At 35.3% G+C, this 46,986-nt stretch carries 50 protein-coding genes and 1 pseudogene (2 of these 51 cut by a window edge); 34 read left to right on the forward strand and 17 right to left on the reverse strand.

Annotated elements, in window-relative coordinates:
* Window positions 1–121, forward strand: partial view of a tRNA pseudouridine(38-40) synthase TruA gene (truA, locus tag ACUL40_RS22165; protein WP_000553118.1) — the end only. Its footprint begins 617 nt before the window's first position; only the last 121 of its 738 coding nucleotides appear in the window; its start codon lies beyond the left edge, outside the window; the stop codon is at window positions 119–121.
* 44 nt (window positions 122–165) lie between these two features.
* Here the strand turns inward: truA and ACUL40_RS22170 are convergent, their stop codons facing one another.
* Together ACUL40_RS22170 and ACUL40_RS22175 are read right to left on the reverse strand one after the other, a co-directional pair.
* Window positions 166–369 (reverse strand): hypothetical protein, encoded by a 204-nt coding sequence (locus ACUL40_RS22170; RefSeq protein WP_000063860.1) that lies wholly within the window; start codon window positions 367–369, stop codon window positions 166–168.
* A gap of 83 nt (window positions 370–452) precedes the next feature.
* On the reverse strand, window positions 453–1,856 hold the full coding sequence (locus ACUL40_RS22175; RefSeq protein ID WP_063219947.1) for a sigma-54 interaction domain-containing protein: 1,404 nt from the start codon (window positions 1,854–1,856) through the stop codon (window positions 453–455).
* A gap of 274 nt (window positions 1,857–2,130) precedes the next feature.
* Between ACUL40_RS22175 and ACUL40_RS22180 the strand changes: the two genes are divergently transcribed.
* The 3 genes from ACUL40_RS22180 to ACUL40_RS22190 all read left to right on the forward strand — a co-directional run bounded on the left by ACUL40_RS22180 (window position 2,131) and on the right by ACUL40_RS22190 (window position 5,284).
* Window positions 2,131–2,385, forward strand: a complete 255-nt coding sequence (locus ACUL40_RS22180) for a biotin/lipoyl-containing protein (protein WP_000859480.1) — start codon at window positions 2,131–2,133, stop codon at window positions 2,383–2,385.
* Window positions 2,386–2,491: 106 nt separating this feature from the next.
* The gene (locus ACUL40_RS22185) at window positions 2,492–3,913 is read left to right on the forward strand and encodes an amino acid permease (protein WP_000981865.1); all 1,422 of its coding nucleotides are present in this window, start codon (window positions 2,492–2,494) and stop codon (window positions 3,911–3,913) included.
* A gap of 48 nt (window positions 3,914–3,961) precedes the next feature.
* Window positions 3,962–5,284, forward strand: coding sequence for an acetylornithine deacetylase (locus ACUL40_RS22190; RefSeq protein WP_139245444.1), 1,323 nt, complete (start codon window positions 3,962–3,964; stop codon window positions 5,282–5,284).
* Between the two features lie 99 nt (window positions 5,285–5,383).
* Here ACUL40_RS22190 and ACUL40_RS22195 read toward each other — a convergent pair whose 3' ends face one another.
* Window positions 5,384–6,037 carry a helix-turn-helix domain-containing protein gene (locus ACUL40_RS22195; RefSeq protein ID WP_001123716.1) on the reverse strand — a complete coding sequence of 218 codons (654 nt, stop codon included), beginning with the start codon at window positions 6,035–6,037 and terminating at the stop codon, window positions 5,384–5,386.
* 129 nt (window positions 6,038–6,166) lie between these two features.
* Between ACUL40_RS22195 and ytaF the strand changes: the two genes are divergently transcribed.
* Both ytaF and ACUL40_RS22205 read left to right on the forward strand, forming a co-directional pair.
* The gene (gene ytaF / locus ACUL40_RS22200; RefSeq protein WP_063219945.1) at window positions 6,167–6,778 is read left to right on the forward strand and encodes a sporulation membrane protein YtaF; all 612 of its coding nucleotides are present in this window, start codon (window positions 6,167–6,169) and stop codon (window positions 6,776–6,778) included.
* 114 nt (window positions 6,779–6,892) lie between these two features.
* Window positions 6,893–7,051 (forward strand): hypothetical protein, encoded by a 159-nt coding sequence (locus ACUL40_RS22205; RefSeq protein WP_000532409.1) that lies wholly within the window; start codon window positions 6,893–6,895, stop codon window positions 7,049–7,051.
* Window positions 7,052–7,073: 22 nt separating this feature from the next.
* On the opposite strand, the gene ACUL40_RS22210 is transcribed toward ACUL40_RS22205, so the two are convergent.
* Together ACUL40_RS22210 and glsA are read right to left on the reverse strand one after the other, a co-directional pair.
* Window positions 7,074–7,415 (reverse strand): DUF3969 family protein, encoded by a 342-nt coding sequence (locus ACUL40_RS22210; RefSeq protein ID WP_000766604.1) that lies wholly within the window; start codon window positions 7,413–7,415, stop codon window positions 7,074–7,076.
* Between the two features lie 174 nt (window positions 7,416–7,589).
* Window positions 7,590–8,519 (reverse strand): glutaminase A, encoded by a 930-nt coding sequence (gene glsA / locus ACUL40_RS22215; protein ID WP_001149850.1) that lies wholly within the window; start codon window positions 8,517–8,519, stop codon window positions 7,590–7,592.
* Window positions 8,520–8,588: 69 nt separating this feature from the next.
* Here glsA and ACUL40_RS22220 point away from each other — a divergent pair.
* The 13 genes and pseudogenes from ACUL40_RS22220 to ACUL40_RS22280 all read left to right on the forward strand — a co-directional run bounded on the left by ACUL40_RS22220 (window position 8,589) and on the right by ACUL40_RS22280 (window position 22,883).
* Window positions 8,589–8,703: pseudogene (locus ACUL40_RS22220) on the forward strand (transcriptional regulator).
* A 141-nt stretch (window positions 8,704–8,844) separates the two neighbouring features.
* On the forward strand, window positions 8,845–10,347 hold the full coding sequence (gene nagE, locus ACUL40_RS22225; RefSeq protein ID WP_000938900.1) for an N-acetylglucosamine-specific PTS transporter subunit IIBC: 1,503 nt from the start codon (window positions 8,845–8,847) through the stop codon (window positions 10,345–10,347).
* 253 nt (window positions 10,348–10,600) lie between these two features.
* Entirely contained in the window at window positions 10,601–11,848 is a 1,248-nt protein-coding gene (locus tag ACUL40_RS22230) for a serine hydrolase domain-containing protein (RefSeq protein WP_445423001.1), read from the forward strand.
* A gap of 155 nt (window positions 11,849–12,003) precedes the next feature.
* Window positions 12,004–12,405 (forward strand): hypothetical protein, encoded by a 402-nt coding sequence (locus ACUL40_RS22235; protein ID WP_000335530.1) that lies wholly within the window; start codon window positions 12,004–12,006, stop codon window positions 12,403–12,405.
* Window positions 12,406–12,421: 16 nt separating this feature from the next.
* Window positions 12,422–12,616: a hypothetical protein gene (locus ACUL40_RS22240; RefSeq protein WP_000899469.1), complete on the forward strand. Its 195-nt coding sequence runs from the start codon at window positions 12,422–12,424 to the stop codon at window positions 12,614–12,616.
* Window positions 12,617–12,629: 13 nt separating this feature from the next.
* Window positions 12,630–14,174: a glycosyltransferase family 2 protein gene (locus tag ACUL40_RS22245; RefSeq protein ID WP_001266466.1), complete on the forward strand. Its 1,545-nt coding sequence runs from the start codon at window positions 12,630–12,632 to the stop codon at window positions 14,172–14,174.
* Window positions 14,167–15,408, forward strand: coding sequence for a nucleotide sugar dehydrogenase (locus tag ACUL40_RS22250; RefSeq protein WP_001088921.1), 1,242 nt, complete (start codon window positions 14,167–14,169; stop codon window positions 15,406–15,408). The genes ACUL40_RS22245 and ACUL40_RS22250 overlap by 8 nt, the downstream gene beginning before the upstream one ends.
* Window positions 15,405–16,373, forward strand: coding sequence for an NAD-dependent epimerase/dehydratase family protein (locus ACUL40_RS22255; protein ID WP_445423000.1), 969 nt, complete (start codon window positions 15,405–15,407; stop codon window positions 16,371–16,373). The genes ACUL40_RS22250 and ACUL40_RS22255 overlap by 4 nt, the downstream gene beginning before the upstream one ends.
* Window positions 16,363–17,910, forward strand: a complete 1,548-nt coding sequence (locus tag ACUL40_RS22260; protein WP_445423010.1) for a glycosyltransferase family 2 protein — start codon at window positions 16,363–16,365, stop codon at window positions 17,908–17,910. Before ACUL40_RS22255 ends, ACUL40_RS22260 begins: the two co-directional genes overlap by 11 nt.
* On the forward strand, window positions 17,879–18,100 hold the full coding sequence (locus tag ACUL40_RS22265) for a hypothetical protein (RefSeq protein WP_047792121.1): 222 nt from the start codon (window positions 17,879–17,881) through the stop codon (window positions 18,098–18,100). The genes ACUL40_RS22260 and ACUL40_RS22265 overlap by 32 nt, the downstream gene beginning before the upstream one ends.
* A 152-nt stretch (window positions 18,101–18,252) precedes the next feature.
* Window positions 18,253–20,502, forward strand: a complete 2,250-nt coding sequence (gene pflB / locus ACUL40_RS22270) for a formate C-acetyltransferase (RefSeq protein WP_000195471.1) — start codon at window positions 18,253–18,255, stop codon at window positions 20,500–20,502.
* Window positions 20,503–20,572: 70 nt separating this feature from the next.
* On the forward strand, window positions 20,573–21,304 hold the full coding sequence (gene pflA, locus ACUL40_RS22275; protein ID WP_000238458.1) for a pyruvate formate-lyase-activating protein: 732 nt from the start codon (window positions 20,573–20,575) through the stop codon (window positions 21,302–21,304).
* A 412-nt stretch (window positions 21,305–21,716) separates the two neighbouring features.
* Window positions 21,717–22,883, forward strand: coding sequence for a diglucosyl diacylglycerol synthase (locus tag ACUL40_RS22280; protein WP_000594691.1), 1,167 nt, complete (start codon window positions 21,717–21,719; stop codon window positions 22,881–22,883).
* A 368-nt stretch (window positions 22,884–23,251) separates the two neighbouring features.
* Here the strand turns inward: ACUL40_RS22280 and ACUL40_RS22285 are convergent, their stop codons facing one another.
* The 4 genes from ACUL40_RS22285 to ACUL40_RS22300 form a co-directional block, all read right to left on the reverse strand.
* Window positions 23,252–23,371, reverse strand: coding sequence for a YfhE family protein (locus tag ACUL40_RS22285; protein WP_000358482.1), 120 nt, complete (start codon window positions 23,369–23,371; stop codon window positions 23,252–23,254).
* Window positions 23,372–23,480: 109 nt separating this feature from the next.
* Window positions 23,481–24,038 (reverse strand): GNAT family N-acetyltransferase, encoded by a 558-nt coding sequence (locus ACUL40_RS22290; protein WP_000914737.1) that lies wholly within the window; start codon window positions 24,036–24,038, stop codon window positions 23,481–23,483.
* Window positions 24,039–24,279: 241 nt separating this feature from the next.
* A complete protein-coding gene (locus ACUL40_RS22295; RefSeq protein WP_000698319.1) occupies window positions 24,280–25,410 on the reverse strand; it encodes an amidohydrolase in 1,131 nt (376 codons plus the stop codon).
* Between the two features lie 139 nt (window positions 25,411–25,549).
* Window positions 25,550–26,455 (reverse strand): TIGR01777 family oxidoreductase, encoded by a 906-nt coding sequence (locus ACUL40_RS22300; protein ID WP_000684382.1) that lies wholly within the window; start codon window positions 26,453–26,455, stop codon window positions 25,550–25,552.
* Between the two features lie 81 nt (window positions 26,456–26,536).
* On the opposite strand from ACUL40_RS22300, the gene recX reads away from it, so the two are divergent.
* A complete protein-coding gene (gene recX, locus ACUL40_RS22305; protein WP_000268502.1) occupies window positions 26,537–27,349 on the forward strand; it encodes a recombination regulator RecX in 813 nt (270 codons plus the stop codon).
* Between the two features lie 10 nt (window positions 27,350–27,359).
* Window positions 27,360–27,677 carry a YfhH family protein gene (locus ACUL40_RS22310; protein ID WP_001057020.1) on the forward strand — a complete coding sequence of 106 codons (318 nt, stop codon included), beginning with the start codon at window positions 27,360–27,362 and terminating at the stop codon, window positions 27,675–27,677.
* Window positions 27,678–27,741: 64 nt separating this feature from the next.
* Here ACUL40_RS22310 and ACUL40_RS22315 read toward each other — a convergent pair whose 3' ends face one another.
* Window positions 27,742–27,894, reverse strand: coding sequence for a YpzG family protein (locus ACUL40_RS22315; protein ID WP_000122093.1), 153 nt, complete (start codon window positions 27,892–27,894; stop codon window positions 27,742–27,744).
* A gap of 37 nt (window positions 27,895–27,931) precedes the next feature.
* A complete protein-coding gene (locus ACUL40_RS22320; protein WP_000517891.1) occupies window positions 27,932–28,090 on the reverse strand; it encodes a small, acid-soluble spore protein K in 159 nt (52 codons plus the stop codon).
* A 122-nt stretch (window positions 28,091–28,212) separates the two neighbouring features.
* Between ACUL40_RS22320 and ACUL40_RS22325 the strand changes: the two genes are divergently transcribed.
* Window positions 28,213–28,479 (forward strand): YfhJ family protein, encoded by a 267-nt coding sequence (locus ACUL40_RS22325; protein WP_000998166.1) that lies wholly within the window; start codon window positions 28,213–28,215, stop codon window positions 28,477–28,479.
* 24 nt (window positions 28,480–28,503) lie between these two features.
* Here the strand turns inward: ACUL40_RS22325 and ACUL40_RS22330 are convergent, their stop codons facing one another.
* Window positions 28,504–29,484, reverse strand: coding sequence for a metal-dependent hydrolase (locus ACUL40_RS22330; protein WP_000379111.1), 981 nt, complete (start codon window positions 29,482–29,484; stop codon window positions 28,504–28,506).
* 149 nt (window positions 29,485–29,633) lie between these two features.
* On the opposite strand from ACUL40_RS22330, the gene mutY reads away from it, so the two are divergent.
* Window positions 29,634–30,731 carry an A/G-specific adenine glycosylase gene (mutY, locus tag ACUL40_RS22335; RefSeq protein ID WP_000171397.1) on the forward strand — a complete coding sequence of 366 codons (1,098 nt, stop codon included), beginning with the start codon at window positions 29,634–29,636 and terminating at the stop codon, window positions 30,729–30,731.
* Window positions 30,732–30,765: 34 nt separating this feature from the next.
* Here the strand turns inward: mutY and ACUL40_RS22340 are convergent, their stop codons facing one another.
* Complete coding sequence (locus tag ACUL40_RS22340; RefSeq protein ID WP_000275436.1) at window positions 30,766–30,990, reverse strand: hypothetical protein; 225 nt, start codon at window positions 30,988–30,990, stop codon at window positions 30,766–30,768.
* Window positions 30,991–31,115: 125 nt separating this feature from the next.
* Between ACUL40_RS22340 and ACUL40_RS22345 the strand changes: the two genes are divergently transcribed.
* The 4 genes from ACUL40_RS22345 to ACUL40_RS22360 all read left to right on the forward strand — a co-directional run bounded on the left by ACUL40_RS22345 (window position 31,116) and on the right by ACUL40_RS22360 (window position 34,466).
* Window positions 31,116–31,397 (forward strand): gamma-type small acid-soluble spore protein, encoded by a 282-nt coding sequence (locus ACUL40_RS22345; RefSeq protein WP_000039035.1) that lies wholly within the window; start codon window positions 31,116–31,118, stop codon window positions 31,395–31,397.
* Window positions 31,398–31,585: 188 nt separating this feature from the next.
* Window positions 31,586–31,846, forward strand: coding sequence for a YgaB family protein (locus ACUL40_RS22350; RefSeq protein WP_000997575.1), 261 nt, complete (start codon window positions 31,586–31,588; stop codon window positions 31,844–31,846).
* A gap of 274 nt (window positions 31,847–32,120) precedes the next feature.
* Complete coding sequence (gene ntdP / locus ACUL40_RS22355) at window positions 32,121–32,651, forward strand: nucleoside tri-diphosphate phosphatase (protein ID WP_000506622.1); 531 nt, start codon at window positions 32,121–32,123, stop codon at window positions 32,649–32,651.
* Between the two features lie 54 nt (window positions 32,652–32,705).
* A complete protein-coding gene (locus ACUL40_RS22360; protein WP_001161599.1) occupies window positions 32,706–34,466 on the forward strand; it encodes an ABC transporter ATP-binding protein in 1,761 nt (586 codons plus the stop codon).
* Window positions 34,467–34,480: 14 nt separating this feature from the next.
* On the opposite strand, the gene ACUL40_RS22365 is transcribed toward ACUL40_RS22360, so the two are convergent.
* The 3 genes from ACUL40_RS22365 to hemL form a co-directional block, all read right to left on the reverse strand.
* The gene (locus ACUL40_RS22365) at window positions 34,481–35,569 is read right to left on the reverse strand and encodes an aromatic acid exporter family protein (protein WP_000765787.1); all 1,089 of its coding nucleotides are present in this window, start codon (window positions 35,567–35,569) and stop codon (window positions 34,481–34,483) included.
* A 356-nt stretch (window positions 35,570–35,925) separates the two neighbouring features.
* Window positions 35,926–40,362 carry a glutamate synthase-related protein gene (locus ACUL40_RS22370; RefSeq protein ID WP_000932764.1) on the reverse strand — a complete coding sequence of 1,479 codons (4,437 nt, stop codon included), beginning with the start codon at window positions 40,360–40,362 and terminating at the stop codon, window positions 35,926–35,928.
* Window positions 40,363–40,560: 198 nt separating this feature from the next.
* Window positions 40,561–41,859 carry a glutamate-1-semialdehyde-2,1-aminomutase gene (gene hemL / locus ACUL40_RS22375; protein ID WP_001011863.1) on the reverse strand — a complete coding sequence of 433 codons (1,299 nt, stop codon included), beginning with the start codon at window positions 41,857–41,859 and terminating at the stop codon, window positions 40,561–40,563.
* Between the two features lie 127 nt (window positions 41,860–41,986).
* Between hemL and ACUL40_RS22380 the strand changes: the two genes are divergently transcribed.
* The 7 genes from ACUL40_RS22380 to ACUL40_RS22410 all read left to right on the forward strand — a co-directional run bounded on the left by ACUL40_RS22380 (window position 41,987) and on the right by ACUL40_RS22410 (window position 46,870).
* The gene (locus ACUL40_RS22380) at window positions 41,987–43,000 is read left to right on the forward strand and encodes an ABC transporter ATP-binding protein (protein WP_000843655.1); all 1,014 of its coding nucleotides are present in this window, start codon (window positions 41,987–41,989) and stop codon (window positions 42,998–43,000) included.
* Window positions 42,993–43,784 (forward strand): ABC transporter permease, encoded by a 792-nt coding sequence (locus ACUL40_RS22385; protein ID WP_000521519.1) that lies wholly within the window; start codon window positions 42,993–42,995, stop codon window positions 43,782–43,784. The genes ACUL40_RS22380 and ACUL40_RS22385 overlap by 8 nt, the downstream gene beginning before the upstream one ends.
* A gap of 4 nt (window positions 43,785–43,788) precedes the next feature.
* Complete coding sequence (locus tag ACUL40_RS22390; RefSeq protein ID WP_445422999.1) at window positions 43,789–44,574, forward strand: ABC transporter permease; 786 nt, start codon at window positions 43,789–43,791, stop codon at window positions 44,572–44,574.
* 72 nt (window positions 44,575–44,646) lie between these two features.
* Window positions 44,647–45,051, forward strand: coding sequence for a potassium channel family protein (locus ACUL40_RS22395; RefSeq protein WP_000964343.1), 405 nt, complete (start codon window positions 44,647–44,649; stop codon window positions 45,049–45,051).
* A gap of 44 nt (window positions 45,052–45,095) precedes the next feature.
* Window positions 45,096–45,551: a thioredoxin-dependent thiol peroxidase gene (gene bcp / locus ACUL40_RS22400; protein ID WP_000633710.1), complete on the forward strand. Its 456-nt coding sequence runs from the start codon at window positions 45,096–45,098 to the stop codon at window positions 45,549–45,551.
* Between the two features lie 300 nt (window positions 45,552–45,851).
* On the forward strand, window positions 45,852–46,280 hold the full coding sequence (gene perR, locus ACUL40_RS22405) for a peroxide-responsive transcriptional repressor PerR (protein ID WP_000237829.1): 429 nt from the start codon (window positions 45,852–45,854) through the stop codon (window positions 46,278–46,280).
* 170 nt (window positions 46,281–46,450) lie between these two features.
* On the forward strand, window positions 46,451–46,870 hold the full coding sequence (locus tag ACUL40_RS22410; RefSeq protein WP_000759735.1) for a GNAT family N-acetyltransferase: 420 nt from the start codon (window positions 46,451–46,453) through the stop codon (window positions 46,868–46,870).
* Window positions 46,871–46,976: 106 nt separating this feature from the next.
* On the opposite strand, the gene ACUL40_RS22415 is transcribed toward ACUL40_RS22410, so the two are convergent.
* On the reverse strand, window positions 46,977–46,986 hold the end of the coding sequence (locus tag ACUL40_RS22415) for a YgzB family protein (protein WP_000025058.1). The gene runs 347 nt beyond the window's last position; 10 of the gene's 357 nt are visible here — the last part of the coding sequence; its start codon lies off the right edge, out of view; the stop codon is at window positions 46,977–46,979.

The raw sequence follows: 46,986 nt of genomic DNA on the forward strand, positions 1-46,986 counted from the left end.
AGTTGGATTAGGACAATTAGATGCTGAAGCAATTCCAAACATTTTAGAGGAAAAGCAGCGCAATCAAATTAATTGTCTTGCTGAGGCAAGTGGGTTGTATTTAGAGAATGTTGAGTTTTAATGGCAAATAAAAAAATCGGGCTAAGTAGCTCGATTTTTTTAGTATTAAGAAGATTTTTCGTTTTTTATACGTATCTTCAAATTCCAAAAAGCAGCAAGCATAATAGCTGCAAAGGAGCCAAAAATTGTTCCTAATAGCTTTGCATAAGGAGAGCTGCTTACATCGGCATTAATGAATAACATCATACAGAGCATGGCAGGGAAAAAGTATAAGTATTGTAATAACTTTAATTTTTTATCATTACTCATATATATAGCCCCTTTCTAGCATGTTATATGTTTATTATAACATATTTTACCAAGTAATTTTTACACTTGGAGACATGTTTATTTCATATGTGTAAATGCAGTTTTTTAATTCGATATTGTAAGTTTTGCCTACTTAATCCTAAAAATTTTGCAGCTTGTGAGATGTTGCCATGATTCTCTTTAAGAATTTGGTTAATGTAGTTCTTTTCCATTTTTTCTATTGTGTGTTTTAAAGTTTTAGGTGCATCAGTATTGTGAGTAGTTAGTGCATGTTGCATATTGAATTCTGTTTTTATTCGTTCGCGAAAGCGAGTAGGAAGATGAAACGCTGTAATGATGGTTTCATCTTCTATCAAGTTCATGGAACCTTCAATTATATGTTCCAACTCCCGTACGTTTCCAGGCCAATCGTAGGCATAGAAAAATTCTCTTACATTTACATCTACATCGGTTACGTTGAGCCCGAATTGAGTATTATATTTTTCAATAAAGTGCTGAACAAGAGCTGGAATATCTTCTTTTCTTTCACGTAAAGGCGGAAGACATAAAGTAACGACGCTTAATCGGTAATATAAGTCTTCTCTTAATCGATTATGTGCGATGGCTTCAAAGGGATCTTCATTGATAGTTGCTATAATGCGAACATCAATTTCTTTTTCGTGTGTACCTCCGATTCTTCGTATTGTTTTTTCTTGTATAGCCCGCAGCAACTTAGCTTGAAGTATTGGGCTTAATGAATTGATTTCATCTAATAACAAAGTTCCTCCGTTTGCTTCTTCGAATAAGCCTGATTTATCTATTGCTCCTGTAAAGGCACCTCGATTTGTGCCAAATAGTAGGCTTTCCATTAAGGTATCAGGTATAGCGGCACAGTTTTGTGAAATAAAGGGTTTTGTTGAACGCTGACTTTCATTATGGATGCTTTGTGCAAATAGTTCTTTACCAGTGCCTGTTTCTCCTACTAGAAGTATGGAGGAAGATGTACGAATTACTCTTTTTCCTTCTGTAATGATTGATTGAATGGCTTCAGAATCACCAATTATGTGATCAAAGGTAAATTTAGTACTTTGTTTTCGAGAAGGACCTATTTTTATCGTTTGCTTTAAGTTACTAATTTCTTTTGATATTTCAATAGCGCCTTTAATTTTTCCATGTTCTATTATAGGGAAAGTATCGTTAATCGTTGTAATTTCTTGTCCTTTATTGTTAAAATACGTTTGTTTTATATTTTTCTTTGTTTTTCCAAATTTTAATGCCTCTATAAGAGTACTATTTTTATTTTCCTCAAATGCGAATACTTCTAAAGGACTTTTATATAGCACATCTGAGCGCTCCATTGATTCAATTTCCATCATTTTGCGGTTATAGATAATCGTCTTACTTTCCTCATTAATAATATGAATTCCGATGTCGAGTTCATTGAGTAAAGTTTCATATAGCATATTCATTTCAATGATCTGTTTTAAATTAATTTCTTCTGTACGCATAGATTATCTTCTCCTCATTCCACCCTATGAAGACTGACTTTTTATAATTTTATTAAAATTCTTATAAAATCGCAAAAATTTTTTGCTATTTTCCTTTTAAAATCTCTGAAATGATAGAAAAATTTTGCGGTTATGAAGTTTTTTTTTTGAGAAACCTTCATTTTAAATAGGAATTGGAGATTGGTACGCATTTTGCATAAATAATAATTGATATATCTAAAGGAGGGATATGCAACGTTTCAGTACCAACTAATAAGAAGGAGGAGTGTATAAAGTGAAGACGGTTATAGAATGCGTGTATAGTCCTTGTTACGGGAAAGTAGAGAAGTTATTTGTTACGGAAAGTTCTTACGTATACGAGTGGGAGAAATTAGCATTAATTGAAACAATAGATAAACAGAAAGTAGAAATTAAGATAGGGATCAGTGGTTATATTGAATCATTAGAAGTAGTAGAAGGACAAGCTATTGCTGATCAAAAGTTATTAATAACAGTAAGGGATGACCTTTTAGTAACAGGCAGTGATTAATGTAAGTGACGTGTATTTTTGCTCTTTTAAATCATTATTTTTACGGTGAATAATTTTAAAAACGCTTACATTAAATGGGTTTACAAAGTGAAAAGGGGGGATTTATATGATGAATCAAAATCAAGGATTAAAAAGAGAATTGAAAAGCAGGCACATATTTATGATTGCACTTGGAGGCGTTATTGGTACCGGTCTTTTTTTAGGATCTGGGTATACAATTCATGAAGCTGGGCCTGGAGGAGCGATTGTAGCATATCTTGTTGGAGGATTTGTTATGTATTTAACGATGCTCTGTCTTGGAGAGTTAGCTGTTGCAATGCCTGACGCAGGATCTTATCAAACGTATGCGACAAAGCATATTTCTCCTGCAGCAGGTTATGTAGTTGGATGGATGTCATGGTTAAACTGGTCAGCTACGATAGGGATTGAACTAATTGCAGTTAGTATTTTAATGAAACGATGGTTTCCTGATGTACCTTCATGGATTTGGTGCGTAGTGTTTGCGGTACTCCTCTTTGCTATTAATGCGTTATCTTCAAGAAGTTTTGCGGAAGTTGAATTTTGGTTTGCAAGTATTAAAGTAATTACGATTATTGCATTTATTATTTTAGGCGGGGCAGCAATGTTTGGTTTTCTAGATATGAAAGGAAATGAACCAGCGCCGATGTTCTCTAGTTTTACTGATTATGGTGGATTGTTCCCCAATGGATTATCAGCCATTTTAATTACGATGATTGCAGTTAATTTTTCTTTCCAAGGAACAGAATTAGTTGGTATTGCAGCAGGTGAGAGTGAAAATCCAGAGAAAACAATCCCGAAGGCAATTAACAATACAGTTTGGCGTATACTTGTTTTCTTTGTACTATCTATTTTTATTCTTGCTGGACTATTCCCTTGGCAACAAGCGGGAGTAATTGAAAGTCCATTTGTAGTTGTATTTGATAAAATTGGTATTCCTTATGCAGCAGATATTATAAATTTTGTTATCATTACAGCAGTGCTATCCGTTGCGAATTCAGGGTTATATGCAACTTCTCGTATGCTATGGTCTATGTCTAATCAAGGAATGATTAGTCCGATTTTTGGTAAGTTATCTAAAAACGGTGTTCCTATTTATGCATTGATTGTAAGTACAATTGTAGGTTGCCTTTCATTACTATCAGGTATTTATGCGGAAGATACAGTTTATTTATGGCTACTTTCTATTGCCGGGTTCGGGGCGATATTAGTTTGGGCATCTATTGCTCTATCTAACTTATTAGCTAGAAGGTCATACATAAAGCAGGGCGGGGATGTGAAAGAATTGAAATTTAAAACACCATTGTATCCATTTGTACCACTTCTTGCGTTAGTATTAAATTTAACAGTAATCGTTGGAATGGCCTTTATTCCAGAACAAAGAATGGCATTGTATTGTGGTATTCCATTTATGATTGTTTGTTTACTGTTTTACCGTGCGACAAGAAATAAGGCACGTAAAGTAGAACATATTGAAAAGACAAATACGACGGAAGTAGAGAGCTTATAATATGAATTAATTTGGAGACTGTAAGATTTGTAAACAGTCTCTTTTTTTGTGAAAATAAAGCTGGAAACATACTATGTATGCAAAGGGGAATTAGCGATGAATCCAGAAGTTTCGCAGTTGTTAAAACAAATAGATTCAAGGAAAGAGGAATTGTTAGAACTTACAAAAACATTAATTCGTTTTGAAACACCAGCACCGCCGGCGAGAAATACAAATGAGGCACAACAATTTGTTGCAGAGTTTCTAAGAGAACAAAATTTTAGTGTTGATAAATGGGATGTATATCCTAATGATCCGAACGTTGTTGGTGTGAAAAAAGGGGCAAAAAGTGACTCATATAAAAGTCTTATTATTAATGGACATATGGATGTAGCTGAAGTATCGGCAGATGAGGCGTGGGAAACAAATCCGTTTGAGCCATTTATAAAAGATGGTTGGTTAGTTGGACGTGGTGCAGCTGATATGAAAGGGGGACTAGCTGGAGCGCTATTTGCTATTCAGCTATTACAAGAAGCTGGTATTGAATTACCTGGAGATTTAATCTTTCAATCCGTAATTGGAGAAGAAGTTGGAGAAGCTGGTACACTTCAATGCTGCAAAAGAGGTTATGATGCTGATTTTGCAGTCGTAGTGGATACGAGTAATTTACATATGCAAGGACAGGGCGGCGTAATTACTGGCTGGATTACTGTGAAAAGCCCTCAAACGTTTCATGATGCAACGCGTAGGCAAATGATTCATGCTGGAGGACGTTTATTTGGAGCGAGTGCAATTGAAAAAATGATGAAAATTGTGCAAAGTTTACAAGAATTAGAGCGTCATTGGGCAGTTATGAAAACATATGAAGGCTATCCGTCTGGAACAACAACAATTAATCCAGCTGTTATTGAGGGTGGAAGACATGCAGCTTTTATTGCGGATGAGTGCCGGTTATGGATAACAGTGCACTTTTATCCGAATGAAACACATGAACAAATAATAAAAGAAATTGAAGAGTATATCGTTAAAGTAGCAGCTGCCGATCCATGGCTAAGTGAAAATCCACCACAATTTAAGTGGGGCGGAGAATCAATGATTGTGGATCGTGGCGAAATTTTCCCTTCTTTAGAAATAGATAGTGAACATACAGCTGTAAAAACGCTTAGCTCAGTACATGAATCAATTCTTTCTAAAAACGCAATTTTAGATATGTCTGCAACGGTAACGGATGGTGGTTGGTTTAGTGAATTTCATATTCCAGCGATTATATATGGACCAGGTACATTAGAAGAAGCACATTCTGTAAATGAGAAAGTTGAAGTTGAACAGTTAATTGAATTTACAAAAGTGATAACAGCATTTATATATGAATGGTGCCACACGGAAAAATAGATTTGTACAGTAAAATCGTACGAGTATGTATACTTGTACGATTTTTTATTGAACTATTTCAGTGTTGAATATAAACAACTGAAATAGTTCTTTATTTTTCTATGTCTTTCGTTTCATTTCAATTAATTTCTCTCTCGCTAATTCAACGGCAATCGCATCATCTAAATAGCCAATTGGAAAGAGATAGTCGGGAATAATATCTGTCGATAATATGAAATAAAGTAATGCGCTCCCAAGAACTGCACGTTCTTCTTTTGAAATGGTTTCATTACAAAATTGTTGATACATATCTGTTAATTGTTCAATAAAAGGACCAGCACTATCAATTTGCTCTAATTTGCTTGCAAAACTGTCATGAATACGTTTTTCGCCTTCTGTTGTCTGGGCATAGCGTTCGTAATTTTCGAGTTCTTGTTTTACGCGAGTTGTAGTGTAATCGAAATCGAATAAGTTAGAGGATTGCAGAGTTTGCTGAATGGTATCAAGAGATGTGTACATATCCGTCTTTTCTTTATTAATGTGAGGAGAATCAGGATACATTTCATCAAATAACAATTGGGGTGGAACTTGCAGACATTCTGCGAATTTTTGTAGGTGTTTTTGTTTTGGCGGTTGTTTACCATTCATAATTCTTGAGATTGTTGCGGGATCAATATTTGTAAGCATTCCGAGTTGGCGCATAGATAAGGCACGTTCTTTTAAAAGTTTTTTTATTAATCTACTAAGCCGCTCATTTGGATTTTCTTTAGGCATAGCGAAGGCACTCCTTTTTATTGTTGAAAAAATGTTGAGCATTTATTACATGTATATGAAACAGACAGGCACAGTTGCTCAACATTTTCATAAGATGCATGGAAAAGTGAGGAAAAGGGGTGGCTATTTATGAGTACGGCAGGTCTATTTTCAATTTTTTTAATCGGGATTGCTTCTAATTTAGATAATGCAGGTGTTGGGATTGCATATGGCATTCGTAAAATTAGAATTTCGTGGTTCAACAATTTTATCATCGCATTTTTTGGGTTTGTATTTACTTTATTAGCTGGATTTTTTGGGAACTGGATTGCGTTATTTATTTCAGAGTTTACAGCAAACCTGATTGGAGCAATCGTTTTAGGGATAATCGGGGTGTTTATTTTGTGCCAGCCTTTCTTGGGGCAAAGAAATACCGTAGGCTCTAAAGATGGTAATGTACTTATGGGAATTTTACGTGATCCAGAAAAAGCAGATTTTGATGGTTCTAAAACAATTAGTTTTTCAGAAGCAATTGTATTAGGGATTGCGTTGTCTATTAATAATATTGCAGGTGGATTTGATGCTGGGATAACAAATTTAAATCTTTGGCTTACAGCGACTATTTCTGGGGTGTTTAGTTTTATTTGTATTAGTGGTTTTGCGTATGTAGGAAAACGATTTTTAGCAGAATACTTAGGGAAATGGGCGACAATTATCGCAGGAGTATTATTAATTCTTATTGGGATCGATCAGTTGTTGTAAGGAGAGTAGAAAACAAGGTTCGAGTATTTCCTTGGAAATACAGCAAGGGATTGCATATATCGACGTACTTTTCTCCATACTAATACGGATTTCTTTTAAGAAAGGGGGATTTGTATGGGACGCGGGAAAGCATTTGATCATAAGAAAAAAGGGCATGATCATCAACCACCTAAAGGTGCGTTCATTCATAAAGATGTAAATGAACATACTTTGGAAGAGGAAGAGCTACCAGTAAATATTGAGGCGTATAAAAATAGTTTAAAAAAACATTAAAAGCACCTACATAGGTGCTTTTTTACCGTATATCTTCAATTAATTGTTCCGATTCTTCATGCATACTGTACTCACTTAATACTTGAATGCAAAGCCATTTTAATTCCTCAATCGTATGCTCAAGTTCTTCAGGAAGCACGTGATAAATGTCTTCAAGTCCCATCCCGAAATGAATAAGTTCAAGTACTTGATCATCGATGTTCCGATCCATTAATAATTCAAGTACTTCTAAATTGAATATGTATCGGTGAGCTTCGTCGAGTGAAACAACTTTTAACTTCAAGCTTTCTACAATACTCAATATAAAAAGAAGGATTGTTTTTTCAAGAACAGGTTGTTTTCCCATTTGAAATATTAGTTTCATCTTTCACACCTCCACATATAGCGCTAGGTTGTACTATATTATTCAGGAGGGGGGAACAAATATGCATGATATAGAGAAACTTTCAGCACTGTTTTTATAAGAAGATTGATAACTCACAAAAGTGAGGTTTTGGCGAAATAAAAAATCCTGCTAGTATAGCAGGATAACTCGCGATTAAAAAATGCTCCAACCTTCTTGAGCAGAAAGAAGTTCAAGAATTTTAAAACCAGCAATACTATTTCCGTTTGCATCTAAAGCTGGTCCGAAAATACCGATTCCCATGTCGCCTTTTACGCAGCCAAAAATACCACCGGCTACACCGCTTTTTGCAGGAATACCAACACGAATTGCAAATTCACCAGATTCGTTATACATACCACATGTGACCATAAATGTTTTGCAAATTTTTGTAATATGTTTAGGGATGATTTGTTTCTTTTTATATGGATCATATCCATCCATTGCAAAAATTAAGCCGATACGTGCTAAATCGATGCAGTTTACTTCAACTGCGCATTGACGAGTATATAAATCCATAAGTTCTTCAATATCACAATCGATAATTCCGTTTTGTTTCATATAATAACAAAGTGAACGGTTTAGGTAAGCTGTCTCTAGTTCTGAATCGGCAACTTTAGAGGAATAATTAATAGTAGGATTATCTGTTATTTCACGTACAAAATGAAGAATACGTTCCATTTTTTCCTCGTTATCTTTTCCTGCTAACATGCTTGTAATAGCTAATGCTCCTGCATTTATCATTGGATTAAGGGGTTTGGACGGACTTGTTGTTTCTAACTTAATAATAGAATTAAATGGGTCACCCGTTGGTTCCATTCCAACTTTAGAAAATACATATTCTTCACCACGGTCTAAAAGGGCAAGGGCAAGTGTAATTACTTTGGAAATACTTTGAAGAGTAAATAGTGTTTGTGAGTTGCCTGCATGGATATATTCTGTTTCTTTATGGAAAATGGCAATCCCTAAATCGTCTGGATTTGCATTTCCTAGTTCGGGGATATAAGTAGCAAGTTTTCCTTTTTTTGTATATGGTTTTACTTGTTCTAACAACTGTTGTAAGTTGTTTGTTTCAATGCACTGCATAGTACCAACGCTCCTATTTTGAATTAACTAAGTTTACTTTTCCCGATATGCTCGGAAATAAATAATAACATGAAAAAGTGGAATGATAAAACGAAAGTTCAATGTGATATAATAGGTCTTTCGTTTCGAGTATTCTGTATTTTAAAAAGGAGAATTTTCCTTTTATATAACAGTTTGGAAATAGGAGATTTATCCATAAAAAGTTCAGAAATAAAAACTACACATCTATACAACTATATGTTATTATGGTTATGTAATAGAAAGCGTTTTCTAAAGCGTACTTATAATGATAACGATTTCATAAATTTAATTAGGGGGAATTAAAATGTTGCAGTTTTTACAACGTATTGGTAAAGCTTTAATGCTTCCGATCGCAGTACTACCAGCAGCAGGATTATTGCTTCGTTTAGGGCAACCAGATGTATTTGATATTCCTGTTATGGCACAGGCCGGCGCAGCAGTTTTTGATAACTTAGCACTTATTTTTGCAATTGGTATTGCAATCGGTCTTTCAGTGGATGGTAGTGGTGCAGCAGGTCTTGCAGGTGCAATTGGTTATCTTGTTATGAAAAATAGTATTGATGCACTTAGCAAAGGGTATTCAACTGCTGAATTACAAGGTAAATTAGGTAAAGTCCAAGATTTAATAGGTAATAGCGCAAATGTAGATCCATCTAAGCTTGCAGATACAATGACACAAGTATCTAAGGCTGCTGAATTATCGACTAAAGTAGATATGAAAGTTTTAGGTGGTATTATTGTTGGTGTTATAGCAGGACTTCTTTATAATAAATTCCATAAGATTAAACTTCCAGAATGGTTAGGTTTCTTTGCTGGAAAACGTTTCGTTCCAATTGTTACATCAGTTGTGATGCTGATATTAGGAATTCTATTTGCACAAATTTGGCCAACAATTCAAAATGGTATTGATGCATTAGCTCATGGAATTGTTAATTTAGGTGCAATTGGTTCAGGATTATTTGGTTTATTAAACCGTTTATTAATCCCAATTGGTTTACACCACGTAATGAACACATACTTCTGGTTTGTATTTGGGGACTTTACAAATGCAGCAGGTAATGTTGTTAATGGTGATATTGCTCGTTTCCTTGCAGGTGACAAAACAGCAGGTATGTTTATGACTGGTTTCTTCCCAGTTATGATGTTCGGTTTACCAGCAGCATGTTTCGCAATGATTGCAGCTGCTAAACCAGAAAAGCGTAAAGCAGTTACTGGTATGTTAGCTGGTCTAGCATTAACTTCATTCTTAACTGGTATTACAGAGCCTATTGAATTCTCATTCATGTTCTTATCACCAGTATTATATGGTATTCATGCTGTACTAACAGGTCTTTCTTTATTCATTACAACATCACTTGGCATTCATGATGGTTTCTCATTTAGTGCCGGTGCAATCGATTATGCTTTAAACTTCGGTATTGCAACAAAACCAGTCTTACTAGCAGGTATCGGTTTAATTTACGCAGCAATTTATTTCATAGTATTCTACTTCTTAATTAAGAAGTTCGATTTAAAAACTCCTGGTCGTGAAGATGACGATGAGTTAGTTGAAGATGGTGATGCACCAGTTGCAGGTTCAATTGGTGAAACTTACGTAGCAGCTTTAGGCGGAAAAGAAAACTTAACAGTTATTGATAACTGTGCAACACGTCTACGCTTACAAGTAAAAGATGCTGGTCAAGTAAATGAAGCAGCATTAAAACGTGCTGGTGCAAAAGGTGTTATGAAATTAAGTAATACTAGTGTACAAGTTATCGTAGGTACAAATGTTGAATCTGTTGCCGATGATATGAAAAAACACGTATAAATAATGAGATAAGAGGATGTCCCAAAAGATTGATAACATCAATTTTTTAGAGGATATCCTCTTTTTTTTGTTAATAATTTAACGGGAATCTTACTTTTGTAAATTTTCTTTTTCTTTTTTGTACATATAGGTTGGTAATATGTGCAGTGCGTGATAAAGTAGGGATGATATAGAATGGATTATCCATAATCTACTAAAACGAATCTTTAGTAGAGGAATTAAATTATTGGTGAGTAAGGGGAAAAAAGCAATTATGGATCAGGAAAAAAATAATGCGAATGGGAAAGCACATCGGCCGATTGTATACATAAAAAGAACAATCATTCTCGTCTTACTATTATCACTTGTATATTTCATGTATACAAAAATTGTTGCGCATAATAAGAAAGAAGAAACTTTAAAAGCGGCAGCAGAAATGAAGAAACAAGAAGAGTTAAAAAAGAAAGAAGAAAAAAAGAAACAAGAAGTACAGAAGCAAAAACAAAAAGAGCAGGAAGAACAAATGAAGCAAGCGCAAGCAGCGGAGAAACCTGCTGAAGGACCACCTCAAGAAATTAATGAAAACGCTCAATTGGACCAGTATTTACAAAACGCAGGATTTAGCGGGACAGCTGTTATTGTGAAGAACGGAAAAGTTCTTCTGAATAAAGGGTACGGTATGGCAAATAAAGAGCAGCAAGTACCGAATAATTCAGAGACGACTTTTTATATTGGTTCTATTTCAAAGGCGTTTGTAGCAACTGCTATTATGCAATTGAAAGATCAAAATAAATTACAAGTAGAAGATACTGTTGCGAAGTATATTCCAGGTTTTCCACAAGGTAATAATATTCAGCTAAAACATCTATTAACACATACATCAGGGATTCCCGAATATGAGCAGGGAAAAGAAGATATTTCTCATGAAGAACTGATAAAGCGGATAGGAAATCAAAAGCGTATTGGTGGTCCGGGAGAGAAGTGGAAGTATTCTGATTCGAACTACTCTATACTTGCTTATATTGCAGAGAAGGTAAGTGGGCAGTCACTCGAAGAATATATTAAACAACATATTTTTGCTACTGCGGGTATGAAACATTCTGGCTTTGGCACAGCGTTAGAACAAACAAGATTCCCATCAACGGGTTATAAAATAGTAAATAATAATATGACAACACCTAATATTCCAAGCATGTCACAACTTTATGGTTGTGGTGATATATATACGAGTGCACATGATTTATATTTATTTAATGAGGCGTTATACTCTGGAAAATTAATTTCAAAAGAGAGTTACGATCAAATGTTTACGGGTGGAAAAAAGGATTACGGGTTTGGATGGTACGTAGACCCAGGAAGCTATTCGAATCATGGTGTAATGCCAGGTTGGAATTGCTTAAACGGATTTAGTAAAAATGGTAGTGTATATGTTGTTTTATTATCTAACATTCAAAATAATATTAAATCATTTGGTAAAGTGAATAATGACATTTATTCGATATTGCGGAATATTGAAGTGTAAGAAACTATCCTTTTGGATAGTTTTTTTTATGCTCTGAAACAAATATTTCTTTTAGAAAATGTATGTCTTACCTATCACAAAAATATCCATTTTGTATACATTAAGATGTATGGATGTAAAATTTTATAATCTAAAAATAATAGGAGGAGAAGTGTATGTGTCTGTTCAGAAAATATTGGCATAAATTATCAAGATTGTTTAATAGACAATTAGATTATTTTTTAGATAATAAGTTATTGCCTGCTGTGGAAAGACTTTTATTTTCACAAAACTTCGCGAGATTTATTCAAAGAAACTCTAAGCAAGCTACGGAAGAGGTTATTGAATCAAGTAGATTTCAATCTATTATTTGTAACATTTTAAAAGAATGCAATACATCACCTTTTAAAGAAATTGCAAAGCAGTATTTAGGTAAAAACGTAGAAATTACGGTGACAGTTGGACAATTAACAGGTGTTATTGTAGCAGTTGGTGATGACTTCTTAACATTGCAAGAAGGAATAGGAACAGAGGTTTTATTACCATTTATAAGTATTATATCAATTAAAGAAGCTTAAGAAAGGAGAGTTATATATGTTATTTACTGATGAATTACGTAACCATGTTGGCGAACTAGTGCAAGTTGTGACAGCTGTAGAAATCATTGCAGGCGTTCTTTTATCTGTGACGGATGGGGCAGTAATTGTTCGTACTTCTCCTTCTTATGGACCACCAGAAGATGTAGTTGTGCGTATTCCTATTATTGCTTATGTTCGCTTGGAAGGGTAAGAGTGATACAAGTATGAGAGTGTCAGTTGTTATTCCAGTGCATAATGAAGCAAGTACTTTATCAAAAGTTTTAGTAGAGGTAAGAAAGCTCGAACCATATGAAGTTATCATAGTAGATAATGGATCTACAGATGGGACGAAGGAAATAGCATTACAGCATAATTGCCGTGTAATTTATTATAGAGATTCTCTTGGTAATGATGTGGGACGGGCAATTGGTGCTAGAGAAGCAAAAGGTGAGATTGTTTTGTTTTTAGATGGTGATATCGTCATGAAAAGTGAAGAATTATACAATTTTATTAAAGGAATACGACAAGGGCATGAGATTGTTTTAAATAATTTAACATGGTCCGTTTACTTGAAGATGAGACCGCATTATACGACGGTTGGAAAATATATGTTAAATCGTTATTTGAACAAGAAAGAGTTTGTTGTAGGATCTTTAATTGCAATACCACATGCGATAAGTCGTAAAGTGATTGAAAAACTGGGGTGGTGGAATTTAGCAGATCCAGCATTATTTCAAGCGATGGCGATGTCTAGAGGAGTAGATATTTCTGATATGGCTTCAGTTGATGTCATCTACACAAATAAAGTTCGACCTGTGCATACTGGTACATCACCTGGCTCTCCTTATCCGAAAGCGACTAGTCGTATTATGGGTGATCATTTGCGAGCTTTACAATACGTAATCGAAACATATGGTAAACGCGGTGGTTTTTCAGAGAACAATAGAGATAGAGAGTTTGTAGGAAAGTATAAACCAGTTTTATTACAAAAGAATAAAGCGAAATATAGTGCCATTATCCCAGTATCAGAAGAGAAAATAACCATAAGGTCTGTTATAAAAGAAGTGAAAGAAGCAGGTGTAGATGAAATTATAGTTGTCGCGAATGGAGCAGATGTTGAGACTGTTAAACAGGCAAAGCTAGAGAATGTTATTGTTGTTGAATTTACGAAGGCGCTTGGACATAATGTAGCAAGAGCAATAGGTGCCATGCATGCTACGGCAGATATTTGTTTATTCGTTGATAGTGATCTTGTTATTCCAGCAAAAAAACTCACTCTATTTTTACATGCTGTTGAAGATGGAAATGACGTGGTGTTAAATGATTTACAATGCTTATTAGATATGTTTCATCCAGCAGATCCAATTAGTATGGGAAAATACTTTGTGAATTTGATAGCGAAACGACCAGATTTATGGAATAACTCACTAACTGCTGTACCACATGCCATTCATAAGAAGGTAATAGAGAAAATAGGATATGATTCCCTTATCATTCCGCCATTAGCACAAGTGAAAGCTATTTTAGAAGGATTCTCTATTACAACAGTAGAGTTAGTAGATGTTATAAAAACAAATCGCGTACGTCCAGAGCAACACGAATTTGTAAATGGGCGTATTTCAGCATTTGATCGTATTTTCGGTGATCAACTTGAAGCGGTTGCGTATTTATTACAATGTACGGACGAACGTGGTGGTTTTACAGATGGAGATAGAGATAGAGATGTAATTCAACAATTGAGAAGGGAAGAAGAGAATACAAATGAATAGTAGTAAAGTAGCTATTATTGGGCTAGGGTATGTTGGCCTTCCTTTAGCGGTACATTTTGCAGAAAGAGGGCATACAGTACTTGGATTAGATAAAGATATTAGAAAAATAGACTCAATTATAAAAGGAGAAAGTTATATTCCGGATGTTTCTTCTAAAGAGTTACAAAGTTTATTGACGAAAAAAAAATTAACAGTAAATACACCGGATCAAGGCATTGCTGATTTTCAAAATAGTGATTATGTTATTGTCACTGTCCCGACTCCAATTAATGAACAAAGAGAACCAGACTTAAGTGCCCTCATTTCAGCTTCGCATTATATACAACAAAACCTTCAAAAAGGACAAACCTTCATTTTTGAAAGCTCCACATATCCAGGCACACTTGAAGAAGTCATCCTACCTATTATTTCTCAAAATGGTAAAAAGGTAGGGGAAGATTTCTATATCGGATATTCCCCTGAGAGAATTGATCCAGCAAATAGTCAATATTCAGTTCAAGCTATTCCAAAAGTTATTAGTGGACAAACAGAAAAGTGTAAACAAAAGGTAAAGGATTTATATAGTACCATTTTTGACGAAGTTGTACCTGTTAGCTCTCCGAAAGTAGCAGAGATGTGCAAGCTATTTGAAAATATTCAGCGCTTAGTTAACATTTCTTTAGTAAATGAACTAAACACACTATGTGAAAGTTTAGGCATTGATTTTTATGAGGCCATTGAAGCGGCATCTACAAAACCATTTGGGTTTACTCCGTATTGGCCAGGGCCAGGGATAGGGGGACACTGTATTCCCGTAGACCCTTTATATTTTCAATGGAGAATAAAAAAGAATGGGGCAATTAGTCAATTAATTGAGGCTGCACATATAATTAATGAAGAAATGCCAGAGAAAATGGTCCGCAAAGTAAAAAGTGTGGTGCAATCACCCGCAACGGTGTTAATTGTAGGGATTGCGTATAAAAAAGATGTAAATGATTTGAGAGAATCACCAGCGTTACCGATTATTCAATTATTAAGAAATCAAGGATACGAGATAGAATATCATGATCCTTATATTTCTTTCGCGGAAATTGGAGATAAGGTGTACCAATCTGTTTCTTTAGATGAAGAAAAAGTTAAAAAAGCGGATTGTATTTTAATTTTAACGGATCATTCTAATATTGATTGGAAGCTTTTTAAAGGAATGGATCGAGTAATAGATACACGCGGGATTGTAAAGAAGGTGAGTAAATGAGTAAGAAATGTTTAATTACAGGTGGGGCCGGATTTATCGGGTCGCATTTAGCTGAAGAGTTGATGAGAAGAGGTTATGAGGTCACTGTTGTGGATAACTTTTATAAAGGTAAAAATAAGTACCATAAAGAGTTAATGAAAGAAATCCGTGTTATTCCAATAAGTGTTTTAGATAAAAATTCTATTTATGAATTAGTAGATCAGCATGATGTCGTGTTTCATTTAGCAGCAATTTTAGGTGTGAAAACAACAATGGAAAAAAGTATAGAGCTCATAGAAACGAATTTTGATGGGACAAGAAATGTTTTACAAGCAGCGTTAAAAGGAAAGAAGAAAGTAGTTTTTGCTTCTACTTCAGAAGTATATGGTAAGGCCAAGCCGCCTTTCTCTGAAGAGGGAGATCGATTGTACGGGGCAACTTCTAAAATTCGTTGGAGTTATGCAGTTTGTAAAACGTTGGAAGAGACATTATGTTTAGGGTACGCATTAGAAGGTTTACCAGTAACGATTGTTCGATACTTTAATATTTATGGTCCAAGAGCGAAAGATGGTCCATATGCAGGAGTAATCCCGCGATTTATCCGCGCGGCACTGCAAGGAGAAGACATTCTCGTATATGGAGATGGAAAGCAGACACGTTGTTTTACGTATGTAAGTGATGCGGTAGAGGCAACAATTCGGGCAATGGATGAGAAGGTAAATGGTGAGATTATTAATATAGGTTCTGAGAATGAAAAGAGCATAAAAGAAGTAGCAGAAGTAATTAAAAAATTAACGAATTCTTCTTCGAAGATTGTCCAAGTGCCTTTTGAAGAAGTATATCCTCATGGTTTTGAAGAAATTCCAAATAGAAGACCAGATGTAACAAAATTAAAAGAGCTTGTTCAATTTCAGGCGAAAGTAACGTGGGAAAACGGATTGAAGGAAACGATTAAGTGGTTTCGTGAACAAAACAATGGCTACTAAGTCATTATCTGTTATTATTCCTGCATGTAATGAGGTCGATACGATTTCAGACGTTATTCAATCGGTAAGACCATTAAATCCAGTAGAAATCATTGTAGTAGCAAACGGTTGTAATGATGGAACAGAAGATGTTGCAGATCGTTTAGGGTGTAAAGTAATCAAGCATACAGAGCTACTAGGGAACGATGTTGGACGTGCAGTCGGCGCAAAACATGCGATAGGTGATGTATTACTATTTATAGATGGTGATTTTGCTATTCCAACTTCAAAATTAAAATTATTCCTTAATCCGATTTTATACGATCAGGCAGATGTAGTTTTAAATAATTTGGATGCATTATTTTTAAAAAGGCAAAAAACCACTTCTATTACAGTATGGCGCCAAATATTAAATGCAATGTTAGAGCGTGAAGAATTAAAAATGAATTCTTTATTAGATGTACCTCATGCGCTGACGAAAGAAGTCGTTCAAAGCATCGGATATGAATGTTTTGTTAATCCTATTGTGGCTCATTTACGCCTAGTTCAAAGTAAATGGAGAATTAGTCGTCATTGTGCTATTGACGTTATTACGCCGAATAAATTTCGTCCATTCCAGCATGCTGCATATGGGACAAATCTTTCCCAATCTGAAAAAAGAATGATAGGTGATCATATAGAAGCAGTAGCAGAACGGATATTAAGCAGTGATGAGCGCGGAGGATATTATGATGGAAATAGGAAAAGGGATAGTGTCTATCATACTTTAAGTTTTGAAGAGTTTTATCAAGGGTGGGGTGTTACATCTGATTTCTATAAAGGAAAGCAACTATCGGTTGTTATTCCCGTACAAGATGAAGAGAAAACAATTGGAAACGTTATAGAAGAGCTTCGCAAAATTGAACCCTTCGAAATTATCGTTGTCGTAAATGGTTCGTCAGATAAAACGAAAAAAATTGCAAAAGACAAAGGGGCAACGACAATTGTATATAAAGAAGCACTCGGAAATGATGTGGGGCGCTCACTTGGAACGTATTTTGCAAAAGGAGAAATTGTGTTATTTATAGATGGCGATTTTGTTATTCCAGCGAGTGAGCTATATCCTTTTGCGAAAGCTATTGCAGATGGAACAGATGTTGCATTAAATGATCTAAATCATTATTTAGATTTAAGAGTACCGCTTCATCTTGTAACTGCATTTAAATATGCATTAAATTTAGCTTGTGATAGAAAAGATCTAGGCGTAGGCTCTCTTATCGCTGTACCGAATGCGTTTAGCCGTAAGTGTTTGAAAGAAATTGGGTATAGATCTTTACTGGCGCCGTGTGTAGCCCAAGTGAAAGCTATTCTTTCAGGATTTGAAGTTGCATGTGTAAGTCGTGTTGAGGTCGATAAGATGAACCGTATTCGTCCCAGTGAACATTTTGCTAAAATAGGTCATCCACCAGCTGTACTTCGAATTATAGGTGATCATATAGAAGGACTAGATCAAATAATTGCATTAACAGACAATCGTGGCGGATTCTATGATGGCAATAGAAAAAGAGATGTTTTATAGAAGTAACAAAAAAAGTGTACAACATGTGTACACTTTTTTGTTCTGTTATAAAAACTATAACAGATTAGGAGATAAGAGTGTTACAGCTCTACAATGGGTATTGTTCTTATATTACAAAATAGGACTCGTATATAAGGATACCAAAAAAATACAATTAAGGAAAGGGTTAATTTTAAAGACTTTTAAATGAAGTTAACACTATATATATAGTAGTTTGCTCAACATTTCACAAACATGTCACAACTATTTCGTTCACTTTCGTAAAAAAGTAGTATTCTAAGTGTGTAAGCTGTTATATAAAAAATCTTAGTCCTGTACTAATCAAAAATGGAGGAGATTAGGATGACTCAAGTATTAGAAAATGTTAAAAACGCATGGGAAAACTTTAAAGGTGAAAAATGGAAAGCAGAGATTGATGTTCGCGATTTCATTTTAAATAATGTAAACGTTTTCGAAGGGGACGAATCTTTCTTAGCAGAAGCAACTGAAGCAACGAAACAACTTTGGGATCAAGTAATGGATTTAACAACGAAAGAACGTGAAAACGGTGGCGTTCTTGATATGGATACAAAAATTGTTTCTTCTATTACATCACATGACCCAGGATACTTAAATAAAGATATTGAAAAAGTAGTCGGTTTCCAAACTGATAAACCATTTAAACGTTCTTTACAACCATATGGTGGTATTCGTATGGCAGAACAAGCTTGTGAATCTTATGGATACGAAATGGATAAAGAACTTAGTCGTATTTTTAGAGAGTGGAGAAAAACTCATAACCAAGGTGTATTTGATGCATACACACCAGAAATGAGAAATGCACGTAAATCAGGTGTTATTACTGGTCTTCCAGATGCATACGGACGTGGACGTATTATCGGTGACTATCGCCGAGTAGCGTTATATGGTATTGATCATTTAATTGAAGCGAAAAAAGCTGATTTGAATTTAACTGGTGGTGTAATGAGCGAAGATACAATGCGTTTACGCGAAGAGTTATCCGAGCAAATGCGTGCACTTCAAGAGTTAAAAGAAATGGCTGCTTCTCATGGCTTCGATATTTCTAAGCCAGCAACAAATGCACAAGAAGCATTCCAATGGTTATACTTCGCATACCTTGCAGCGATTAAAGAACAAAACGGAGCTGCAATGAGTCTTGGACGTACTTCTACATTCTTAGATATTTACATTGAAAGAGATTTAGCAAATGGTACTTTAACAGAAGAAGAAGTACAAGAAATTGTCGATCACTTCATTATGAAATTACGTCTTGTGAAATTCGCAAGAACACCTGATTATAATGAATTATTCTCTGGTGACCCAACTTGGGTAACTGAATCTATCGGTGGTATGGCATTAGATGGTCGTCCATTAGTAACAAAGAACTCATTCCGTTTCTTGCATACATTAGATAATTTAGGACCAGCTCCAGAACCAAACTTAACTGTTCTTTGGTCTAAACAATTACCAGAGAACTTTAAAAACTACTGTGCGAAAATGTCTATTAAAACATCAGCAATTCAATATGAGAATGATGACATTATGCGTCCTGAATACGGCGATGATTACGGTATTGCATGTTGCGTATCTGCAATGAGAATCGGTAAACAAATGCAGTTCTTCGGAGCTCGTGCAAACTTAGCCAAAGCATTATTATATGCGATTAACGGTGGCAAAGATGAAAAGTCAAAAGCACAAGTTGGTCCTGAGTACGCACCAATTACTTCTGAAGTATTAAATTATGAAGAAGTTATGCATAAGTTTGATATGACAATGGAATGGTTAGCGGGTCTATATTTAAACACATTAAATGTTATCCATTACATGCATGATAAATATAGCTATGAACGTATTGAAATGGCACTTCATGATACAAACGTTCTTCGTACAATGGCAACAGGTATCGCTGGTCTATCTGTAGTAGCAGATTCATTAAGTGCAATTAAATACGCAAAAGTAAAACCAATTCGTGATGAAAATGGTATTGCAGTTGACTTCGAGATTGAAGGAGATTTCCCTAAATACGGTAACAATGATGATCGTGTAGATGAGATTGCTGTAAATCTTGTAAAAACATTTATGAATAAACTTCGTAAACATAAAACATACAGAAACTCTGTTCATACAATGTCAATCTTAACAATCACATCTAACGTTGTTTACGGTAAGAAAACTGGTAATACTCCAGATGGCCGCCGTACAGGAGAACCATTTGCACCAGGTGCGAACCCAATGCATGGACGCGATACAAAAGGTGCATTAGCTTCATTATTATCTGTGGCTAAATTACCATATGAAGATGCACAAGATGGTATTTCTAATACATTCTCTATTATTCCGAAAGCACTTGGTAAAGAAGATGATGTACAAGTACGTAATTTAGTATCAATGCTTGATGGCTATGCAGTAAAAGAAGGGCACCACTTAAATATTAACGTATTTAACCGTGAAACATTAATGGATGCAATGGAACATCCTGAGAAGTATCCACAATTAACAATTCGTGTATCTGGTTATGCTGTAAACTTTATTAAATTAACTCGTGAACAACAAATTGATGTAATTAACCGTACAATGCATGAAAGCATGTAAATGAAAAAAGGTGTCCCTTCGCTCTTAATATATAGCGAAGGGAGGCTGTTTCAATAAAGGAGGAAGTAACATGGTAAAAGGAAGAATACATTCTGTAGAGTCTTGTGGTACTGTTGATGGCCCGGGGATTCGTTATGTCATATTTACACAAGGGTGTTTATTACGTTGTCAATATTGTCATAATGCTGATACGTGGGAAATCGGTAAAGGTAAAGAAATAACAGTTGAAGAAGTGATGCAGGATGTGACATGTTACCTTCCATTTATTGAAGCTTCCGGAGGCGGTATAACAGTTAGCGGTGGAGAGCCATTATTACAGCTAGACTTTTTAATTGAGTTGTTTAAAAAGTGTAAAGCGGCTGGTATCCATACAACAATCGATTCTTCTGGTGGTTGTTATTCTGAGGAACCAGAATTCCAAAATAAGCTAGATATTTTAATGGATTATACAGATTTAGTTTTATTGGATCTGAAACATATCGATTCCAAAAAGCATCGTAAATTAACAGGGAAACCAAATGAACATATTTTACAATTTGCTCGTTATTTATCGGATAAGAATAAACCGATTTGGGTACGACACGTATTAGTTCCTGGTGTTACGGATAATGAAGAGGATCTACAAAAACTATCTAGCTTTATTCAAAGTCTGTCTAATGTTCAAAAAGTTGAAGTGTTACCATATCATAAGCTTGGTGTATATAAATGGGAGGCGCTTGGACACAAGTATCCACTCGCAAATGTAGAACCACCTACTGAGAAAAATGTAGAACATGCTAAATATATTTTACAAGCGGTCTAATCCAAATATTGGATTAGGCTTTTTGCTTTCTTTACAATAAAATCTAGAGTATATATTGATAAAAGAGTATACTGAAAGTAGAATATCCATAATTTTGTACGGAATAAATGGAGAAATTTACATAATTGTAAAGGGAAATCAAAATAGTAAAAAGAATTAAGAAGTAAAAGAGTGAGTATCATGGAATAGAGAACATTTGTAAGTTATTGCGAAAGCTCTTATAGGAAAGTATAATGTAAAGATATGAGCACAGATAGGATTAAGGGGTCAATCTTATATGCTTTGCATATCCACGACAGGTACATAGCTGAAAGGGAATTATTAGAATCTGTTTATGTAATTTTTAAGGAAAATGTTTTTCCTATTGTCGTATATGCAATATGGAGAAACAAAAAGCTAGGAGTGGATTTGTTTGATAAAAAACCCCAAGGTTTTAATATTAACTGCACATTACGGTAATGGTCATGTGCAAGTAGCAAAAACATTAGAACAAACATTTCGCCAAAAAGGAATTGAAGATGTTATTGTATGCGACTTGTTTGGAGAATCACATCCATTTATAACTGACATTACAAAATATCTATATTTAAAAAGTTATACAATAGGAAAAGAATTATATCGTTTGTTTTATTACGGGGTAGAAAAAATTTATGATAAGAAAATAGCATCTTGGTATGCGAACTTTGGAAGAAAACGTTTGAAAACACTATTACAGGTGGAGAAACCAGATATTGTAATTAATACATTTCCAATTATCGCTGTACCAGAATTGAAGAAACAAACAGGTATTTCAATTCCTGTCTATAACGTATTAACGGATTTTTGCGTGCACAAAATATGGATTCATCGAGAAGTAGATCGTTATTTTGTTGCAACGGATCATGTGAAAGAATTGATGGTTGATATCGGTGTACCTGCGGAACAAATTGTTGAAACAGGAATTCCAATTCGGAGTAGTTTTGAGTTAAAGGTAAATCCAGAAATCATATATACTAAATATCAGTTATGTAAGAATAAAAAGATTTTACTAATTGTAGCAGGTGCTCATGGGGTATTAGGAAATGTAAAAGAACTATGCCAATCATTTATGTCAGTGCCTAATTTACAAGTAGTTGTTGTTTGTGGGAAAAATGAAGCTTTAAAACAGGATTTATTAAGTTTACAGAAGCAAAATTCCGATGCATTAAAAGTGTTTGGGTATGTTGAAAATATTGATGAATTATTCCGTGTTACTTCTTGTATGATTACGAAGCCAGGCGGAATAACATTAAGTGAAGCAGCAGCGTTGCAAGTACCTGTCATTTTATATAAGCCTGTTCCAGGACAAGAAAATGAAAATGCGATGTACTTTGAAAGAAAGGGAGCAGCAGTTGTCATTCGCGATGATAGTGAGGTTTTTGCAAAAACAGAGGCATTATTACAAGATGATGTGAAGCTTCTTCAAATGAAAGAAGCAATGAAAAGCATCTATCTTCCAGAGCCAGCTGGTCATATTGTAGATGCAATTTTGGCAGAAAATCATGCAGAACCGCGTCATATACCTATTAAATCACCTGCTCTTGCACAATCTTTTACTTAATATGAAACCCTCTTTGTATATGTAAAGAGGGTTCTTTATTATTTTCAAAGAAAATTCAGCCAGTTATCCACAAAAGGATTGCGCTTTCATTAAACAGTAAAGTCGGAATATTAACAACTATATCCACATTGTCCACAATTTTTAGAAAAATATCCACAATTAAAACAGCTGATATATGCTTTAATATAGAAAAATATTAAATATTTTTGAAAATTACTAACAATTCTGTTGGTTTTGTGGATAAAGTTGTCCACAGCAAAAAAGCCCCTTATGTATAAGGGGCTTTTTTGCTTACTTTTATCAATCGAGAAAATTATGTAATGAAAATGAATAATTAGGGGGGAAACTTCTAATTATTCATTTTCACTTTAAATGCTTTTCGAGCGATATCCTGCTGCACGATCTGCTTTTTGAAATTCGCGTTGATAGAGAACTTCTTGTGTACTAGATAATGTGTTTTTTGCTTTATCACGTTTCTTTTTATCCATTACAAATCACCTCGTGTCTTAAAGTTACTATTTATCGTTTCCAAAGACATGAGGGGATATACGCATATGGAAAATGTTAATGATTGATTATCATTTCAGAAAATTTAGATTATGCTTCTTTTAATTGATGAGCATCTTGGAAGGTTGTATCTCGCATTGTAGCAAGTGTGTATTGATCTTTTGGAATTTCATATAAGTTATATACTTCTTCGTTTGCGTTAATTTCATCATATACGGCTTTTCTTGTTTCGTTTGCTAGATTCACATATTGCAGTTTTTCTGCAGCTTTAATAGAACGAATATTTATTTTACGAATACGCATGAAAATTGTTTCAATATCTAATTCATAGAAAAGTTCACTAAAAAATGAATCTTTTGCCAATTTATTATAGCCTTTTCCATGATATGGTTTGCCAAGCCATGTCCCGAGAAATCCAGCTTTTTCTTGCACATCAAATAAAGTAATTGTTCCGATAGGGTTACCCCATTCATCTAAAATTGTGCGTGAAATTAATTCACCGCGCTCTTCAGCTTCAATCGTTTGTTTTGTTAAGAATAAATATTCTTCATAAGAATAAGCCTTTTGACGCACAAAAGGGAAGACAGCTGGATCCACCATTAACTCGTATAGAACGTGGCTGTCGTGTAAGTCGCGTTTTTTCAACATACTAACTCCTCCTCACACGAGGGTAGCATGACGAAAAAACACCCCACCCTCGAAATTTTTATATCAATCTTTAAAAAATTTCGGGGTGGGAATCGAACCCACTAGAACCAGTTTCTAACGCTGGTGGCGCACCATTTGCCTTCCCCATTCATCAATTTGAAAATGATAATCACGACACAAATTGATTATGGTTTCATTCAGTTTATAATCGTATAATACTTTATCTAGTCAAAAAAATAAACTAGTTTTTTTTATTTTTTTTGTAAATTATTTTTCCATCAATCATAGTTAGTACAGGCTTGGCTAAATAATGGAAAGGATGATGAGTCCATAACACGAGATCGGCGTCTTTTCCAACCTCGATGCTTCCAATTCTATCCTCTAAACGCAAATTTCGCGCTGGGAATATGGTAATTCCTTCTAGTGCTGTTTTCTCGTCTAATCCTTCTCTTACTGCGACAGCGGCACAAATATTTAAATATTGAATGGGTGTATAAGGATGATCTGTTGTTATAGAAACTTCCACACCATTTTTAGATAATATATGGTAAGTATCCCATGTCTTGTTTTTTAGTTCGATTTTAGAACGACGTGTCAGAGTGGGACCAACTGAAACCTTCAAATTATGTTTCGAAAGCTCTTCAACAAGAAAGTGTCCTTCTGTACAATGTTCAATACGTAGATCGAGGTTGAATTCCGTTGCAAAGCGTAGCGCAGAACTAATATCATCTGCTCGGTGAGCGTGGATACGTACGGGTATTTCACGACGTAATGCTTTTAAAATAGGAAGCATTCGAAAATCAGCTTCGTGCCCGTAGTGTTGTGCTTCATAGAATGATTCCCGAAGTAACCCCATAATCCCCATACGTGTAATGGATTCTTTTGTTCCATTACTATGGACTTTTTTAGGATTTTCTCCAAAGGCAATCTTTAAACCAGCAGGTTCTTGAATAATCATATGATCAATACAAGTTCCAGCTGTTTTTATTACACAAGTAGTCCCCCCGATAATATTTTGACTGCCAGGCATAACGTGGACGGTTGTAATTCCGTTTTGTACAGCGTCTTGAAAGGCGATATCCAAAGGGTGGATTCCATCTAAAGAACGAATATGTGGTGTTGAAACTTCAGATGTTTCATTGGCATCATTTCCAGCCCAACCAGTGCCTTCATCATAGAGACCAAGGTGAGTATGGACATCAATAAAGCCAGGTAAGAGATGGAGTGCTCGTGCATCTATAACGGTCATATCTTGAGTAGGTTGAATAAAAGGTTTGACCTCGGTAATTCGCTCTCCTGTAACGAGTACATCGCCTTGAAACTTTTGAGATGTAATAGGGTATACAATGGCTTGTTTGAGCAATATTTTCATAGGTACCTCATTTCTGTTACTTTATAATGCTAATGGAAGTTAAGGGAAAGTAACTGAAAGGTTATTTGTATGGTAATGCTTCGGATCCTAGAAAATGAAAGTTTTGAAAGAGCCCATGTAAAATTGTGTTTTAGAAGTACTACATTGTATGCGAAAGTATATTTTGTAATGCATGGTCTATTGCCGGAAATGTGTATTGGTATCCATGTTCAATTGCCTTAATGGGTAATACACGTTGCCCTTCTAGTACAAGTATGCTCATTTCACCTAATAAAGTTTGAATGATAAATGAAGGTACAGGCAACCAATGAGGCTTGTTCATTATAGTTGCAATGTTTTCTCCAAATTCCTTCATTCTTATGGGTGTTGGTGCTGTCATATTAAGAGGACCATCAATTTCTTTTTTGTGTATGATGAAATCCATCATACGAACGACGTCGTCTATATGAATCCATGATAACCATTGCTTCCCAGAACCAATGGTGCCGCCGATATAGAATTGATAGGGAAGTAGCATTTTTGGAAGAGCTCCTCCATTTGCACCTAATACGACTCCAAATCTTGCGTAGATTGTTCGTATTCCGAGAGAACGTGCTTTAGATGCTTCTTGTTCCCATGAATATACTGTATTTGCTAAAAAGTCATTTCCAGGAGTCTCATGCTGTTCTGTAAAAGACTCTATTTCAGATGTTCCGTAGTATCCAATAGCACTTGCGTTAATAAATGTGTGTGGCTTTGTATGGAGTCCCTGCAATTGTTTAATGAGTCCTTTTGTTGTTTGAATTCTACTGTTTAAAATGGCTTTCTTTTGTTGCTTTGTCCATCTACTATTAATAGACTCTCCGGCTAGATTAATAACTACATCAATAGAAGAGAGGGGGAAGGTTTGTAAATCTGGTGTCCATTGAACATACTGAAGGTTAGGGTCGGAAGTTTCAGTAGTTTTTTTTCGTGTGAGAATGTAAACAGTATATCCTTTTTGAATAAAAAAAGTAGAAAGGGATTTACCGATAAAGCCTGTACCACCAGAAATTGCGATTTTCACAAGTATTTCCTCCTCATTATATATATTCTTGAAAAGAAAAAATGTTCCTCGACTATGTTAAAATAATAGAGAGGTGAGAGTATGGCTGTCATTACAAAAATAGAAGTACAAAAACGATCGAAAGAACGATTTAATATTTATATTGATAAAGGTCAAGGCGAAGAGTACGGATTTAGTGTGGATCAAGTAATCTTAATAAAACATGGATTACAAAAGGGCTTAGAAATTGATGAAATCGAGTTAGGGAATATTTTGTACAATGAAGAAGTACAAAAAGCATATTTACAAGCAATCTCCTATTTATCCTATCAAATGAGAACAAAACAAGAAATAGAAGATTTTTTACGAAAAAAAGAAGTGGGACAGGCCATCATCTCTGAAGTCGTTTCGAAATTATTACATGACCGATATATTAATGATAAAGAGTATGCTGTTTTATATACGCGAACGCAAAGTAATGTGAATCGAAAAGGTCCAACTGTTATTAAAAGAGAGTTATTAAATAAAGGTGTTCAGGATTTAATTATTACACATAGTTTACAAGAATATCCGAAGGAAAAGCAAATTGAGAATGCCTTGTTTCTCATAGAGAAGAAGAAAAAATCTTATCAAAAACATTCTTTTTTACAAATGAAACTAAAGTTAGATGAGATGCTTGTTCGAAAAGGATATTCTAGAGAAGTAATTCAAATTTGTTTGGAAGAATTGAAAGACGAAAAAGATGACGAAAAGCAACAAGAAGCGTTACACTATCATGGGAATAAATATTATGAGAAATATAAGAAGCATGATGGATGGACATTTGAAAACAAGATGAAACAAGCGTTATATCGAAAAGGATTCTCTATTGATGAAATCGAGATATTTTTGCAAATGAAACGCGAAGAGGAATGAGGAGAATAAGATGAATATGCCAAAACGCTACAGTGAAATGACACCGCATGAGCTAAGGGAAGAAATTGGCGCTTTGAAGGAGCAAGCAGTAAAAGCTGAGCAGCTTGGGATTGTCAATGAATTTGATGTATTAATGAGAAAAATGGCAATGGCTCGTGCTTATATGACGGATATAAACAAGTTCCATATTGGTGAAACATATGAATTAGTAGAAGAACCTGGTGTATTATTTAAAATTACGTATTTCAATGGGGTATTTGCTTGGGGATATAAGCAAAATGATAATGAAGAGATTGGCATACCAATTTCCTTATTGCAAGAAAAATAAAAACCAGAGAGCACATATCTCTCTGGTTTTCATCTTTGGTAGGCGTTAAAGGAGATAGGAGATTCTAAAATTGGCGTTTTTTACATTCATTTGCCAATATAATGAGAGACTGGGTTTGTTGCGTCTGTCCGTTAACTTGCGCTTTCGCATGTTTTGGACGAGTCCACGTATGGTTAAATAATTCAGAACGACTATCTAAGCGATCACGGTAGCTCATCTTTATCACCTCGTGTAGGAAGTTAATTTAATTTGTACTACTCTTCCTGCTGATTTGCAGCACGCATACGTTCTTGTGGGTGCGTGTTAATTGTGCCGTTAGGTCGTTTCGAAGCGAAGCGTGATTTCGCTTTCGGTTGACCGTCGATTTTGCTGTTGTTTTTTGACTCAGACCAAAATTCGGCTTGTTTACCCATTGCGAACGCCCTCCTCATTATCGGTTGATACCTTTTTAAGAAGTATCAATTATAGAATGTGCAAAATTGAAGAAACTATCCTTTAGAAATGAAGGGATAAATAGGTAAAAGGAGATTATAATATGAATGATATTTATGAAACATTAACGAAAGAATTATTAGACAAGAATGACAAGCTTTCTTACGCACAAGCTCGTGCGTGGGTTGAGTTACTATGGGAAGATTTTCAAACAACTTATGCAAAATCAGGTCGTTATCAAGGCGATGAAATGACGGAACAAGTGGTACGATCATGGATTAATAATCATGGTGTACGCCTTCATGAAATGCGGACAAATAATCCGAAGTATAGTCATTTAATTAATCAAGAAGATCATTTGAAACATTAAAAAAAGCGACTTAAGTCGCTTTTTTTAATGTGGAAGTAATTCCAGTTTTTTTCGAAGCTTTTCTTCACTAAAGATCCATCCTGTATAGGAATTAATAATATTTAAATTGTGGTCGAGCTGAACGATTGCAACAAATGGATAATAATCTTTACTTCGATATCGTAAATCAATGAATCGTACTTCATAATAATGGTCATGATCAAAAATATCCCAGCGATATACAGGAGAGAAAGATAGGAAGGCTGAGATGTTTTCATCTTGTTTAGCTGCTCGCATAATATTGTTGTCTGGGAACGGTACCCGATCGAACTTGTCATATATCATGATGTTACCACGGTGCCATCTCGCAACGTAGTAATAATCAGCCGTAACGACTGCTAAATGGTAATGATAAAATCGGTAAGAAGGAGAAATGATAATCTTTTCGACATTTTTGAAACGTTTGTGTACAACGCTTCTTATATTTCTGTGCATCATAATCCGTCCGATATAGTAAACAATCATTAATATATATGCCGCTAAAGCTGTATATCCCTTATGAGAACCGACGAGCATGCAAGCAATTGCAAGTATATGGATAAAGAAAATTACGGTATCGAATGTATTAATTATGCCAAGTGCGACCCATTTTTTTGTGAAAGGTCGTAATGCTTGTGTACCATAGGCGTTGAAAATATCTACAAAGACGTGAAGAAAGACGGCAATAAATGACCAAAGTAGTAGATGAAGATATGGAGCTTCTGAAAAGAAGGCGAAAGAGATGCCACTTATAAGGAATGACCAAAGAATTACCGCGGGAATAGAATGAGTAATCCCACGATGATTTCTTATATATTTAGCGTTATTACGCAATTTTAGAACTGTGTCAATGTCAGGAATGTTGGAACCAGCAATTGTAGCAAGCATAACAGCTTGGGGGCCAATATCACTTTGTGCTATGGCTGGATCTAATGTTGCTAAGCTACCTAAAGTGATACCCATAACAAGGTGAGTGGCTGTGTCCATAGAAATCCACCTCCGTTTTTTATTAATGTAACTCTTTTTATTCGATACCTCAAGTCCTTTGCCTTCTATTTCCTATGTCATCTTACTTAAATTTTTTCCTAAAATCTTTATAATAGTACTTATATGCAAAAAAATGAGGGGGATCAAGTTTGACACTTGAAATACTAAACAATTTTAATATAGAGCAGTTTCAAAATGATTTAATTGGTTGGTTTGAAGAAGAACAGCGTGACTTACCGTGGAGAAAGAATAAAGATCCATACCGTGTTTGGGTTTCTGAAATTATGTTGCAGCAAACAAGAGTAGAAGCTGTAAAACCATATTACGCAAATTTTATGGGGAAGTTTCCTACACTTGAAGCGTTAGCGAACGCAGATGATGAAGAAGTATTAAAAGCATGGGAAGGTTTAGGATATTATTCTAGAGCACGTAATTTACATGCGGCAGTAAAAGAGGTAAAAGAAGTATACGGCGGGGTTGTACCAAGTGATGTAAAGAAAATTGAAAAGTTAAAAGGAGTAGGACCATATACAAAAGGTGCTATTTTAAGTATCGCATATGGTATACCAGAGCCGGCAGTTGATGGAAATGTTATGCGTGTATTATCTCGTATTTTATCAGTATGGGATGATATTGCAAAACCAAAGACTCGAAAAGTTTTTGAAGAGATTGTGCGTGAAATTATTTCAGTAGAAAACCCATCTTATTTTAATCAAGGATTGATGGAATTAGGTGCATTGATTTGTATTCCTAAAAATCCATCGTGCTTACTTTGTCCTGTGCGTGAGCATTGCAGAGGATATGCTGAAGGTGTTCAAAAAGAATTACCAGTAAAGAGTAAAGCGAAAGCTCCTAAAATGGTACCTATTGTTGCAGGCGTACTTCAAACTGAAGACGGTCGTTACGTTATTAATAAACGTCCAAGTACAGGTTTGTTAGCTAACATGTGGGAGTTTCCTAATGCTGAACTTGGAGAAGGTATTCGAAATCAGAAGGAACAGCTTATAGATTATATGAAAGAAAAATTTGAGCTCGAGGTTTCTATTGATGAATACGCAATGAATGTACAACATACGTTTACACATCGTACTTGGGATATATTTGTATTTTACGGAAAAGTAACCGGTAATATTGTTGATACAGATACATTAAAATTTGTATCGAAAGAGGTATTTGAGCAATTACCTTTCTCAAAATCACACCGTACTATTTATGAAAATTGTGTGGAGAAAATTACAATGCAATAAATAAAAAAGTGTTCCCAATCTAGGGAACACTTTTTTAATCGTAAGAAATTTTTGTCCCATGAGTCCAACTAGCTTCACCTTCTTGTAAGCCGCCTCTTGATTCAATTTCTACTACAATTTCTTTGTAAATACTCTGCCCTTCTACATTTAAATAAGGCAGAACCTGTTGTAGTGAGTGATGAAAATAAGCTAATTCATCTTCTTTCCATTCATTTTTTGAAATCATCGTTAGTTCAGTCATATCGCGTCCTATATACATATTTCCACCTCCATTTCTTATAGTTTGAATAAGTAACAAAAGATATATGCGGAAATTATTCAAAAGAAAATTACGGATAGCTTCTAAGTGAATTGGTTACATTATTGATTGTGGAGGTGAGAAAGATGAGTAAAAAACAACAAGGTTATAACAAGGCAACTTCTGGTGCTAGCATTCAAAGTACAAATGCTAGTTATGGTACAGAATTTGCTACTGAAACAAATGTACAAGCAGTAAAACAAGCAAACGCACAATCAGAAGCAAAGAAAGCACAAGCTTCTGGTGCACAAAGTGCAAACGCTAGTTATGGTACAGAATTTGCAACTGAAACAGACGTGCATGCTGTGAAAAAACAAAATGCTAAGTCAGCTGCAAAACAATCACAATCTTCTAGCTCAAATCAGTAATGAAAGAAAAACACTTCTCTAATTCGGGAGAAGTGTTTTCTTTTTGCGTGGATCGTTGTAATGAAAAGAAAGCGAACGACATAACTTCTAATAAGTCAACAAATGTAGTCAAAGGAGAAGGAAGTTAACAATTAGAATTATGTAATTAGGAATAATAACTGATGAATAAGTCCAAAAGGGGGTAAGTAATGAACGATTTTGATAAGTTGGTAGGGGAGCAATTAGAAACGATGGATGAATTGTTAAAGTTACAAGCACATCTAGAGAAGTATCAACAAATTGAAATGAATGAAAAAGATACGTGCGATAAAAAAGAACTGCATTTTATCCGCCAGGAAATATATAGAACAGAAGTAGCGTTGAAGATGTTACATGAGAAATTTGAAGAGCAAACGAATAGTGTAATTCAATCTTTTGCAACTGAAAAAATGATTTCAAATTTAGGATAAGATATATTGTTATCTTTAGGTGAAAAGTCCTTCTTTGTATGGAAATAGAGAAGGGCTTTTTCTATTACATGTCCTCGCTTATAAATAATACAGTACAATCCTTTTATCTCCTAAGAAGCGGTGGGGCATAGTATTCAACGATAAACCTCCTACATATTCAGTTTGAAAAATAGAGTCTTATCCCTTTAGTTTTAAAATTTCGACAAAAAAGTTATAATAGAAAAAAAGTGAATGCCGTTCAAAGGGCATTTGCAGTTGAAAGAAGGGAGCATATATGGGATTTCCCAAAGAAGGAGAAAAAGTACAAATACATAGTTATAAACATAATGGCTCCATTCATAGAATGTGGGAAGAAACAACAATTTTAAAAGGGACACAGAGTCTTGTAATCGGAGCGAATGATCGTACAGTAGTTACAGAATCGGATGGCCGAACATGGATTACTCGTGAACCAGCAATTTGCTATTTTCATGCCAACTATTGGTTTAATGTGATTGGGATGCTTAGGGAAGATGGCGTATATTATTATTGTAATTTAAGCTCACCTTTTGCGTATGATCCTGAAGCATTAAAGTATATTGATTATGATTTAGATATTAAAGTATATCCAGATATGACATATACGCTTCTAGATGAAGATGAGTATGAAAAACATAGTGAAATTATGCAGTATCCACCTGTTATTGATACAATTTTAAAACGAAATGTAGCACATTTAACACAGTGGATTCATCAAAGAAAAGGTCCATTTGCACCAGATTTCGTAGATATGTGGTATGAACGATATTTAATGTACAGAAATTAAAACAAACCTGCAGGGGGCTTCCCGGCAGGTTTGTCCTATTAGAGGGGGGATTATGTGCAAGGCATAAAAAGATATTTACAATTTGTTAAACCATATCGGTGGCTTATTGCTATTACAATTATTATTGGACTAGTTAAGTTCGGTATCCCACTTATTATGCCGTGGTTATTAAAGTATATTATCGATGATGTAATTCAAGGCGCTGGCTCACTTCAAGATAAAACATCTCAATTAATAACAGCGATTGGAATTGCTTTCTTTATTTTTGCGGTATTAAGACCACCGATTGAATATTATCGTCAATATTTCGCCCAACGTATCGCAAATACAATACTGTATGATTTGCGGAAGCATATTTTCGGTCACTTACAAAAGTTAAGTTTACGTTATTACTCCAATACAAAAACAGGGGAGATTATTTCGCGTGTCATCCATGATGTAGAACAAACGAAAGATTTTGTAATTACTGGTTTGATGAACGTCTGGTTAGATACTGCAACAATTGCTATTGCTATCATTGTTATGTTTTCTATGAATATAAAATTAACATTTGTTGCGTTATTGATTTTACCTATTTATGTAATTGCAGTGAAATATTTTTTCGGACGTCTTCGGAAATTGACGAAAGAGCGTTCACAAGCGTTAGCGACGATGCAAGGGTATTTGCATGAACGTATTCAAGGAATGCAAGTGACACGTAGCTTTGCGTTAGAAGAGTATGAGGGGAAGCAGTTTGAAAAAAGAAATAATGAATTTTTAACGAAAGCATTAACCCATACAAGTTGGACGGCAAGAACATTTTCGGCAGTAAATACGTTAACCGATTTAGGTCCGTTACTTGTGATTGGTTTTGCAGCATATGAAGTAATTCAAGGACAGTTAACGCTAGGAACGATGGTAGCTTTTGTTGGATATATGGATAGTTTATATAGTCCGCTTCGCCGCCTTGTTAATTCATCTACAACATTAACACAATCTTTTGCATCGATGGACCGTGTGTTTGAACTGTTAGATGAAAAATACGATATTGTTAATGTGCCAAATGCGGTACAAACGAAAAAATTAAATGGAGAAATTGTATTTGACAATGTTTCTTTTCGTTATAATGTAGATGAAAAAGAGATATTACACAACTTGTCATTAACTATGCAGCCTGGAGAGAAAGTAGCGCTTGTAGGAGCAAGTGGGGGAGGAAAGTCATCTCTTGCTAGTTTGATCCCGCGTTTCTATGATGTTTCTGAAGGCACGGTTTATGTAGATGGCATAGATGTAAGAAAGTATAATATGAGAAATTTGCGTAGTCATATTGGAATTGTACTGCAAGATAATTTATTGTTTAGCGATACAATTGGAGCTAATATTTTATATGGAAATCCGAAGGCTACAGAGAAAGAGGTGATTGCAGCTGCTAAAGCTGCGCAAATTCATGATTTTATTATAGACTTACCAGATGGTTATAATACTGTCGTTGGAGAACGTGGTGTGAAGCTATCGGGCGGGCAAAGACAACGCGTGGCAATTGCACGAGTGTTTCTAAAGAATCCTTCGGTACTTATATTAGATGAAGCAACTTCAGCATTAGATTTAGAAAATGAAAGGTATATTCAAGAGGCGCTTCAGACGTTAGCTGCTGACCGGACAACGATTATAATTGCGCATCGATTAGCGACGATTACGCATGTTGATACGATTATTTACATTGAAGACGGTGAGATTAAAGAGACTGGTTCTCATGAAGAGTTAATGCAAAAAAGAGGATTTTATTACAATTTATATCAACTTCAACATATAACAGAAACAGCTCCTTTAGCATAAAAGGAGCTGTTTTTTTATTCGTCTTCTTTTTTATCATCGATTTGGAGTTCTTTTTCTGGTTTATGGTATGTGTAGAAGCTATCTACAAGCAAATCTAAATGCTCTACTTCTTCACTATAGTTAATGATGGAAGAAATAAGAGGGAAGAGATGTAACCATGTTTTATATGCTTCTTCATCGTCTTTATTTTGATATTCCATAAAGATATCAATTAATTCTTGTTTACCTGTTTCAACTTCATCAAGCATTTCGACTGATTGTTGTTTTTTTGCTTTACCAATAAATTTTAATAAAACTTGTTCATGATAATGCGTTAATGAGTCAAGTTCGTTTTGGATAGATTCCTGAAATTCTTCCGGCATATAGCGCAGTTCATTTTCAGTACGGTGTAATGATTTTAACGTACTTAAAGCACGGCTTGTTGTCGCTAACATTTGTCTGAATAAAACGAGCTTACGAATTTTTGCGAACTTTACTTTTTTCGTGTAGCTTCTTTCTTCTTTATACAGCAAATAGTAATGGTTTAGTTTGATCATTTTTTCTTTCATACGATCAATATCAGTTTTTAGCGTTGTAAAATCAGAAGCCTGCCTGCTATTCATTCGAATCCATTTTACAATTTCTTCTGTATTATCAACGATACGATGATAAAGTTTTGTTTCATATTTTGGCGGCATAAATACTAAATTTACAAGTGAAGCCGCAATAATACCAATCATAATCGTCGCAAATCGAAGTAAGGCAAAACTAAAGAAATCTTCGCCTTGATACTCCATAATGGCGATAACTGTTACTAAAGCAATTGATATTGTGTTTTCTAATCGTAATTGTAATGTAAGAGCAATTACTAATATACATGTTAATCCAATAATAAAAGGATTATGTCCAAAAGCAGTAGCAAATGCGATAGCAAATATCGCACCAATTACATTTGCTTGAATTTGTTCAAGTGCTGTTAAATAAGAACGGTATACAGACGGTTGAACAGCAAAGATAGCTGAAATTCCCGCAAATACCGGACTCGGTAATTGAAGTAAAATACAAGCAAATAAAGCTAACGTGATGGCAATACCCGTTTTTAAAATGCGAGCACCAAGTTTCATACCCTTAATAAGATCCTTTCTCTTGTCATAATGAATGTACAACATGATACTATACATTCATTACAATATGTTAGCAAGTGATATTTTAGTGACGTTAAAAGAAATTAGTGTTCATTTTATCCCGCTAATTGTGAGTAGTAAGATTCATGCCTCAAAATTCAGAAGCTGGATGCCGGTAAACGTCCGATTGGTGTAGGCTAATTAAAGTTTCACTTTATAATTTTTCCTAATTCCTTTTAAACATCAGTTTTTAGTAAAAAAACCTGCTGAATTTCAGCAGGTCTCAAATTGTTACTATAGATTACTATGAGAAGCGTACTTCGTCAATTTTTTCTTAATAATGAAAATTACTCATTTTACTCTGTTGAGATAGATGGATCTGCCTGTTCTTTTTTCGGGATAATCTCAAAAAACTTGTTCTGTATATCATCTAATAATGGTGTTAACAAAGCAACTTCCTCATATTGCTCGTGCTCGTTTAGTACACGAATATAGTCTAGCAATAATTCAGTTACATCTTTCAAACCATTTTTACTAATTGGTTGTAATGTAACATTTGCGCCTTTTGCGATTCTTCTTTTTAAGGCCTGTTCTGTTAAGCCTAAGTTTGAATCACGACGCAAATAAACAACACCGCCAGTCATGCCAGCGCAAATCCATGGACCAGGGTCACCTAAAACAAGCGCTCGCCCGTTTGTCATATATTCAAAAGCAAAACCTTTAATATTGGAGTATGCACCTATATTTCCTTGCTCTTTTTCACGGAGTGGTTTTGTTATTCTACCTCCAATTATCATGTCTGCCCCAGAAAGGCGAATGCCAGCGCGAGCATCAGCGTTCCCTTGTACGTATAGTGCCCCTTTTTGTGCACCATATCCAAATCCTTTTCCGACAGAACCGTTATAATATACTCCGTCTTTTCCTTTTGATTTCGTTATATAAATCCCACCACCAAAGGAAGTTTTACCAATGCCATCTTGTGCGCCGCCATTTACGTGTATAAATAAATTTTCACTATTGTAAGCACCTAACCCATTTCCGGGAATAGAACCATTCGTATACTTTAATGTAAGTGGTTCAAGTTGAGTAGCTTCATATAGTTTACTGCGAACGCGATAACATGATTCTAGACCACCCATAACGCGTTGCTCTACACCAACGCCTACCAATTCTTTTGAGTCAGCGGAATGAACTGTCTTAAATTGTTTTTCCGGTACGCCTTCTGTTGTTGTAACAGATGGATGTTCTATTATTTGTAGTAAATTACGTAAGTTTAATAAATTTTCGCCTCGAACTTGCTCTAATAAATCAGAACGCCCAACAATTGCTTGTAAATTTGTATAACCAAGCTGTCCTGTTAATCGTTTTAGTTCTACACCGAAAGAGGTGAATAAATTTAGCAGGCCAGCAACTGCGCTTTCTAATTCGCGTGGGACGAAGCGGCGTAACCCATGTTCTTTTGCTTGTGCTTCAGACTCGATTTGTGTCGCAATTCCAACATGGCAAGTATCTAGATGGCACCCACGGCAAGTAGTACAGCCGATTGCAATCATTGATAGTGTGCCAAATCCAATACGGTTTGCTCCGAGGAGCATGATTTTCAAGGCATCATTTACACTTCGAATACCACCATCTGCCCAAATCTCTACTTTATGTCTCATGCTTGCTTCTAATAAAGCGTTGTGAGCGGCTTTAACACCAATTTCTACAGGGAGACCTACATGCTGCAATGCGTGAATACGTGCAGCGCCTGTTCCGCCATCGAATCCGCTAATGTTAATAAAATCAGCGCCAGCTTTGGCGATACCGACAGCAATTGTTCCGATATTAGGAACAACAGGGACTTTCACGGCTACTTTGGCAAGTTGATTAGCTGTTTTAATTTCTGTAATCATTTGAGCTAAATCTTCAATTGAATAAATATCATGGTTATTAGAAGGCGAAATTAAATCTGAGCCGATTGTCGCATTACGTGCTTCAGCGATTTTGGCTGTCACTTTTGAACCAGGTAAATGCCCACCTTCCCCAGGCTTTGCGCCTTGACCGATTTTGATTTCAATTAAGTTTGATGAGTTTAGTAGTTCGGCATTTACTCCAAATCGCCCAGATGCTACTTGTTGTCCACGTGTATGTGGATATTTTCCAATCATATCTTTAATTTCGCCGCCTTCACCGTTCAAGCTAATCATATTTAGCTGATCGGCTGCTTCTGCATATGCGCGAAAGGCAATTTCGTTTTGAGAACCAAATGACATAGAACTAATAATAAATGGTAAATTATGATTTTTGATGCCGATAGATACTTCTTCAGTTGGAACGACATGTTTTGTTTGTTTCGTTTGAACAAGGTGTCTGATTGCGATTGGATTATTCTCTTCTAGTTCACTTAACTTGTCACGGTAATCATCATAAGAATTTCCTTTTGCAACATCGCCGATTGCTTTCCAAATTCGCGGGAATATATGAAATGATTTTCGCATTCTAATTTTAGGATTGTTATAATCCTCTGCTCGTATTTTTGCATCTTCAACAAGTGATTCAAGTGAAAAGGCTAAATCATTTGAACCGAAGAAATTTGTAATCTGTAATATATTTGCGATTTCTTCATGTAATCCAATAGATGAATAGAGACGTCCGTAACCACGTAACTCATGAATTCCAATTGTTGAAATGACTTTTTCTAATCCTTTATTAAGTGCATTATATAGATTCGTAATTGGTGTTTTTGTTCCATCATTTACAGTCGCGAATAATAAATATGGATTAATACCATCTGCTCCTAATCCATATAGCGTGACAATGTCATGTAAGGAGCGAAGAGCACCAGAACGTATAACGAGAGAACAATTGCGGCGTAATTTATTTTCACTTAATGCTTGATGTACTTTAGCAGTAACTAAATGTGGATCAATCCACAATCGTTCATTTAGATGGGCTTTGGCGTCATCTAATACTAGTAGGGAAGCGCCATTGTTAACAGCAGCTATCGCTTCAGAACTAATGCGGCTTAATGCGCATTGCAGAGTTTCTGACGAGCTGAATGTAGCAGAGATTGTGGCGATAGAGTTATGAGTCTTAAATAGCTCTATGAGTTGTTCGTACGTAATTGTGTGTAATTCCTCTGCAATAGGTTGTGCCACGCTGCCTTCTAAAATAATTGGTGAAAGCATTTCAACTACAAATGGCCGTTTTGCGCCGCTTAATAAACTTGGACGCTCTCCAAGTACAGTACGTGTAGAGAAGTGTTCAATTTCACGGTCACGGTCAATTGCAGGGTTTGTAACAACAGCTACACTTTCTTTAATAAAGTCAGCGATATTTCGTCTATCAGTATCGAGTGCGGCAAGTGGTGAGTCATGCCCAAGTGAGCGTATTGGCTCAACGCCTTTTGTTGCCATCTGTTCAAGAAGTTGAATATGTTCTCGGTCCCATCCGAAAGCGACGTATTGTTTCGTTTCAACTTGAACAGAATCACATAGCCCTTGGATTTTTTTCGTTTCAGGGATAGATAAATTTAAATGGTAATTGGTAGTATCAATTCGCTTTTTAAAACGGTTATATACTTGGATTTGATATTTGTCATATTCATAAAGAACAAGTTCATCTTGTTCATTCCATTTTAATCCGACTTTTTCTCCAGGAGCGAGTGGTTTTGGTTCTGCTACATATTTAGTTGGTGATACAACTCCAGGTTCAGAAGAGAAAATATAAGAGCTCTCTGTCTCTACTTTCCATACTGGGCGTAATCCAAGGGAATCAACGCTGAAAACAGCTTCATCTTTAAAACGGGAAATGATGCCAGCTGGTCCTTGTGCAAAATGTCCCCATGCTTCACGTATATACGTATATAAATCTTGTAAAGGTGTTTCATAAAGTTTAATTTCATTAATAATTGGTGGGAATAGAATTTCCATTGCTTCAAATAAGCTGTAGCCGTATTGAACAAGTAGGGTTTCTAAGGTGCGGTTTAAATCTTGAGAGTCACTGCCTCCTGCAGTAAGTGGTACATCAATCATTTCAGCTTGATCGCGTAATTTCGCAATTGTGTTAATTTCACCATTATGTCCGAGAATGCTAAATGGTTGTACACGAAAAAAATTAGATAATGTATTAGTAGAGTAGCGGTTATGTCCTAATGTCATAGTTGAAGCGATAAGCGGATGTTGTAAATCATTATAGTAGGCAACAAGCGTATCACCAGCACCTAGAACTTTATATACAACATGATCATGACTTAATGAAGCAACATGAATTGCTTCGTTTTCCTCTATTTTTATTGTGACAGAAAATAATGTTTGCTCAATATTTATAATTTCGTTTTCTGCGATAAGGGCAACTTGCCAAAATAAAGGTTCTTCTTGTTTACCAAGTGGACCGAGCGCATCTGAGTTTGTTGCATCGTCACTTTCGAAAATAATAGTAAAGTTTTTGTTGTTTAATTGCGTACGAATATAATCTTTTAAGGCAGTAATGTTTTCTTTTTTATTTAGAAAAAAATGTCCAACGATAAAGTGGGGATGATCCACAATCGTTGGATTATATCCGCTACTTTTTAGTTTTTCATTCCAAAGTGTTTTTGGTATATCAATGTGAATGCCGATGCCATCGCCCTCGCCATTAATGAAACCAGCTCTATGATTCATTTTGACGAGTGATTGTATGCAAAGGTCAATGTTTTCTTTTGTAGCAATTTTTCGTTTCTCCATAACGGAAACGATTCCACACGCATCATGTTCTGCATTTCTATAATCTCGAAATAAAGACGGTGTCCATGTATTTTTTTTATTGAGCATCCGTCAATCCCCCCTCTTGTAAAAGTTAGAATAATCTTACTATTTAAGGCGCAAATCACCTTGTACACAGAGATAGTAATGCTGTAAAAGAATATAAAACAGATAATTATGAATAATTATACTATTAATACGTAATTTATGAAATAGAAAAAAGGAAAAAAGAAAGGTGAGCTTTCTTTTTTCCTTTTAATGACGGGATTATTTATTGTCTGCTAGGGCAGCAAATGCTCTGCCGACAGCTTCGATTGTATATTCAATATCTTCTTTTGTATGTTCTGTAGTTAAGAACCATGCCTCGTATTTAGAAGGTGCTAAGTTAACTCCTTCTTGAAGCATAAGCTTGAAGAATTTACCGAACATTTCACCGTCTGTATCTTGTGCGGCATCGTAATCTTCAATTGTATTAGTTGTGAAGTATACAGTTAAAGCCCCTTTTAGACGATTTAATGTAATGTCGATATTATGTTTCGCTGCTTGCTCTAAAATTCCTTTTTCAAGCATTGCACCAAGTTCATCTAATTTCTCATAAAGCCCTTCTTGTTGAAGTACTTCTAGACAAGCGATACCTGATGCCATAGAAGCAGGGTTTCCTGCCATTGTACCAGCTTGGTATGCAGGTCCAAGCGGAGCAACTTGTTCCATAATTTCTTTCTTACCACCGTAAGCACCGATTGGTAAGCCACCGCCAATAACTTTACCAAGCGCTGTTAAGTCAGGTGTAACACCAAGTAAGTCTTGAGCACCGCCGTACATAAAGCGAAAAGCAGTAATAACTTCATCATAAATTACTAGTGCGCCAGCTTCGTGAACAAGTTCATTCACTTTTTCAAGGAATCCAGGTTTAGGCTCTACAATACCGAAGTTTCCAACGATCGGTTCTACAAGGATAGCTGCTACTTCATGACCCCATTTATCTAAAGCTTCTTTTAAAGTTTCTACATTGTTAAATGGAACGGTAATAACTTCTTGTGCGATACTTTGTGGTACGCCAGCTGAGTCAGGAGTTCCTAAAGTAGAAGGGCCAGATCCAGCTGCCACAAGTACTAAATCAGAATGACCGTGGTAACAACCAGCAAATTTCATGATTTTTGTGCGACCTGTATAAGCACGAGCAACACGAATCGTTGTCATCACTGCTTCTGTACCAGAGTTTACGAAACGGACTTTATCTAATGCAGGCATTGCTTCTTTTAACATTTTTGCGAATTTTACCTCTAGCGCTGTTGGTGTTCCATAAAGTACCCCATTTTCAGCAGCTGTTGTAATTGCTTTTGTTATATGCGGATGAGCATGTCCAGTAATAATAGGACCGTATGCTGCTAAATAATCGATATATTTATTTCCGTCTACATCCCAGAAATAAGCGCCTTTCCCACGTTCCATAGCAACAGGAGCGCCGCCGCCAACTGCTTTAAAAGAACGAGAAGGACTGTTAACACCGCCAACGATATGCTCTAAAGCTTCTTTATGTAATGCTTCTGACTTTGTGAAATTCACTACAATTCATCTCCTTACAAAAATCTATGTATTATTCTAACATGTTTTTCGAAAAGACGTATTGTTTGTGATAGCGAAGGCAGTTGGGTAAACTATTCGTTGTGACATTTAGGAGGGGGGTCCGATTATGAAATCGGTAATTGAGGTACAAGGGTTACGTAAAGAGTTTACAGCCTATTCAAGTCGTCCGGGCTTAAAGGGTGCATTTCGCGATTTATTAAATCGTAATTATAAAATAGTACCAGCAGTAAATGATGTATCTTTTACTGTAAAGCAAGGTGAAATGGTTGGTTATATCGGTGAGAACGGTGCTGGTAAATCAACAACAATTAAAATGCTTACGGGGATTTTAACTCCGACATCAGGGCAAATCACAGTAAATGGAATGAACCCACATAAACAAAGAGAAGAATTTGTAAGAACAATTGGTGTTGTTTTTGGACAGCGTTCGCAACTTTGGTGGGATATTGCAGTACAAGAATCGTTTCGTTTATTAAAGAAAGTGTATGGTGTATCAGACGCTCAGTATAAGGAGCATATGGAGCACGTAATTGAAACGTTAGATATAGGTCCCTTATTAGATAAACCAGTTCGAAAATTATCTCTTGGTCAAAGGATGCGTTGTGAATTAGCGGCAGCCTTAATTCATAATCCACCGTTATTATTTTTAGATGAGCCAACAATTGGGTTAGATGTACTTGTGAAATTGAAAATACGTGAATTTTTAAAAGAAATGAATGAACGTTATAAAACAACAATTTTATTAACAACACACGATATTACTGATATTGAAGCTTTATGTGAGCGCGTTATCATGCTGGATGAAGGAAATATTATGTATGACGGTTCTTTAAATAATCTTCGTACGCAGTGGGGAGCGGAGAAGGAAATTCACTTTCAGTTTGTTGCACCAGTTTCCTATCAGGCTTTATCAATGGTTATGCCAGATAATCATGTCGTTTGGTCGAAAGCAAAAGAGGAAAATGCATGGGTTGCAAAAATTCCGAATGAAGAAGTTATTATTTCAATGCTTATTTCTAAAGTAGTACAAGCCTTTCAAATTAAAGATTTAAAAATTAACGAAGTGTCTACAGAGGAAATTATTCGTAACATTTATGAAGAAGGTATTACGCATGGGTAAGTATATTGAAATGATTCGAATTCGCTTTTTAATGATGCTTGCGTATCGTACAAATTACTATAGCGGGATTTTAATTTATACGATTAATATCGGTGCTTACTATTTTTTATGGCAAGCAATTTATAGCGGAAAAGAGAATATTGAAAGTTTATCTATTTCGCAAATGACCACGTATATCGCAATAGCGTGGATGGCACGTGCCTTCTATTTTAATAATATAGATAGGGAAATTGCGATGGAGATTCAAGAAGGACGTGTGGCTGTAGAATTAATTCGTCCGTATAACTATTTGGGAATGAAAGTTATGCAAGGTCTTGGCGAGGGAATATTCCGTTTTGCCTTCTTTTCCATTCCAGGCATGGTTATCGTTACGTTATTATTTTCGTTGCAAATTACAACAAATTTTCAAACTTGGTTATATTTCTTCTTATCTTTAATATTTAGTTTTATTATTAATACACAAATTAATTTAATGACGGGAATGCTTACGTTTTTCCTATTTAATAATAGTGGGATTATGTATGCAAAACGCGTTGTTATTGATTTATTTTCAGGTCTATTATTACCAATTAGTTTTTATCCGCTATGGGCCCAAAAAGCAATGATGTTTTTACCGTTTCAGGCTATTAGTTATATTCCAAGTATGATTTTTTCTGAAGGCATACAGGGGAGTAAGTTGTATGAGGCTTTAGTATTTCAAGTGATTTGGGCGATTGTACTTATTATTCCAATTGTACTCATGTGGAGAACGGCGAGAAAACGTCTAATTGTACAAGGGGGATGATGAGATGCTATATATAAACTTATTTTTACAATATGCAAGTCAATATATAAAAACAAAATTGGAGTATCGAGGCGATTTTATCGTTGGTTTACTTTCTGATTTATCGCTTCAAGCAATTAATTTAATATTTATTCTCGTTGTATTTGGGCATACACAAGCATTGAAGGGATGGAGTCGAGAAGAAGTAATCTTTATTTATGGTTTCTTTTTAGTACCATTTGCCATCTTTTCAGCTTTCTTTAATATATGGGATTTTAATGATCGATACATTATTAAAGGGGAGATGGATCGTGTATTAACGCGGCCGATCCATAGCCTATTTCAAATTATATTAGAAAGAATGGAACTTGAATCTTTAATTGGAGCTATTACAGGGATTGTTGTAATGGGATATGCAGCTGTGGAGTTACAATTATCTTTTTACTGGTATGATTTCTTCTTATTTATATTGATGGTAGGAGGGGGAGCACTTGTATATGGAGGGATATTTGTTACGCTGGCGAGCCTTGGTTTTTGGTCGGATGCGAAAAGTTCAATTATGCCTCTTATGTATAACATAGGTAATTACGGGCGCTATCCTGTTAATATTTATAATCGTGTAATTCGTTTCATTTTAACGTTTGTTTTACCGTTTGCGTTTGTTGGAGTATATCCAGCGGCATACTTTTTAAGAAAAACAGAATGGAATAGTTATGCATTTGCGACGCCAATTGTTGGTGTTATCTGTTTTACGATTGCAATCACCCTGTGGAACCAAGGGGTAAAAAGGTATCGTGGCGCGGGTAATTAATTATAGAAGCTTGTTCGTTTCTAAGGGATAAATCAGTTCTCCACCTCATACATATAAAATGAGGTGGAGGACATGTTATGGGGATTTATTCTATTAATTGCAGCAATCGCTATTTTGAAAAGTGTCCAATTATTATGGAGTTCCTATTCGGATTCAACGCGTTTTTTTTCGCTCTATAATTTGGCCACATTATTTTTAATCTATACAACAGTACTAATCGCATTTGGATTAAGTTACGTTGTATTAGAGGAAATGGGTTTCGCAGTTTTGAAAGAGGACGGAGAAAGTTTGAACGCTCATTCTTTTCAACTCGTCGAAGTTTGTTTATATTTTAGCGCAGTTACTCTATTGTCTGTTGGATATGGTGACATATCTCCGATTGGAATTGGGCGATGGATTGCAATCGCAGAAGCGCTAATTGGATATACACTCCCTTTTGCTTTTGTGATGAGGTCTGTAATAGACAATGAAAAATAAGGAAGCATTTGTTATAGTAAAGGAAAAGAGTAGGAGTGATAACTATGATTACAGTAGGAGAAATGGCACCAGAATTCACATTAGAGGGAAGTAACGGAGAAGAAGTTCGCCTAGCTGATTTCCGCGGTAAAAATGTAGTTCTCTATTTTTATCCGAAAGATATGACGCCAGGATGTACAACTGAAGCATGTGATTTTCGTGATGCGTATGGAGTATTTCAAGAGAAGGATACGGTTATTCTTGGAGTAAGTCCTGATTCAGCGAATAGACATTTGAAATTCATTGAGAAACATGAATTGCCATTTACACTTTTAGTAGATGAAGATCATAAAGTAGCAGAGTTATACGATGTTTGGAAGTTAAAAAAGAACTTTGGGAAAGAGTATATGGGAATCGAGCGTTCTACATTCCTTATTAATAAAGACGGTGAACTTGTAAAAGAGTGGCGTAAAGTGAAAGTGAAAGGACATATTGAGGATGTTCTTTCTTATATAAAATAAATCTACATTGGAGATAAAATATGCAGAAACAAGGCAAGTGTCTATACATATTTTACTGCCTTACATAAAGTGGAAGTGTAGGGCATACCTCCTCAGATGATAGTATTCCAAGTGCGATTATGTCGCACTTTTTTCTATGGAATATATGAAGAAAAAAGGGAAAGATACATAAAAACAAGTCCTGAATATAAAAATAAACTACATACTTATAGTAGAAATATTGACGATTTATAAGAAAAGGAGTACACTCTTTATAAGAATTATAAAATAATAATCCGTATAGAATCGGGGTGCATGACGGTGGTCAAAGAAGAATTAAAAGAAGCGCTAGAAATGCTGAAAAATACGGGTGTACGCATTACTCCACAGCGTCATGCTATTTTAGAGTACCTTGTGGAATCAATGACGCACCCAACAGCGGATGATATTTATAAAGCATTAGAAGGTAAGTTTCCAAATATGAGTGTTGCAACTGTCTATAATAACTTACGTGTGTTTAAAGAGGTTGGACTTGTAAAGGAATTAACTTATGGAGACGCTTCAAGTAGATTTGATTATGTTACAAGTCAACATTATCATGTGATTTGCGAAAAATGTGGTAAGATTGTTGATTTTCCTTATGGAGGCTTGGAAAAGCTGGAAGAGGAAGCTGCGAAAACGACAGGCTTCGTTATCAATAGTCATCGCTTAGAAATTTATGGCGTTTGTCCAGAGTGTCATAAGGCGTAATATATAATAAAGAAAGAGGCTGACGGCTATACGTCAGCCTCTTTCTTTATTATATAAGGATTAGCGTGAGGTTAATCGGGATTTACAGTGCTAAGTTAGTAAGAAGGGTTAGATAAAAGTTTGTCGAATTTACTTTGTATTGGTGGAAATGAATTCTTGGAGGGGACATTTTGAAGAAATATGAGATTAAAAATAACATTCCAACATTGGAAGAATATAAATATTTATGTGATTCTGTGGGATGGACTAACTATATGAACTTTGAGGTGGCGGAAATATCACTTCAAAATTCGATTTACTGTATAACAGTCAAGGATAATAATCAAATCATCGGCATGGGGAGAATTGTTGGTGATGGGGCTATCTATTTCTATATTCAAGATATAGTGGTTCATCCAGATTATCAAAAGAATGGTATTGGAAAGAAAATAATGAATACTTTAGTAGAATACTTAAATGGGAATACTCCAGATAAAGCATTCATTGGTTTGTTTGCGTCGCAAGGTAAAACATCATTCTACGAAAAATATGATTTTAAAGATTATTCGCCTAATATGACAGGGATGTTTACTGTTATTTCGAAAAAATAGGTGTAATAAATTTAATAAAACAATTAAAAAGTTGATTTTTTAAGAAATCAACTTTTTAATGAGTTGAAACGTTTGTAGTGTTGCAAATTCGTATTTCCCTTGATACTTATGATTTA

Source organism: Bacillus sp. KNSH39, from assembly GCF_052656585.1.

Excerpts from the sequence above, each read along its gene's own strand:
- ACUL40_RS22395 (WP_000964343.1), top strand. The coding sequence starts at position 44,647 with ATGTTATGGGGATTTATTCTATTAATTGCAGCAATCGCTATTTTGAAA.
- ACUL40_RS22380 (WP_000843655.1), top strand. The coding sequence starts at position 41,987 with ATGAAATCGGTAATTGAGGTACAAGGGTTACGTAAAGAGTTTACAGCC.
- ACUL40_RS22240 (WP_000899469.1), top strand. The coding sequence starts at position 12,422 with ATGTTATTTACTGATGAATTACGTAACCATGTTGGCGAACTAGTGCAA.
- nagE (WP_000938900.1), top strand. The coding sequence starts at position 8,845 with ATGTTGCAGTTTTTACAACGTATTGGTAAAGCTTTAATGCTTCCGATC.
- ytaF (WP_063219945.1), top strand. The coding sequence starts at position 6,167 with ATGAGTACGGCAGGTCTATTTTCAATTTTTTTAATCGGGATTGCTTCT.
- pflB (WP_000195471.1), top strand. The coding sequence starts at position 18,253 with ATGACTCAAGTATTAGAAAATGTTAAAAACGCATGGGAAAACTTTAAA.
- ACUL40_RS22230 (WP_445423001.1), top strand. The coding sequence starts at position 10,601 with ATGGATCAGGAAAAAAATAATGCGAATGGGAAAGCACATCGGCCGATT.
- ACUL40_RS22370 (WP_000932764.1), bottom strand. The coding sequence starts at position 40,362 with ATGCTCAATAAAAAAAATACATGGACACCGTCTTTATTTCGAGATTAT.
- ACUL40_RS22390 (WP_445422999.1), top strand. The coding sequence starts at position 43,789 with ATGCTATATATAAACTTATTTTTACAATATGCAAGTCAATATATAAAA.
- ACUL40_RS22310 (WP_001057020.1), top strand. The coding sequence starts at position 27,360 with ATGAATATGCCAAAACGCTACAGTGAAATGACACCGCATGAGCTAAGG.
- ACUL40_RS22290 (WP_000914737.1), bottom strand. The coding sequence starts at position 24,038 with ATGTTGAAAAAACGCGACTTACACGACAGCCACGTTCTATACGAGTTA.
- ACUL40_RS22320 (WP_000517891.1), bottom strand. The coding sequence starts at position 28,090 with ATGGGTAAACAAGCCGAATTTTGGTCTGAGTCAAAAAACAACAGCAAA.
- glsA (WP_001149850.1), bottom strand. The coding sequence starts at position 8,519 with ATGCAGTGCATTGAAACAAACAACTTACAACAGTTGTTAGAACAAGTA.
- ACUL40_RS22365 (WP_000765787.1), bottom strand. The coding sequence starts at position 35,569 with ATGAAACTTGGTGCTCGCATTTTAAAAACGGGTATTGCCATCACGTTA.
- recX (WP_000268502.1), top strand. The coding sequence starts at position 26,537 with ATGGCTGTCATTACAAAAATAGAAGTACAAAAACGATCGAAAGAACGA.
- ACUL40_RS22330 (WP_000379111.1), bottom strand. The coding sequence starts at position 29,484 with ATGGACACAGCCACTCACCTTGTTATGGGTATCACTTTAGGTAGCTTA.
- ACUL40_RS22185 (WP_000981865.1), top strand. The coding sequence starts at position 2,492 with ATGATGAATCAAAATCAAGGATTAAAAAGAGAATTGAAAAGCAGGCAC.
- ACUL40_RS22205 (WP_000532409.1), top strand. The coding sequence starts at position 6,893 with ATGGGACGCGGGAAAGCATTTGATCATAAGAAAAAAGGGCATGATCAT.
- ACUL40_RS22350 (WP_000997575.1), top strand. The coding sequence starts at position 31,586 with ATGAACGATTTTGATAAGTTGGTAGGGGAGCAATTAGAAACGATGGAT.
- ACUL40_RS22385 (WP_000521519.1), top strand. The coding sequence starts at position 42,993 with ATGGGTAAGTATATTGAAATGATTCGAATTCGCTTTTTAATGATGCTT.
- bcp (WP_000633710.1), top strand. The coding sequence starts at position 45,096 with ATGATTACAGTAGGAGAAATGGCACCAGAATTCACATTAGAGGGAAGT.
- ACUL40_RS22295 (WP_000698319.1), bottom strand. The coding sequence starts at position 25,410 with ATGAAAATATTGCTCAAACAAGCCATTGTATACCCTATTACATCTCAA.
- ACUL40_RS22170 (WP_000063860.1), bottom strand. The coding sequence starts at position 369 with ATGAGTAATGATAAAAAATTAAAGTTATTACAATACTTATACTTTTTC.
- ACUL40_RS22195 (WP_001123716.1), bottom strand. The coding sequence starts at position 6,037 with ATGCCTAAAGAAAATCCAAATGAGCGGCTTAGTAGATTAATAAAAAAA.
- ACUL40_RS22235 (WP_000335530.1), top strand. The coding sequence starts at position 12,004 with ATGTGTCTGTTCAGAAAATATTGGCATAAATTATCAAGATTGTTTAAT.
- ACUL40_RS22285 (WP_000358482.1), bottom strand. The coding sequence starts at position 23,371 with ATGGATAAAAAGAAACGTGATAAAGCAAAAAACACATTATCTAGTACA.
- ACUL40_RS22250 (WP_001088921.1), top strand. The coding sequence starts at position 14,167 with ATGAATAGTAGTAAAGTAGCTATTATTGGGCTAGGGTATGTTGGCCTT.
- ACUL40_RS22175 (WP_063219947.1), bottom strand. The coding sequence starts at position 1,856 with ATGCGTACAGAAGAAATTAATTTAAAACAGATCATTGAAATGAATATG.
- pflA (WP_000238458.1), top strand. The coding sequence starts at position 20,573 with ATGGTAAAAGGAAGAATACATTCTGTAGAGTCTTGTGGTACTGTTGAT.
- ACUL40_RS22315 (WP_000122093.1), bottom strand. The coding sequence starts at position 27,894 with ATGAGCTACCGTGATCGCTTAGATAGTCGTTCTGAATTATTTAACCAT.
- ACUL40_RS22345 (WP_000039035.1), top strand. The coding sequence starts at position 31,116 with ATGAGTAAAAAACAACAAGGTTATAACAAGGCAACTTCTGGTGCTAGC.
- ACUL40_RS22245 (WP_001266466.1), top strand. The coding sequence starts at position 12,630 with ATGAGAGTGTCAGTTGTTATTCCAGTGCATAATGAAGCAAGTACTTTA.
- ACUL40_RS22265 (WP_047792121.1), top strand. The coding sequence starts at position 17,879 with ATGATGGCAATAGAAAAAGAGATGTTTTATAGAAGTAACAAAAAAAGT.
- ACUL40_RS22210 (WP_000766604.1), bottom strand. The coding sequence starts at position 7,415 with ATGAAACTAATATTTCAAATGGGAAAACAACCTGTTCTTGAAAAAACA.
- ACUL40_RS22260 (WP_445423010.1), top strand. The coding sequence starts at position 16,363 with ATGGCTACTAAGTCATTATCTGTTATTATTCCTGCATGTAATGAGGTC.
- ACUL40_RS22255 (WP_445423000.1), top strand. The coding sequence starts at position 15,405 with ATGAGTAAGAAATGTTTAATTACAGGTGGGGCCGGATTTATCGGGTCG.
- ntdP (WP_000506622.1), top strand. The coding sequence starts at position 32,121 with ATGGGATTTCCCAAAGAAGGAGAAAAAGTACAAATACATAGTTATAAA.
- ACUL40_RS22340 (WP_000275436.1), bottom strand. The coding sequence starts at position 30,990 with ATGTATATAGGACGCGATATGACTGAACTAACGATGATTTCAAAAAAT.
- ACUL40_RS22325 (WP_000998166.1), top strand. The coding sequence starts at position 28,213 with ATGAATGATATTTATGAAACATTAACGAAAGAATTATTAGACAAGAAT.